The following is a 55,300-nucleotide window of genomic DNA, read 5'->3' as shown; positions in this document are numbered from 1 at the left end:
GATTTTTGAGCTGATATCCTTTATTTCGGATAGTTTAGAGTCAAGGTATGTGATATACTCATCTGCTTTCTTCTTTTCTGAATCGCCGAGTATCGATCCAGAGAGGAGGAATGCCTTTTTCAGGTCGTCAAAGTTATTGAACATCATTATGACAACAGGAATTCCTGCACTTGTAAGTTTGTCCTGAGTTTCGTTGGTAACTGAAGACAAAATAACAATGTCGGGTTTTGTTGAAACCAGTGTTTCCATTGAAATATCCCCGGCTCCTGTTCCAGTTTGAGCAGCAGGAATGTCATTGATTTGTGGATCTACTTTCTTAAAGAAAGGCATTGACTTGATGTTTGAAGTCGTTGCAACGATTTTATCTCCAGCTCCAAGCATCAGCATGACTTCATTATGTGCATGCCAGAGATCTGCCACACGTTCAATACTTGCAGGAATTTCAACTGAATTTCCTGCCATATCAGTAATGGTCTGTGTTGCACCCTGAGACGAAGAACCTGTCTGAGCAGCACATACTGATGGGACGCATACTAATCCTGCCAGTAATACTGTCATCAGGATTAATTTTCCAAGAAACATTGCCATGTTCGATTTCATGAGAAACATCCAGATTTATGTACTTGTGATAGTGATCAGAACCGGTAAAATATTTTTACTTAAGTCGATCAATCACCTTATTATTTTCTGAGTATGTAATTTAAAATCATATACTAAGTTCAATAATAATTAATTAAATTTAAATTAACCTTATCAGTGGTATGATAACTTGAAAAGTGAGGTAACCGTTGCACTGGTATATTCTCCGGGAGAGGCGATCGGGCAAGTTCACTTATAGAAAAACATATTGGGATTCTGTCAATATCCACCGAGCAGAACTTACTCCCCTTTCTTAATCATACCGGCCTCCCTCGTACGCACAAACCCCGGTGCGGGGTGAGTTTGTAATCGGGAGCAGATAGCACTCATCGAGGTCAGGGTTTTCTGAACACTCATTACAGAGTACAGTTTCATTATCCTCTTCATTGTAATGAAAAGTTGCGGGCTTTCCACATTCACTGCATGTCCATGCAGGTGGATCGTTCATCCCAAGAACTATAATCGCTTCACCGGTATTTTTTATCCTGACCTGTTCTCCGGCCTTGAGGCGCAGTTCGGTGGTAGAACCATAATCATATATATACTCAAACGAATTCCCTGGAATGAGGATTGGTTTCAAAGAATTCTTTTTAGATGATGTCCCTTTCTTGCCTGAAATTATTGCATCATCCTCTCAGGTCATCTCAATCTCTTCTCCATCAAGAAAAATGAACTCAAATGTCCACAACATTTCAACCACACTCCCCTGAGCACGTCATCAAGATTTTAAGGGTTGCAGATGGATCTACAGATAACATGAGCCAGTATGGTGACGAATAAGGTGTATCAACCATAATAAGAGAACGCGAAACGCCATCTGGATCATGGCGTTTTTTTATAATAAGGGTTTTAATGGTCCGTTTTGAGACCTCCTCCTTGCAGAGAAGGCAGTGCCCCGGGGTTGGCATCTGCTTTGCCATACTATTGATAGGGAAAAATTCATGTTGATAGTATCGGTTTATACTTGTGATGCAGATTGCACTGATGAGATCCACGATTGGTCGAATGACTGGTGTTATAGCCTAAATCGGATTGTTCCCCTCAACAACCTTTCCAACTGGAAATAACAGGGATAAGACTAAAAATATCGAAATCTCCAACTATACGAATAGATAGTCAGGATCATTTAGTCCTTTCTATTATTGAGGGTAAGCATGTATCTCCTTCTTCTTCACTACAAAACCGATCTCCAGACCGTTGATTCCCATGTCCCGGAACACACAAAGTACCTCCAGAAAAACTATGAGTCTGGGAATTTTCTCCTCTCCGGCAGACGGATTCCCCGGACTGGCGGGATTATCATTGCAAGAGCTGAAAACGAAGAAGCGGTGAGGGCCATCATCAAAGAGGATCCCTTTTACATTCATGGTGTTGCCGAATACGAGATTATTCCGTTCATCGCCTCCATGACCGCCCCACAGATTTCTGTATACCGGGAAGAGATACCCCTGTCCGGGAATCAATAATTGAATCTCCTCACCCCGGAAAGAGCATCAAATGATACAACTCCCTGGGATAAACGAGCATTTTATCTTGTGGGTATCAGGCTTTTTTCTAAAATGAAACTCTTCTCAATAGCAAAGGTCTGAATTTGTTTCCTCTCTCTTGAGAAATATCAACCTATGTAGGAACGTCCGTGGTTACGAAAAAAGATGCAGATGATCTTCCTCAAATCGGACAATATTGTAGGAGGAGAATTTCATCCAATGAGGTATCTTTTACTGGGGGAGTGTAACATCATCTGCATTACCTGTGTATTTCCATCTGGTTCCGGCACTCAGGAAAATCAGGTATATAAACACTATCAGATTACTTCTTTTTAAGTTTTGATCCTGGTTTGCTGACCGGATTACTCTGTTCAGAAGGGTTTCGGTGGATGTTGTGAGTCCCATCTGCCGATACATTCCGATAGATGCTTTTACTCTTGGGAGATCCATCAGTGGATACCGGAGTTGTAACTCCATTCATGCCGGGTTGAGCATTTTTGGGGTTTACTTTTTTGTTTTGAATCATTATTACTTCCTTCCCCAATATCGGCTAAATTTACCAGATTGATAATAAATTTATGTTTCCATTAGAGGTGTCTTCCCATTGTTCCAAAGGTAGTTAATTCTTCCCTATCGTTGCAAATTTCATTGGATAATACTGGATTTTGTGAAATTACGATTCCCGTGGTGATGATACTATTGCAGATATATATCCCCGTTCTCACTACCTTCTTTCTGTAATGGTATCGGTTTGGTTTTTTATGGTTCAAGAATAATACATCATCAGATATGTCATCAGGTTCGCTCTATGCTTTACTCATTGTATTCTGTGCTGTGATGTTCATCTGTTTTCCGGCATCAGTCGCTTCAGATCCTTCTCAAAACCTTACCGGGATATGGGAAACTTTTCAGAATTGCACCTTTGTTGATCTCACTCACACCTTTGAGCCAGGCATTCCTCACTGGAAAGGAGCCCCTGATGAAACAGTGGAAACCCTGTATTCATATAAACCGGGAAATGGAACTCTTGGTTCAGGTTTTTATATGCAGGATTACTCCCACGTGGGGCAATGGGGAACCCATGTGGACCCGCCCGCCCATTTTATTGAAGGTCTCAGGACCCTTGATCAGATAAGTCCGAGAGAGATGATCCTTCCCCTTGTTGTGATTGATATTCACCAGAAGGTGATGGAAAACCCGGATTATGTCGTTTCAATGGATGATATCAGAACATGGGAGAAGGAGTACGGGCCTATCCCGCAAGGCTCATTTGTGGCACTCAGAACTGACTGGTCAAAGAAATGGCCTGATCAGGATGCCATGCAGAACCTTGATGCAGAAGGAATTGCCCATTATCCCGGCTGGAGTCAGGACGTTCTGACATACCTCTATGAAAATTGCAATATTACAGCATCCGGACATGAAACAACTGATACAGATCCGGGTCTTGTGGTAAGCAGTGACAAGTATCCCCTGGAGACATACATCCTCTCCCAGAATAAGTATCAGGTTGAACTGCTCACAAATCTCGACCAGGTTCCAGAGTCCGGGGCATTGGTTGTTGTTACATTTCCAAAACCGCGTGACGGGTCCGGATTTCCTGCACGAGTGTTTGCAATCTGCCCTGAGTGATGGCAGCGGAGTGGAAGTCTGACCCTGCAGGATGATAGTGCTGGTTAGGGCCGGAACACTTCGTCACTCTCATATTCACAAAAAGCAAAAGGGGTAGTATGGAGACACAAGAGGAGCATTCTGATCATACCCGGTTTACGCTTCTCATAATTTCAATCGCTCTTGCCAATTTTATCGCTGCATTTGATGCAACCATCGTGAGTGTCGCAAATCCTACCATATCTGCATTATTCAATATCCTTCCAGGGACGACGAGTTCCACATTAACAGTGTATGTTTTAGTAATGGCCGGTCTGGTCCTGATATTTGGAAGTATATCAGATACCATTGGATACAAAAAAATGTTTTTAACAGGTTTTGGAATCTTTACTCTGGGATCTTTTTCCTGTGGTTTTTTCCCGGTCTTCTTTGATTCATTTCCGGCATTGGTCGCGTCAAGGGCAATCCAGGGAATTGGGGCTTCGATGATAACCGCAATCGGTCCTGCAATGGTCGCTGCGTTTCTTCCCATGGAGATGAGAGGCAAGGCGATGGGCACAATATTTACTTTTGCAGGTCTTGGAATGGCTCTTGGACCAACTGTTGGTGGGATACTGATCCAGTACCTTTCCTGGAGCTGGATTTTTTATATCAATATTCCTATTGGAGTTTGTGCCATCCTTTTAGGATTGATAGTAATTCCTGATTTGGCTGGTGCACAATGGATACCCGGGTTTGATTGGGCTGGGGCGGTTTTATTTTTCCTTGGACTTGCCTTCCTTCTGTTTTCAATTTCAGAAGGTCAGGCATATGGGTGGATGAATCCGGTAATCATCGGGTCCATGCTCCTTGCAATCTGTTCTCTCTGCTTGTTTATGTTCTGTGAACTCAGAAGTAATCAGCCTCTCCTTGAATTGAGACTGTTTAAACAACGGAATTTCTTTATGATAAATGCATTAACAATTCTGATGTTTGTTGCCTTCAATGGTCTTGTATACCTTGTTCCCTTCTATCTGCAACTGGTCCTGAAACTCTCACCCTATATTACAGGTCTTGTGTTTACTTCATTTCCCGTTGCATTAATGGTTGGAGGTATTTGTGCCGGGATGTTGTTCAATAAAATCGGTGGGAGAAATATCAATATCATCGGGTGCATTCCTCTTATTACCGGATACTTTCTGGCATATTATTTTCAGATTTTTGAGAATTACTGGTATATGGTAGTCTGCCTGGTATTGGTTGGTATGGGGTCAGGTCTTATCTGGACGTCAGCATCAAATATGGTGATCCATTCGGTATCAAAGAAATATCAGGGCATGATCTCAAGTTTCATGAGTCTTTCCCGGTTTATTCCCCTGATCGTTGGAATTCCAATTTTTAATATCATCTTTATGCTCGGTATTCCCGATTTTCCCCTTACCGGTGGGATGAATATGCAAAAACTTGTATCCATTGATGTTGTGAACCTTTCTCTCGGGTTTCACCAGGCATTTGCATATGCTTTTTTCGTGAGCATTCTGATCCTTATTGTTGCGTTCTTCGCGTATCAGCAGGTTCATCCCGATTACCGGGCAGATCCACAACCAGATACCGAAATTGGAAAAACATGAGAGTGAGGTACTGTCTTTGAAAACGGGTTGTAGGAATTTAGTGTATCGCACCCAGGGTATATTCAATCATGGATATACTGATAACTTACCTTGGATTCCGACAAAAATATCCACACTGGATCTGCCAGTTGTCAAATATCCATTTTGTCAAAAGGTCATCCCTTTTGAAATAGTTGAAAATTGGGTTTTGGGTTAACTGGTTTATGTAACCGTTATGTATCCGCTCTTTTCTATGGTACATGAGTTGGCAATGTTCTGAGCGGTAAGGCTGACCGAATACGTCCCTTTGGCCGAATACATATGGGTAATGTTCTGCGAAGCAGAGAAGGTTCCATCACCAAAGCTCCATACCCAGGATGTCGGGTTTCCTGTTGACAGATCCATAAACGATACATGCATTGGAGCAGAACCTGTCGTCCGGTCTGCTGAAAATGCTGCGGTTATCTCACCCGGGACCGGTGTCGGTGTTGGAGAGGGAACAATCCCGGCTGTTGCGGTCAGGGCATGGGATAAGGTAGCTACTCCTCCTGTCCAGGCATTGTGAGCCTGAAGTGTGACCGAGTATGTACCCGGAGTTGTGTAGGTATGAACTGGATCTCGCTCTGTTGACGTCTCACCATCACCGAAATCCCACTGGAATGATGTCGGTTCTCCAAGTGACTGGTTTGTGAACTGAACAGTCAATGGAACAGCTCCCCAGGTGGTGTTCAACGTGAAGAATGCATGGACCTGACCAGGGGTCGGCTGACCGGTTGTTGCAAAGGTATGATCGGAAGAGATCTGCGAGAACGTCCAGTTGCTCACCGGGCCAACCTGAGTGCCATCAACCGAGACGTTCACGAGATCCGCACCCGGTTTCGCCTGTGCAAGGTATGCTGCATTGGTTCCTTCTTCATATGACCTGGTTCCGGGGGGATATGCGATTGTCATGGAGTCGGATGTGGCAATTACCTGATACCTTGTATCTATGAGTCCCAGCCATAAGTCCTCTTCACCATGATTTCCTACAATATCTCCATCAAATGAGTATGTAGACCCGTAGACTACATATTGGTTGTCCGTAATCTGGATGATCGAGATGGGATAATCATCTGCTGATCCCCCAATGCATTTCTGCCATTTTAGTTCTCCGGCAGGGTCGAGTTTCACTACCCAGATGTCCGTTCCTCCGTGGTATCCGGTAACGTCTCCATCAGATGAGCATGTATATCCTCCGATCAGGAATTCTCCATCTATGGTCTGAATGGCTGAAGTGGGAGATTCATCCGCTGATCCTCCCAGGCATTTCTGCCATTTTAATTCTCCGGCAGGGCCGAGTTTCACTGCCCAGATATCTGCGTCTCCATGGTTTCCGGTGACGTCTCCATCATTTGAGTATGTGATTCCTCTGATCTGGAGTCCTCCGTCTGAGGCCTGAATGGCTGAAAATGAAAAATCATCCGCTGATCCTCCCAGACATTTCTGCCATTTCATCTCTCCCGATGAATCAAGTTTCACTACCCAGATGTCCATTTCTCCGTGGTTTCCAGTGACATCTCCGTCAGATGATCTTGTATCTCCTGTGATCAGGAATCCTCCATCGATAGTCTGGATAAGTGAATACAGTCTGTCACTTTTTTTTCCCCCCAGGCATTTCTGCCATTTCAGTTCTCCGGCAGGGTCGAGTTTCACTGCCCAGATATCTGCGTCTCCATGGTTTCCGGTGACGTCTCCGTCAGATGAACCTGTGTATCCTCCGATGAGGAATCCTCCATCGGTGGTCTGAATGAGTGAATAAGGTCTATCATACGCTGATCCCCCCAGACATTTCTGCCATTTCATCTCTCCTGATGAATCGAGTTTCACTACCCAGATATCTGTGTATCCATGGTATCCGGTGACGTCTCCGTCAGATGAACCTGTCCATCCTCCAATGAGGAATCCTCCATCAGCAGTCTGAATTGCCTGAGAGGGCACATCATATGATGACCCCCCGAGGCTTTTCTGCCATACTATGTTTCCTGATCCATCCAGTTTTACAACCCAGAAGTCGGTACTTCCGTGGTTTCCGGAGACGTCTCCATCATCAGAGTTGGAAGAACCTACTACAAAACACCCCCCATCGGGTGTGGAGATGATCTCGCATTCCTCATCAAACCATGACCCTCCAAGGCATTTTTTCCATACAATATCTTCTGATGCATCCACTTTTACGATAATAAAATCATACGAGCCGTGATTTTCTGAACAATCTCCATCATATGAATCTGTATACCCTCCGATCAGAAATCCTCCGTCTGATGTCTGTTTTATCGATATGGGTGTTTCATACGATGACCCTCCAAAACATCTCTGCCATGTGAATTTCATAGCCTTGGCATTTAGTTCTGAACTTCCGGTCTCTCTTTCCTGGATGGATGTCAATGAAGAAACGGTGGTGTTGTTATGTCCAGTCTCACCCCCATCTGATCTGAAATGAGGGTGTGCCCTCATATCCGGGTCTTCCGGATAATTGAAACCTGAAATAAGCCCGGCATCAGTAAAAGGGAAATTTGTTGATGTTGTATTGATACCTGTTGAATTATTGGATATATCCACTAAATCTGCAATGGGATAACCGACTCCGAATATGCATATACACCCGGCCAGCAGCAGGAAAAACAGGTTGCTGCATATGGTCTCATATTCTCTCTTCTTCTCAATAAAACAAAGTCTTTTCATAGATCTCACTACGCCTGCCGGGTTCTGCACAAACTCTCACACATTCGGAGACTTAATCACCAGTTGTAGAGACTTCGTATTGGTCGATCATTATATTTGTTGATATATATATCCCTGTCATTTGGCAGGAGATCAAGAGATCAAGTTATTTTATTGTACTGATACCTGTTCTCCGATTTCATGGTAAGCCATGATCAGTATCCGCCTGATATCGATATCTTTTCCGGAGAAGCACCCAGTAAAATTCCTCACAAACCCTGCCTGTGTGTCTGCGATCTGTCCGGAGTAGGACGGATATACGACAGAAGGCTATCAATATCATTTTTCGGTTATCACAATTTATTACATTATCAGGTATCTGGTAGCAGAATGTGGATGTGAAGGAATCGAAAAAAAATCCTGTCAAAAGGATAACCGAAAATGACTTTATAGACCGTCTTTCTGAATGGTTAATACACGTGAGAAGTGAAAATTGATGGAATTCTGATACTAGTTACATCCCTGGATAAATAGCGTATATCATATCACAACTAGAACTCATCGAAGCCATGAGACAACACCTCTGGAAATCAACTGATAATCCGGTATGTATGAAGGACTGAAAGGCTTGATCGGTTCCTGTCTTTTAATGAGCGGGCTATCTTAAGTCACACAGGCACGATCAGAATGGATACGGCCTGTGAAAAAGTACATGAACAGTATCTTCCCTTTAATGCCCATCGTCTTGGATTAGCGGATCGGAATGAGGAAAAGGAGTTTAAAAAAGTGGTTCATAATCTGGAATCAGGCGAGAAGGAAAATAATCGGGGGTGAATCCCTCTTGTTCTGATGACATCAGAACGGCATCGGGACCTTCATCACGGTAAAATACGAGAGAAAGATAAGTAAAACCGGGACAAAGAGGCAGATTATCACTAATGCCTTGATTATTTTATTCTCTGTCTTATGATACGCGACGATCGTTATCAGTAGGCAAACAAGGCTAATCACAAGGGTATTTGTCTGGATCTGAACAGGGCCTGAACCGTGGAGCATCCCGATCAGATATCGGACCAGGGGAGGCAGTCCGATATTGCCAAAAAGAACCGCAATTACTCCCTTGATAATATCCAGGATAAGAAGGATGCGGTTTGTAGCACTCACAGACTCTTCTTCTCCATCTGGATGGATAAAAGTATTGGAGGTTTTTCTACAGACTACCCCATCACGTTTGAAGAGACTGACATAATCTTCGTCTCAATTGCAGGCTGCTGTGTCTCAGCAATGATGAGATCATGATTTGCCTTGGTTGCCGGAAGAGTCATTCGCTCGGTAAATGTCCTCACTGTTCCCTTCTCAATATCTCCGGCATCAGTAGTCCGGCTTACAAACCGGTATTCAGAAAGATCCTTAGGGGTTGACAGGATGGTCATGACCTTGACTTTGTATGCATTGTTGGTCCCAACATTGGCAACTGTCAGTTTTACATCATATGTGATATTTCCCGTACCAGGATCATCAGAGACTTTTGAAAGATTTGATGTTATCTTGAGATCAGGATCTGCGTATTTTGTGCATCCTGAAATGGTTACAGCACCAGCAATCAGCAGAATAGTTAGAAAAAGCAGAATTTTTCTCATGATTACTCCTTTGAAAGTTTACTTATCTTCATCTCTGCCTCACTCAGCCGCTCCTCGCACTGCTTGATGATTACTGTTCCCTGTTCATAGAGTGCAATCATTTCATCAAGGCTCGTCTCACCATCTTCGATCTTTTTCACGATCTCTTTGAGATCTGTTACCAGTTCCTCATACTTCTTCATGCGGTTTCACCTGATCAATAACTGCAGATGCTGATCCATCCCTGAACCTGAGATCCACCATCTCACCTTCTGATAGCACCCTTGCAGAAGACACTGTTTTGCCGTCTTTGAAAACGATACAATATCCATCCCTGGCAGCAGCGTACGGGCTTCGTGCCTCAAGTATCTTGGATAATGATTCGATTTCTGCACGATACCGTGCAAGAAAAGTGTCTGCACCACGGCAGAGTTGTTCATTCAGATCTGCGATCCTGATTCTCCGTTCAGGAATCTCTCTCATCAGGATACCTGATGGATTTCTCGCTTCAAGCCTTGCGTTCAGTTCCCTGACCTGAACTCTGAACCTTCCAAGCGAGAGATCTGAAAGGTTATTCATCCTGTCGGTTATATCCACGAGATACTGTCTGCGGTCCGCAAGAGTCCTGTTCATCCTGACCGGTGACAGCCGGTCCCGGAGATCATTGAGTTCCTCGTCTGCCTGCTCTACTCTGGTCAGAAGCCGTCTGAAAATGCGACCCCTGATCTGCGAAATCATTTCGAGTTCTGACTTGCGGTCCTTAACTGCTAGTTCTGCTGCATGGGACGGTGTTGATGCTCTAACATCTGCAGCAAGATCTGCGAGGGTGACATCTACTTCATGCCCGATGGCAGCAATTACCGGTACCGGACAGGTTGCAATCGCTTCTACAACAGCAGGGTTGTTGAAGGCGAAGAGGTCCTCGTAACTCCCACCTCCTCTCCCGACAATCACGAGATCAACCATCGGGGCAACCCGCCTGATTGCTGCGGCAATCTCATCATGGGCAGTCGGACCCTGTACTGCGGTTGGTGAGAGGATGATCTCCACCGGGAACCTGCAGGAGAGTACGTTCTGGATGTCGTGGATGACAGCTCCTGTCTCTGACGTGACCACCCCTATTTTTGTCGGGTAATCAGGGAGAGGACGTTTTCGTTCAGGAGAGAAGTAGCCTTTGAGCCCAAGTTCTCTTTTCCACCGCTCGATGAGGAGGGCCTTCTCTCCTGCCCCTGACTGCCACATCTGGGTGACGATTAGATTATACTGCCCGCTTCTTTCGTAGTGGTTGATGCTCCCAAACGCCTCTACGATCATCCCGTCTTCTGGTTTCCACGGCAGATACTTTGCAGCAGTCTTCCAGATCGTACACCTGATCACAAACTCCTTCTCGCCCTGACGTTCTGAAAGTGAGAAGTAGAGGTGTCCTGACCCGTGCCTCTTGAAGTTGGTGATCTCGCCGGTAACCCTGATGTTGGTCAGTTCCGGAGTATCAAGAAGGCTGGTTATCACTGCAGTAACCTCAGATACCCGCATAACTGCAGGTTTCGGACTGGTCCCCCAGGAATCCAGAGTCAGCTGATCCATCTTCACTGATCGGTTATTTCCCCCGGTATAGATAATCAATGGTAATGGAGATCTCCTTCTCAACGATGTTCTTCCATGACCATCCGCTTGACCTGATCTTTGATGCAGTCAGGATATCAGGCGCCGATACTCTTGAGTTCTGGCCTGAGACTCCGGATTGGTGGCTTTCAGGACGTTCTGAAGATCACCTTGCCCAGGTGATAAGACAGCATCCGCTCCCTGCCCCTCTGTCAGTGCATGCTCCGGTGCTGGATCTCAATCCCTGCTCAATAAATCCTGACGTGGTCAGGGCGTCGATCTCATGGATACAGTTCTCAATAAAACTTGCAGAGTCTCTTAAAGCCAAGGTCTGCACGATCCATCCGGGAAGGAGAACATCAAAGAGGCCTCCTGCTGATCTCGATTACTGGCGTCTTGACCAGATGCTCGATGAGATCGCCCCGTATGCCGAATCATCACGGGTCTCTGTCTCAATTGAGAACATGGAGCCTCAGGTAAACGCTCTGCTCACAACGCCGGCAGAGATTTCCCGTGTCCTCAATGAACGTGACTGGCTCTCATTCACCCTGGACTCATGCCATGTTGCATCGCGTGGTGAAGAGGTGCTTCGTGAATTTTTATCGGTTGCAGAAGGAAGGATTGCAAATGTTCACTTGTCCGGGGCATCAGGCAGTGTCATGCATCGTCCGGTGAAAGGAAACCCATGGGCAGAGAAAGCGCTTGATATCCTGGGTGATGGAGGTTATGATGGGCTTATCACCCTGGAGATCAACGACCTCTCGGTTGGAGATCCCCTCACTGCAGAAGAAAAAATCAGGATGATCGCTGATGATGTCAGAGTTGTCAGGGATCATCTTTCATGACTTTCATATGTCACAAGGTATGGATCACATTTCCATGATTTTCGGTAGCTGGCAGTGTCAGAAAAAGATTGATATTTGTGTGGCCCGCTCACATTAATCAGAGGAGTGGAGATATCAATCTCCCCGGACGGTGTTTGAGTTCTTTATGAGAATTTCACAGGTATCCCTGGCATCAGGATGCACATATCTGCCAGCGGCTCCTGAATTGCGGGGGTCCGGGTTTTAGTGATCATCGAATATTACCTCTATATCGGCATCTTTATTCTGGCGCTTGTCTGTTCTGCATTTTTCTCCTGCTCTGAAGTTGCACTCTTCTCCATCACCCGTGCCAAAGTCAGGACCCTCATCAATGAAGGAATGCCAGGTGCACAGGCACTTTTGACATTGAAAGAGGAGCCTGACCGGTTTCTGATCACGATCCTGATTGGAAATAATATTGTCAATATTCTTGGTGCCTCGGTTGTGACCGCGTTGGCAATCGGCATATTTGGTCCGGGACCATATGCAATTGCAGGCGCTACAGTTGGCGTGGTTATCTTTTTGCTGCTTTTTGGTGAGATTCTGCCAAAGATGTACACGAGCAGGCACCAGACCAGTATTGCTCTTGGGGTTTCTCCAACGATCTACCTGCTCTCGCGGATATTCAGCCCCCTCATCTGGACCTTTAATGCTCTTGCCGGTAAAATGACCGGTGGTCCGGTCTTTTCACAACATCTCATCACAGAGGAGGAGATCAAGGAGTGGATCGATGTCGGACAGGAAGAGGGGACCATAGAGAAGGATGAGCAGGAGATGCTCCACTCGGTCTTTGAGTTTGCAGACACCCGGGTTAGGGAAGCGATGACGCCGAGGATAGATGTGGTGATGGCTGAAGACACCCTCTCTCCAGAAGATGCCCTTGCAATATTTAAGAAGACCGGGTTTTCACGTCTCCCGGTGTTTCATGAGAACATCGATACCATCAGGGGTATTCTCAATATCAAGGATGTCTTTGTTGCCGTGATGGATGGCAGGAACCATCACCCGCTTGTTGAGCTCTGCTCTGAACCGGTCTATGTTCCTGATACTAAGAAGATAGATGATCTGCTCCGTGAGATGAAGGCCAGGAAAAACCACCTTGCTATTGTCCTAGATGAGTATGGTGCATTTGTTGGTATCATCACGGTAGAAGATATCGTTGAGGAACTGGTGGGAGATATCCTTGATGAGTTCGATACCGAGGAGCCTGAACTGATACGGGTAGCAGAGGGTGTCTATTCTGTTGATGCCAGGATGTGGGTATCAGATCTCAACAAGGAACTTGAGCTTGATTTACCGGAATGCGAAACCTACGAAACCATAGCAGGCCTTATCATCGATCGGCTGGGATATATTCCACGAATTGGTGAGTCCTGTGATCTGGATGGAGGCATCAGACTGATTGTGATTCAGATGAAAGGAAAACGAATAACCAGAATCAAACTGCTGATCTCGCCTTCTCTCAAAAAATCAGAGGCCGGTGCATGAACGTAAAAAAGGGGACATTTGTTGTGCTTGCTTCAGGAAGAGGGTCAAATTTTCAGGCCATCCTTGACCGTGTATCTGACGGGTATATCCCTGCGGTATGTACAGCCCTGATAACAGACAACCCACTTGCCCATGCAATCGAACGTGCGCGAGCTGCAGGGATCCCCGGTGAAGTCGTCTCGTTTAAATCGTTTTCAGATAAACAGGCATATGAGACTGCTCTGATTGCAACAATCCAGAAATATAATCCGGATCTTGTGGTGTTAGCCGGATATATGAGGATTTTAGGAAGTGAGATCGTCAGGAAATATTCAGGCAGGATGGTCAACATTCATCCAAGTCTCCTTCCCTCCTTTACCGGGCTGCATGCACAGGAGCAGGCAGTCAACTACGGTGTGAAAGTTGCCGGATGCACTGTGCATTTTGTCACAGAAGATATGGATGCAGGCCCGGTAATTATACAGCGGACTGTCCCCGTCTTTGAGAATGATGATGGCGATATCCTCTCGGATCGGATTCTTGTTGAAGAGCATAAGGCATTTCCGCAGGCAATCCGGCTCTTCTTTCAAGGACGGCTTACGATAGAAGGTCGGGTTGTGAAAATTGATACCAATCAGGCTCCGTCCCCGGGTCGGGATGATTAATGGGAAAACGTCACCAGCGTTCGGATCGCAGGCATGTTGCAGGGGAACGCATCCAGATTCTCTTTACGCAGGCATCACGGTTCTTCCCTGAAAATCCTGAATGGAGCAACCGGTGCGTTGCACTGGCCCGCCGAATAGCAATGAAGGAGAGAATCCGTATGCCTCATGAGCTCAGACGGCAATTTTGCCGCAGTTGTTACGGATTCTTTGTGCCTGGTGTAACTATGCAGACCAGAATTCACCGTAGCCGTGTGGTTGTCACCTGCATGGCATGCGGCTATCGCCGCCGTTACCCCCTTTATCGGAATAAACCATGAGTCAAGACAGAAATAGTTCAAGAAAAAAGACATCAGCCCCAGCCGGTGGGTACCATGACCTCAAACCGACTATCTGGGTTGGAAAATCGGGTATGAGTCAGACGATCATCGAAGAGATCAAAAGCCAGATCAAGACCAGGAAAGTTATCAAGGTAAAGTGGCTTGAGTCTGTTGAAGTGGAACCGGAAGTTGTCGCACAGGAAAGCGGCACGATACTTCTTCAGGTAAGGGGAAGGACAATGGTACTTGGAGATTCAGGATCTGTCTCCGGCACCCGTTCACGAAATATATAAGAATCCTTCATACGTATAAGTAGAGACTACTATCTGCATTGAGAGTGTGGACTATCGATGACTACTGTATATGATGTTCCTGCTGAGAAGCTGATTTCACGCGTTGCAGCGGAACTGAAGGAAAAATCCGAGATAACTGCTCCTGAATGGGCAGCCTTTGCAAAGACCGGTGCCCACAAGGGGATGCCACCTGAAGATTCTGACTGGTGGTATACCCGTGCAGCAGCCGTACTGAGGCGTGTGTACGTAGACGGCCCGGTCGGTGTTGAGCGGATGCGGTCAGTGTATGGTGGAAGTAAGAACAGAGGCTCCAAACCGAACAAAACGGTGAAGGGGAGTGGATCCGTCCTGCGAAAGGCGGTTCAGCAGCTCGAGAAGGCAGGGTATGTTGCCCAGCAGAAGAGCGGCAGAGTCGTCACACCTGCAGGCGCTTCGTTCCTCGATGGAGTAGCGCACAGTATCGCAACTGAGTCCGCGTAAACGAAGGTGCTCCTGAATGGGAGATGATGAATTAGCAGAGATCCGACGGCGTCGAATGATGGAGATGCAGCAACAGGCTGCTTCCCAGCAGGATGAAGCCGAACGGCAACGTCAGTATGATGCACAGATACATTCTGTACTCATGCAGATTCTTGAGCCTGAAGCACGTGAGCGGCTTAACACTATCCGGCTTACAAAGCCTGATTTTGCAAGGTCCGTTGAACAACAACTGGTCATGCTTGCCCAGAACGGAAGGATCAAGAATAAGATCAATGACGAGCAGCTGAAAGTCATCCTTAAACAGGTAACGCCAGCGAAGCGCGAATTCAATATCAGACGTAAAGGATGAAAGCCGGCGTCCTGTTCTCAGGAGGGAAAGATAGTTCTCTTGCAGCGCTTTTGCTGTCAGAGAATTATGAGGTTGAACTGAACACCTTTGTCTTCTCTTCTGAATCTGCAATTGAGCAGATTGAACGGGCGGCGGCAGCACTTGGATTCCCGCACCATAAACGGGTATTCCCCGAAGGCCTCCTCAAAGAGGCAGCAGATATGGTAGTAGGGTGCGGGCATCCATCACAGGCAATCCAGCGGATCCACCGGGAGGCGGTTCGTATCCTCTGCACCTCGTACGAGGTTGTCGGTGATGGAACCCGGTTTGGTGACCGGGTTCCCCTTCTGACCGATGACGAAGTCCGGAGTATATCAGACGGATGCGGATGTTCCTATGTCCGCCCGCTTATCGGATATCCGAAGCGGGAGGTACAGCGGCTTGCTGCCCGGTACCTCGAAGTACGTTACGGGGAGACCGGACAGATCCGCAGCGGGGACTATGAACATGAGATACGCAGGGAACTTGACAGCCGGGGCATTCCGGTCTCGTCCTTGTTCCCGCCAAATCATGAGCAATCCCTCGTGACCGCAATACGGTCATCTGGAGAAATACAATGAGCAAAGTTTCAAAGTGCCGGAAGATCCGGCTTTCCAAAAAGACCCAGCAGAACAGGCGTGTGCCACAATGGGTTATGATAAAGACCAAGAGAAAAGTCATGACTCACCCCGCCCGTCACAGCTGGCGCCGGAGCACCCTGAAGGTGTAATAATATGGTCGATAATCTGAAAGAGCAGGTATATGTCATTCCGCTGGGATCGGTTCGGCGCGTTCCCCGCTGGAGACGCAGTGCAAAGGCAATGAAGGATATCAGGGAGTTTCTGGGACACCACATGAAGAGCGAGGACGTGAAGCTCGACTCCTCTATCAATGAGAAGGTCTGGTCCCGTGGTTCCCAGAAGCCGCCAGCACGGATCCGTGTTCGGGCAATGAAGCTCGAAGACGGTCAGGTGCAGGCGGAACTGGCTGAGGAGTGAGATGGACCGTACGGTCTCGGTAGCAGGCGACCCCCATATTGGCGTATTTACCCGCGTCTTTGAGGATATCGCGGTCATCCCGATCGATGCACCCGAAGAGCTTGAGCACCAGTACCGAGAGGCCTTTGATCTTGATATTGTGAGGACTACCATTCAGGGTAGTCCGATCATTGGCTCTCTCCTTGCTGGAAACAGCAATGGATTTGTGGTCTCCGGTCTTGCCACGCAGGCAGAAGCTGACCGGCTCAGTGAATACCGCGAACTCTTCTTCCTGGAACATGGGATGAACGCAGCCGGGAATGTTATTCTCGCTTGTGACAAGTTCGCAGCAGTTCATCCTGACATGGACAAGAAGGTTCAGAAAGAGATTGGAGAATTTCTGAAAGTTCCAATTGTCCCACTCACCCTTGGTGATGTGAAAGTTGTCGGGATGGCAGCAGTGGCAACGAATAGCGGCGTTGTGGTAAATCCCCGCAGCAGTTTGCACGAGATCTCGACTCTTGAGAAGGTCTGTGAGCTGCCGGTTGGAAAGGGCTCGATCAATATGGGAAACGCGATGGTCGGGACCGGTCTCGTGGCAAATACCAAAGGGTATCTAGCCGGTGTTGAGACAAGCGGCTATGAACTCGGAAGAATAGAAGATATTTTCGGATTTGAGGAGTAAAACATGGACCAGAAGAAGTATGAAATCAAGGGGAAGTACCAGGAGCTTCACGCATGGAAGCCATTTACCAAGGTTCTTTCCGCCCCAAATGAGAAACAGGCACAGGAACGGATCTACAATCTGATCGGTAGCAAACACCGGCTAAAACGCATGTATATTCAGATCGATACCCTTACTGAATGTGCAGGTGAGTGATCCCTATGGCACCCGTTGATCCCCGTGAAGTTCAGTCCCTTCAGGCATACCTGAACCAGTATAACCAGCAGGCAGAGGTTTACTCCCGTCAGCTTGGTATTATGGAAGAGGGGATCCGGGAAGGGAATGCCGCAATAGAGACCCTGAAGGCTCTTTTAGAGGCAGGAGATTCCACCATCCTTATGCCAATTGGTGGCGGAGTAAATGTCCGGGCCCGGGTAGAACACCCGGATGAAGTGTATGTCAACATTGGCTCTGAGATCATTCTCCAGAAGACCAATGAGGGTGGTGTCAGTTATCTCCAGGACCGGATTGCCGAGATGGAAGCATCAAGCAAGAACCTGAATGAGGTCCTGCAGAAGATTGATGCCCAGGTCAAAGACATCTCGAAACGACTTGAGCAGCTCTACCGCCAGGCACAGCAGGAACAGGGTGCCGGTGGAGCAGGGCCGCGATAACTCCGTTAAGGACGTAAGTGGTCTCTGATGTTCAAAGCGCTAAAAGAGAAACTCTTCTCGGTCAGGCAGCGATTGGAGACCACTATCAGTGAGCAGCCAAAAGAAGCTCCTGATACTCCCTCTCCTTCACTGGACACACACGTCCCGTCTCCTCCATCGCAATCTCCTGAACCTGCTGAGCCTGAAGAGGATAGCAGAGATAAGAAGAAACCCGGTTTTGCACAGAAAGTGGTCTCTCTTGTCAGGGATCGTGAATTTATCATCTCTGAAAAAGACATTGAAGATTCGCTTTCTGATCTTGAGATCGGACTTCTTGAGAGTGATGTCGCCTTTTCTGCAACTGATGCTATTCTGACCAAGGTCAGAGAGGATCTCACCGGATCAAAACGGAAGATCGGAACCTCAGTCGATTCAGTCATTACAAATGCCCTTTCTGATGCACTGTTATCAGTTCTTGGTGAAGGAGTCAATATTCTTGACTTCATTGCATCACGTGAAAAACCGGTGAAGATCCTCTTTACCGGGGTGAACGGGACCGGGAAGACGACATCCGTTGCCAAGGTTGCAAACTTTCTCACAAAGAATGGTCTGACGGTTGCAATCGGTGCAGGAGATACCTTCCGTGCCGGTGCGATAGAACAGATCGATGTTCATGGTGAGAGGCTCGGTATCAAGGTGATACAGCATCAGGAAGGGTCTGACCCGTCTGCTGTTCTCTATGACACTGTTCAGTATGCAAAGGCCCACAACATCGATGTTGTGCTTGGTGACACTGCAGGAAGGTTTCACAACCGTGTCAATCTGATGAATCAGCTGGCCAAAATCCGCAGGGTCATTCAGCCTGATCTGATTGTGTATGTGGATGAGGCAGTTGCAGGCAACGATGCGGTTATCCGTGCTGAGGAGTTTGCAAAGTCTGTTGGTATGGATGCAGTGATGCTGACCAAGGTTGACATGGATCCAAAAGGCGGGGCAGCTATTTCCATCGCTCATGCGGTGGGAAAACCACTCATCTTCATCGGTGTCGGTCAGGGATATGATGACATCGTGCCTTTTGAGCCTAAAGCAATCGTTGCAGATCTTCTTGCAGGTGAGGCCTGATGCTTGGAAACCTCGGTACCAATCTCAAGGATGCGCTGAAGAAACTCGCCGGAAAAACGGTAATTGACCGGGTTGCTGTAGAGGAACTGGTCAAGGATCTTCAGCGTGCCCTGCTGCAGTCAGATGTCAATGTCAAACAGGTGATGCAGCTCTCCCAGACGATCAAGAAACGTTCTCTTGATGAAGAACCTCCAAAAGGGGTCACTGCACGGGAACATGTTCTCAAGATCGTGTATGAGGAACTGGTTCATCTTGTCGGAGGCAAGGTTGATGTTCAGCTCGGCAGACAGACCATCCTGATGGCCGGTCTGCAGGGGTCTGGTAAGACAACAACCACTGCAAAGATTGCCAGGTACTTCAAGAAGAAAGGTCTTCGTGTCGGAGTTATCTGTGCTGATACCTTCAGGCCCGGTGCCTACACCCAGATCAAGACCCTTTGTGACCGAGTGCAGGTGAACTGCTTTGGCAATCCCAAAGAGACTGATGCCAGGAAGATTGTTGCAGAAGGTCTGCAGCATCTCAAGGATGAAGTCATCATCGTTGATACCCAGGGACGTCACGCCCTTGAGGATGAACTGATCCAGGAGATCATCGATCTCAATGAGATGACTCATGCCACTCACCGGTGGCTGGTTCTTGATGCAGCACTTGGTCAGCAGGCACGTGAGCAGGCACGTCGGTTCCACGAAGCGGTTCAGATTGATGGTGTCATCATCACCAAGATGGATGGTACCGCAAAAGGAGGTGGCGCCCTCTCTGCGGTTGCTGAAACCGGGGCAGGGATCGTCTTTGTTGGTGCCGGTGAAACGATTGAGGATCTTGAATGGTTTGATCCTGATAGTTTCATCTCCCGCCTTCTTGGTATGGGAGACCTCAAAGCTCTTGCCGAAAAGGTCCAGGAGAGCATCAATGAAGAAGACATTGATGTCAATGCCATGCTTTCAGGCAAGTTCACGCTTCGGGATATGTACAAACAGCTTGAAGCAGTGAACAAGATGGGACCATTGAAGCAGGTGCTCAGCATGCTTCCCCTCGGAGGCATGGAGGTTCCTGAAGGTGCAATTGAGGTCACGTCTACCAAGATGGAGCGGTACCGGATCATCATGGACTCGATGACCAGTACCGAAATGGATGACCCGACAGTTATGAACGGTTCACGTGTGCAGCGTATTGCCATGGGGGCCGGTGCGACTCTTGAAGAGGTGCGTGAACTCATCAAGTACTACAAGATGATGAAACGCACCTTTAAAAACCTGAAAGGAGGGGAGAAGGGGATGCAACGGCTTATGAAGAAGTTCGGCCGCTTCTCCTGATCCCATGGTCTTTTTTGCGGTGATCGGCCACCAGGCAAAGAATGACGGCACATTCAGCCTGAACGATCTTCCAAGCAGCGGGGGCAGAATGGACCTTCTCTGCCGGTGTGTTCAGGCTTCGCTCTTCCTCTCGCATGGGATACGGGAGGATGCCTCCTGTCTTCTGATCCTGGCAGGCGGCCCCGGAGCAGTCAAGACCGTCAGGTTTGAGGGTGCAAACGTCCGCAGCCTGAGTCCAGATGAGCGGAGCAGTGCATCGTTCATAAAGAAGGCCCTTGAGATCCCGGCAGGCAGTCTCTTTCGGGATGTCACGCCCGGTGTCTCGGTAAGAAAGGCAGGACTTGAAACCCTGCTCGGGGAACACCGGTTTGGGGTACTTGATGAACACGGAACCGATATCAGGAATGTTCAGGTTGACGAGCTCCCTGAAGGCTTTCTCCTCTCTGATCATCAGAACTTCACACCAGATGAAGAACTGCTGATTAAGGATCTGCCCAGGTACTCGCTCGGACCGCAGGTTGTCCATGCTGACCACGCAATTGTTCTGCTTTACAATGAGATCGATCGGAGAAGATCTGGATGGAACTGACTGAATTATACCGCAAAGTACAGGAGTACGGGGAGATCTGTGATCACTGTCTCGGTCGCCTCGTTGCAAAGCGTTCGCATGGTTTATCGAATGATATGCGCGGAAGTGCAATCCGGATTGCATCCGCACTTGAAGCAAATGAACCATACACTCCACCGTCTGAACCCTGCTGGATCTGCAACAACTTCTTTGACAACACTGCAGAGTGGGCAGAGAAGGTCATCTCGTCTCTTGAAGGGATTGAGTGCAAAACCTTCCTTATCGGGTCACGGATCCCGCCGCTCATCACTGAAGCTGAGGAGATGCTCTGGACCGATCTCACATTGCAGGACCCTGAACCTCTTAAGTCAGAGATAAACCGTGAGGTTGGCAAGGCAGTATCAGCCAGGAACGGGCTTCAGGTTGAACTCAAGAACCCAGACGTGGTTGTTGTCCTCAACCTTCATGAAGAAGTAGCCGAGGTTCAGATCCGTCCGGTCTTCCTGTACGGCCGGTATTTCAAGTATGAGAGGGGTATTCCGCAGACTCACTGGTTCTGTAGGGCATGCAAGGGCGCAGGTTGTGAGGTATGCAACGGGACTGGCAAACAGTATGCAGATTCTGTAGAAGAACTGATTGGCCGTCCGCTTTGTGATATCTTCCAGGGCACGGCAGCAACACTTCACGGCGCCGGACGTGAAGATATCGATGCAGTGATGATCGGATCCGGCCGCCCGTTTATCATTGAGATCTCTGAACCCCGCATAAGACATGCTGACCTTGACACCCTTGAAAAGAGGATCAATGAGTCAACAGGCGGTAGAGTCGGGGTAAAAGACCTCAGGTGGACCGAACGGGGTGAGGTGGAAACCCTTAAGACGCACAAAGGGCATAAAAAATACAGGATTCTGGTCGATATAGACGGCTCCATCCCCGAAGAAACCCTCTCTGCAACCGCAGAACAGCTGACGGGTGCCACGATACATCAGCGCACCCCAGCCCGGGTTGCCCACCGGAGGGCAGACAAGGTACGGGAGAGGGTTGTCCTTGAGCTCAAATGGACAGGCCGGGAAGCGAACCTCTTCGCGTTCGAAGTAACAGGAGAGGCCGGTCTGTACATCAAGGAGTTAATATCAGGTGACCAGGGGCGGACTACGCCCAGTCTATCAGAGATCCTGGGAACACCGGCACGAGTCGTACAACTTGATGTTGTCGATGTGCAGGGAATTGAGTAGGTGAACGGAAATGGCACTTCACAATGGACCGAGGAAGAAGACCCGGTATAAGTTTAAGAAAGATCTGAGAAAGCGCGGCGTTCTGCCGATCACCACTGTCATCCAGGAGTTTGATATGGGACAGAAGGTTCACATCGTTTGTGAGCCAAGCATTCAGAAAGGAATGCCTCATGCACGCTTCCACGGAAAGACCGGTTCAGTCGTTGGTCGCAGAGGCCGTGCATGGCTCGTAGAGATCTACGACGGCAATAAGATGAAGACAATTATCTCACGTCCCCAGCACCTCAAGGCGCAACAGTACTAACGGTAGAAAGGTCGGTTGGCATGAAGATCAAAGGAATTATTGAAGAAAATGCGATCACTGTTCCTGAATTGAAAGAAGAACTCCTCAATGTTGAGGCAGTTCGTCTTGAAAAAGGAAAAGAGATGTCGTATGAGCTCCGCAGGAGCATCGAACATGCCAACCAGATCGCCCGGACCTCTGCAGCGAAGTCCCGCAGTCTTGTTGAGGCACTGCTCCAGGTTGAGAAGGTTAAACCTGACGTGGCACTTCGGATCGCAAACACAATGCCCAGGACCAGGGATGAGGTCAGAGCCGTCTTCGGCAGGGATAAGTTTGCTCATACAACCGAGGAACTCGATCAGATCATAGATCTCGTTATTACTCATTTCAACTAGGTGCGCTCATGATGAAGACTGAGCGAGCTGAGAAGAAGGAGGTTAACGCTGTCATCCTGGATGTTCTTCCCAAAGGATATCCTGATGACCCTCGCCCCATATATAAACGCGAGCCGGTTGTTCAGGCAATGGGTGTGGAACAGTTCAAACTTCTTGAACTTATTCCAAAATCCCTCAATGTTGAGATCGGCGAGTTGATCTACATCGGGAGCGGTGAGAGAGAGAAGATCGAACGGGTTAAGCGCCGGATCGGGTACCATGAACTGACCAACGGGGCACTATCCGAGCTTCCCTTTGTCATCGAGAAGATTGTCAAGCAACGGGAGAGCGAGTATGTTGAGTTCTACAACAAATCAATCTCAATCACCCCAAAACTTCACATGCTCCATCTTCTTCCCGGTATCGGGAAGAAACTGATGTGGGAGATCATCGAGGCCAGGGAAAAGAAACCGTTCGAAAGTTTTGCTGATATATCAGCACGGATTAAATCCCTGCCACATCCTGAAAAGATGATCCTTAACAGGATTTTAGAAGAACTTCAGGATCAGACGGTGAAGTATCACCTCTTCACCTCGCGATGAGTGCGTACCGGGATCAGCACTTCCTATCTGACCGTAATGCGGTAGAGCGGATTGCATCAGTTCTTGATATTGCTGACCGTCGGGTTCTTGAGATAGGACCTGGCAGAGGCGTGCTGACCCGGGCTCTCCTTACAAGGGGTGCCAGGGTTATCGCAGTAGAACTAGATGAGAATCTGGTTGCTTTTTTAAAACAGGAATTTTCAGATGCTATAGAATCAGGCTCTCTTACGCTGATTCATGGTGATGCAACCAGGGTCGATATCCCTCAGTTTGATATCATTGTTGCCAATCTTCCCTATTCTGCCTCATCAAAGATTACATTCCGCCTGCTTGATATCGGGTTTGAGGCTGCTGTTCTCATGTACCAGAAAGAGTTTGCAGACCGGATGCTTGCTGACATCGGAACCCGGGACTGTGGCAGGCTCTCGGTGATGGTGCAGACCTTTGCCCGTGTAAGCCGGTGTTTTGATCTCCCTCCTGGTGCGTTTTCACCTCCTCCTGCTGTGTACTCAACGGTTGTCTGGATAGAGCCACGCCCACCATTCTTCCCAATTGATGACAGGGCTGTATATGCAGAAGTTGTGAAGATCCTGTATGCAGGCCGGAGAAAGACTGTCCGGAGTATTCTGAAAAATGCAGGTAACATCTTTGGAACAGAACCGGTTGCCACCCTGCTGTCAGAACTGGATCCTGCCATCCTCTCCTCGCGGCCTGAAGCACTCTATCTGGAAGATTATGCAACGATCTCAAACCTCCTTTCACGCTGATCCCAATCAGGTGTATCAGCCTGCCGAAGATTCGTTTCTCCTTCTTAAGACAGCGAAGAGTGAGGTCAAACCGTCTGACCGGGTGCTTGAGATCGGAGTGGGTTCAGGATATGTCTCATCAGGGCTTCTTTCATCCTGCCAACTGCTTGTTGCAACAGATAAAAACCCTCATGCAGCCACTATCGCATATGCTTCCGGGGTTCCGGTTGTCAGGACTAACCTTGCAGCCGGTCTCCGAGGCCCTTTTGATCTGATCCTCTTCAATCCGCCATATCTCCCCACTGATCCCTCAGAGCGGATCGATGACTGGCTTGAACTCGCTCTTGATGGTGGTCCTTCTGGCAGGGATGTTATAATCAGGTTTCTTCAGGAGATTCCGTCTCTCCTCTCTTCTGAAGGCCGGGTCCTTCTTTTGATCTCTTCACTTACCGGACCTGAAGAGGTTGAAGACCTGGTCAGGAAAAATGGGTTTGTGAGCACCCCTGTTGCAGAAGAGAGAGTTGAAGGGGGAGAGATCCTATTGATACTCAGGCTCACCAGATGCTGAGAACCAACTTAATTTATTCTGATATTTCCTGTATCGATATCTTCCCTGAGCAGGTACACACCTGCAATAAGAACTGCAAGCATGACCGCAGGGCCGATGATCTCGATTGGCTGGGCGACTGAAATGTTAAAGATGATCACATGCCTGATCATAGCTGTAAGCCCGGCAATCAGGATAGCTCGTACCGGAACCCGTTTGGTCTTCAGGTACACAATCACCGTCTCAAACAGTTCGATGATAATGACAGTGAGCAGGATCGAATAAATCACCTGGATGATACCGTCGTCCCAGTTCTGAAGTGTAAACAGAGAGATTATCTCCAACAGGGTAATCCCGAGTGATATCAGTGCCACAATTGTGAGAAATAACGCAAGAACGATGTAAATCAGAACCGGCACGGCAGTCATTACTCTGATTACCGGTGCGGTCTGTTCTGCAAGGCTGTCACTCATACACCGTATAAGATCTGCCAGAATAAAAAAATCTGTGGTTGTTACTGCATATTAGAGTACCGGTGAATGATATCATCGATACTGCAGTTTTTCAGTTCGATAAGCGCAGATACAATTGAATCTGCAAATATCATTGCTGATGTCTCAAAGAGAGTGCCGAGTGGTGTTGATGGTTGCGACATTGACCGGTGTTCTCCTTTGAGCTGACGAAGATCAAAATGGTCTGAACCGGTATGGACACTCTCTTCATCGGTCTGGAGATGTACGACACAGGTGGCTAGATCAGCCATCGGGGAACTCCTGGTCCCGGTGATCAGGCATATTGTTCCTCCAATCTGCTGTGTTGTCTGGCATGCCTCAAGCACAGACTTTGTCTTTCCTGATCCTGAAAATGCAACCAGAGTGTCACCTTTATGAAATGCAGGTGTAACCGTTTCTCCGACAACATATGCGATCATACCCAGGTGCATGAGGCGCATCCCGAATGACTTTGCGACAAACCCCGATCTGCCTGCACCAAGCACAAAAATTCGTTCTGCCCGGTTTATCTCGGTGAGAAAACACTCTACCTGGCGCTGATCAACTGATTTTGCGACCTCCTCAATTCGGGAGATCATGGTGAGCATCAGGTCCTGCAGCGGGATACACGACTCCATGAGTGAATAAAGATGCTTTCGGGCTCCACATATAAATGACGGAGCGCAGCATTTAAAAAAAAATATTAGTTAACCCTTCAATGTCTGAAATATCTGACTCCGGTAAAAACCATTGCGATGTTGAGCCGGTTGGCTTCAGCGATTACCAGGTCATCCCTAATGGATCCACCCGGCTGGATAAGAGCTGTAGCTCCTGCTTCTGCTGCAACCTGCAATGTGTCAGGGAACGGGAGAAACGCATCAGATGCAACTGCTGTGCCTTTGAGCGGAGAGAGCGATCTTGATACCGCGATGCGGGCTGAATCGACCCTGTTCATCTGACCTGCTCCGATACCAATTGCTTTCGTCCCGTCAGCAAAGACAATGGCATTGCTCTTTGTGTGTTTGCAGACCTTCATGGCAAGGTGCATGGCCGCTTCTTCTGCTGCGGTTGGATCCCGGTCTGAAACAACAACCCAGTCTTCTCTGAAACTGGTGTTCCGCTGTACAAGGGCTCCCCCGTCGATCGTCCTGATCTCGGTCTTCTCCACCGGTTCAGGGAGCGTGAGAACCCTCATGTTCTCTTTCTTTGCAAGAATGGGAAGTGCTCCTGGTGAATATGATGGTGCTATAAGGACCTCGATAAATGTTGATGCAATCTCTTTGGCAAGGTCTTCCCCAACCTCCCGGTTGACAGCAACGATACCTCCATATGCTGACACAGGATCTAAATCACGGGCAGCGATGTAGGCAGCACAGACATCTTTCCCGGTTGCAACCCCACAGGGATTGTTATGTTTTACTATAACTGCTGCAGTTTCTGAAAATTCCCTGAGCAGTGAGACAGCTGCGTCCAGGTCAAGGTAGTTGTTGTATGACATCGCCTTTCCCTGAACCGGGACTGCCCCTGCAATACCTGACTCACCATATACGGCAGCCTCCTGGTGCGGGTTTTCACCGTATCTGAGCAGTCTCCCGTTTCTGTACTGTACTGACAGGGTATCAGGGAATGTACCCTCTAGACTCTGGAGGTAGTTGGATATGGCACCGTCATATGCAGCCATCTTTGTGAAAACCTTACATGCGAGGGCAAGACGCTGCTCATATCCAAATTGAGTTCCACTTTTTATTGCTGATATGAGATCAGGATAATCTGATGGATCAGTTACTACCACAACATCCTTGAAGTTCTTGGCAGCAGCCCGGATCATGGCAGGTCCGCCGATATCAATAAACTCAATAAGTTCATCAAGAGGTAGTGCCTGTTTTGCCATCTCTTCAAACGGATAGAGGTTTACAACGAGGAGATCAATCGGCTGGATATTATTCTTCGCCATCTCTGCCTCATCTTTTCCCCGCCTTCCCAGGAGTCCCCCGTGAATCCTGGGATGGAGCGTCTTGACCCTGCCGTCCATCATCTCCGGATGGCCGGTGTAATCAGAGACTTCAATAATTGGAATGCCTTCCTTCTCCAGTGTCTTTGCCGTCCCACCTGAACTCAGGATCTCAATCCCGGCCTCTGCAAGTGCCTTTGCGAGATCGATGATCCCATCCTTGTTCCAGACTGAGAGCAGTGCACGCTTCATGGGAATATACTAGGGCATACGCGGTAATGAGAGTGATGGCTACAAGTGTAGCAAAAAGAAAAGAGAAATATGAGGGCTCTTATTGGCTCCGTCGTGTTCCAATGAGCAGGGCTGCTGCACCAAGTGCTGCGCAGATCACACCGGGAGAGAGCGGACTTGCCTGGGTGGCTGTTGCAGACGGGGATGGCGGGTGAGCATATGTCTGCTTTGGATGAGGGGTATAGACCGGTGTCGGCTCATCAGTCTCTTCCTCTGTTGGTATCGGGGTTACAACTGAAGTTCGGACAGAAGTAGGTTCGGCTGTTGGTTTTGTTGTCTTCTTTTCAGTCAGGTTTTCCAGTTCTTCAGCAGTTAACTTCTTGGTCTTGTTGGACTTTGCTTCAGAAGTTGGCTCGCTCGTCACCTTCTTTGTAGGTGATTTAGTCGGAGTTTCAGTCTCATCTACAGACTTTTTACTCTTTGAACTTTTACTGCTTGACACTTCCTCTTCGGTTGGTTCTGCGGTTATCTTCTTTGTAGGCTGTTCTGATACGTTTTCAGCCTTTTTTGCAGCCTTCTTCTCGGTTGTGACACTTTCTGTCGTCACATCACTGCTTTTATCTTTGCTGTTCTTCACAGTCTTTGGAGCCTCTGTTTCTTTTGCTTTTACTCCCGTCTTTCCGAGTGTGTATGTCTTCTTCTCGGTGACTGTTGCTCCAGAATCAGGGTTGTTGTCGTTGATCTTATTGACATTGGTTATTGCAGAGATTGTGTAGTCTCCGTCAGGGAACTTCTTTGCATCTGCAGTATCCCAAACAGCTCCGGTGTCATAGGGGGATGCATAGACGTATACTTTGTCAAGGTTGAAGTCCCCGGTTTGAGAGGAGGTAATTGTATGGTACACCGTGTCATTAGGACCGGTAAGATTGATAGTAACCGGAGCACCGGAAGATCCAGAACGCTGGCTTATCCCTGCAAGGTTGGTTGATATCTTGAACGAGACAAGGTTTCCCCGTTTGATCAAAGTTGGTTCAGTGTCCATCCCGTTTTCAACCATGTCCACTTCAAGCGTTGGTTCTTCAACTGTGAAGACCGGTTTTTTGGTTATCAGGGCATACCATTGTCCGGTGTGACCTTTGAAAGAGTCTGTATCAACTTTAAAATGCTGGACATCTGTCACCCGCGATCGTGCAGTCGGAGTCCCTTGTGCATTTCCTGAGTCCCACCATGCGATCTCATCTCCGGTGTGAACATCACAACTGGAGAGATCAAGGTCTTCTTCTCCTACGTACACCGTCCCTCCATGGGGCACTTTGTTGTCTGCTGCAAGAGCAGCAGGGATGAGTAAGAGTCCGATAAGAATGATGAAAGGAATGAGAATACGATCTGTCATACAATAATCTTAGCTACGTGTGCCGTTTCGCGGCTTTAGGGTTATCCCCCTTTAAGGCCTGCAGTAAGCGATACTCAAATATCAGGGATGACCATTTTTCTGCACGCATCTAAGTCTTCTTATCCTGGGTCTTGTCTTCCTTCTTATCACAGTCAGACAAATCGGGAGGTTTACCTTCAGGATATGGCAGGTCATGACTGTGGGGGCAGTTCTTGTTCTTCTGACCGGGGAGATCTCTCTTCCAAAAGCCATCTCAGCAATTAACCCTGATGTTATGGTTTTTCTCTTTGGTATGTTTGTGGTCGGGGAGGCTGTTTCGACAAGTGGTCTTCTAGCCGGAGTATCCGATTACATCTGCAAGGTTGCCAGAACCCGGGATCAACTACTGCTCATATTCATTACAGTAATGGCAGTATCATCAGCATTTCTGATCAATGATACTGTTGCGATAATAGGAACACCGCTTGCTCTATCCCTCGCCTATAGGTATCGGATCCCACCTGCAGCAGTGCTATTGGTTCTCTGTTTTTCACTGACCACCGGGAGTGTCCCAAGCCCTATTGGAAACCCACAGAACTTTTTAGTTGCTTCATACTGGAATCCACCGGATCCATTCCTGTCATTTGCCACGGGTCTTTTCGTCCCTACACTTATCAGTCTGGGTCTTATTGTACTGTTGATGAGAACCAGATGGATGAAATATGACAATGGATCTTTCCATCCACCTGATCTTCCGGCTTCTCCTGACAGGAATCTTGTCAGGGTGACCATTCTCTCTCTGCTGATTCTTGCCACCCTGATATTGATCAGGATAGGCTGCTCCATTTTAGGCAAACCATCTGTGTTTCCTCTTGGTGTCATTGCCCTCTCTGCAGCCCTGCCGGTACTACTTCTGGCAAAACAGCGTGTTGTGATTATCAGGCAGATAGACTGGAGAACTCTGGTCTTTTTTGTAGCCATGTTTGTTCTGATGCAGAGTGTGTATGATTCTGGCTGGTTTCAGACATCAATACCGTTTACCAATCTAACCACGATCCCCCTGATCCTCATGGTAAGTATCATTCTCTCCCAGTTGATCTCCAACGTTCCGTTCATTGCCCTTTTTCAGCCGGTTATTGCTGTATCAGGAATGTCTTCAGGATATATGCTTGCCCTGGCTGCAGGATCCACGATTGCAGGAAATCTGACCATTCTCGGGGCTGCAAGCAATGTCATTGTCATACAGCAGGCAGAGAAGGCTGGTGTGTCCATACGGTTTTCTGATTTTATCCGGATTGGTCTTCCACTTACTCTTCTCCAGGCCATTATCTATACACTCTGGCTCTTTTACTTCACGTAACTTGCCTGGTTTGGGATTGCATGGCATATCTTTATGCTGTGAATCTGAAAACCACCATAAGCATATTAAATAAGGATTTTAAGCATGAGCGGGATTCTGATAGTGGATGACAACCCCCTGCAATTGAACCAATTAAAAAGTATCCTGAACGAAGCTGGATATCCTGTTATCGGGGCTGCTTCATCAGGAACTGAAGCAGTGAAACTTCTCAGATCCATACACCCGTCTCTTATTACACTTGATATTGTGATGCCTGATATGAACGGTCTCGATCTTCTTCGATCCATCCGGGCAGCCTATCCCTCTATACCTGTTATGGTCTGCTCATCGTTCGGGCATGAAGTTGTGGCTGATTTAGCACGGAGATCGGGAGCTTTTGCTTTTTTTCCTAAACCGTATCCAACGCTCCGCCTTCTTCAGGAGGTTGAACGGATGATAGGCCCGCCCAAGAATCAGGTGCCTGATCTATCATAATGCTAGATTAACAGGTCTGACATGAGAACAGAATGTATTCTGTTGGCACTATCAGAACTTTTTGAGAATAGACATTGGTCGCGTTTGATATGTTTCGGCGGTAATGCCGGCTGAGGTGGCTCCTGTATAAACAGAAGCCACAGTCTGGGGGGAATATTGTGTCTGGATCGGTGGTGTCCCGCTCAGATCCTCAGCCTTGTAGGGTATGGGGTGTATCTGGCCCCGTCATGTTCAGCCATGTATTGTTGTATTATGCGGGGAGTGCTGGATGGGGGGTGTATCTACATGACTGAACAGGAGGCATTGATTCTGGCATAAATTACCCTTTGATGAAGACGGCATACCGGATGGGTTGGTGTGGGGAATTCAAACAACAAGATTCGGTTATCACCTCCTTTTCTTCTGTGCAGGTCTTTGCCTGCGCATGTATAGTAGTATTTACATTGTGTTATATCTACTTTCCTATCAGGAACGTATGCTTGCCATTTTGTCAGATAGCGGATTAAAAGTTCAGCAGGGCTTGGGGTTGGTGAGTGGTCATGGCTCTACTCCTGATCCAAGGTCTTGTCCCTGAACCTCTTCATAAGTAAAAATTTCTTCGATATGAACACCGAAACGTGATGAGATCCTAAAAGCAAGCTCAAGTGACGGATCATATTTCCCTTTCTCAATTGCAAGAATAGTCTGCCTGGTTACCCCTACATCCCTGGCGAGATCTTCCTGCGTTAGATCATTCATAGCACGAAAGACCTTTATTTTATTCTTCATCCTCCCCCCCGGCTCCGTATTTTCGATCATACCAGGAGAGAAATATTACGTACACGATGATCATGAGAAAGACGATAAACATGAGGAGGAATGAGAATCTGGCAACCTGATACGAGAATGGGCCAAAAACTTCACCTCTGAGACTTATCACAACACCGCCGAGGGCATATGAGAAGAGGATAACTCCGAGGACCTGAAGTGTTCGAAGTGATGCCTTCTCGGTTATCAGGTGTGTCCGTTCATCGGCAACCACTTCATCAACGAGTTGTCGAATGATCCATGCTGCAATCACGCCGATGAAAACTGCTCCTGTCATCACTAATGGTTCGAGGTGTTCAACGGACCAGAGAAATATGCCCACTTCGATCAAAGCGATGAATCCAAGCAGAAGAAAATATGTGTGTTGCTTCATAATGCTTCTGTGTAACGTATCATTGTACTAATTCGGATAAGATAAGTATGATCGTAGAACCGCGAATAAAAAAAACCTGCGCCAGGTCATTGAGGCCATATCCCCGTTGATTAAGGGCTTATAATCATGGAGTTTGATTCTGCCGTCCGGGTTCTTTTTGTTGATGACGAACCGGCATTGCTCCATGCAATTCGCGATTATCTGACGATCATTCACTCTCTTGAGGTTGATATAACCAACGATCCTGCTGATGCCATTCAGAGCGGGCAGCTCTTCTCGTATGACTGCCTGGTTGTCGATTATGACATGCCTGATATGGATGGCATTACACTCCTGAAGGCGATCAGGCAGGTGGATCCTGATATTCCTGTCATCGTGTTCACTGGAAAAAGCCGTGAAGAAGTCGTTATTGAGGCAATCAATAACGGTGCAGACTTTTACCTGCAGAAGGGAGGCAATGCAGAGGAACTCTTTGCAGAACTCGCGCATGACATCGGGAAAGCGGCACGACGGTTCAGGGCAGAGCGTGCCCTCACAGAAAGTGAGCAACTCTACCGGGCAGTAGTGGAGGATCAGACTGAATTCATCTGCCAGATGGATCCTGAAGGAGCAATCAGGTTTGTAAACAGTTCTTTTGCAAAATATATCTCCAGAGAACCGGAGAACCTTATTGGTTCAGACTTCTTTGCACTCTTCGGAGAGGAGGGAGAAGACCTGAAAGAGGCACCGGATATCTGTGACCCTGACAACCCAGTGGTTCATGCTGAAATAAGGAACATTCGTTCTGATGGTTCAAAGTCAGATCTCCACTGGACGCTCAGGCTCCTCTTTGACTCCTCGTTTGAACCCAGGGAAATCCTGGCAGTTGGTCGTGATATCAGCGCTCAGAAAGAGGTGGCACGACAGATCTCAATTCAACGTGATCTCGCCCTTGAACTGGCAATGGTCTCATCAGTGGACATGGTGCTTGAGTTATCACTCAAGGCTGTTGTCAAGCTCACCGGAATGGATACAGGTTCTGTATACCTTCGGGACCGTGTCACGGGAACGGTTGTAAAGGCGTTTGAGTGCGGTCCTCATCGTCGTTCACTCAGTCAGTTCATGGATATCTGGCAGAACGATAATGTAGATCTCCTTGCAGTTCTTGCCGGAACATCACGTTACTATAGCCAAACTGATCTGAGCAGATTTGAGGCACCGTTCCTCTCTTTGGTCATTGTCCCGGTTCAGCGCTATGATGAGGTAACCGGCTGGTTTGTCGTGGGTTCCGACACCATGAACGAAGTTCCTATCACATACCGGAGTTCCCTTGAGACGGTAGTCTCACAGATTGGAAATGTTATTGCAAGAATACAGGCTGAAGATGCACTACGTGATGCGCTTATTGAGAGTGAGGAGCGGTATATGCAGCTCTCTGAGTCATCACCTGATGCCATTGCAATTCTTTCCGCACATAACCGTCCCGTCTATCTGAACCCCGCTGCCCTCTTCCTCTTTGGTGTGCATTCGTTTGATGAGTTCATGACCCAGCCGCTGAATGAGTACTTCGATAGTGCGTCATATCCAGCAGTTTCAGATATGCTCTCTCTCAGTTTCTCACTCAGGAGACCAAACTCATGTGAAGCTGTGATGTGGAGTAGATCTGGCAGGGAGATCTATGCTGAACTGATTGCGGTGCCGATAACACAGTCAGGCGATACCGCAGTTCTGCTCATTATTCGCAACAGAACCGAACAAAAACTTTCCGAACGTGCTCTTGCAGAGAGTGAACGACACTTTCGGGAACTTGCCGATCTTCTGCCAGAACCGGTTTTTGAGACTGATGCCTGGGGCTATGTGACATTCTGTAACCGGGGAGCCCATGCTCTTCTTGCACCAGGTAATGATACAACACTTATCGGGGTTTCATTTTTCCAGTTCTTCAGTGATCAAGATCAGGGTAAATTGGGGTCTGTTCTGGATGAGGTAAAGGCTGATCCCACTGTCAGAAATGGTGACTTTACTGTAAGGGCAAAAGATGGCGGGGAGCGCTCTGTTCTCCTCTCCCTTTCACCGGTTTTCCGTGATACTGTATATGATGGTGTCCGCGGTGTCATCGTGGACATCACAGAGATGAAACGGTACCAGGAAACGCTCCAGCGGACTATCGAGGAGAAGGATGTCCTCTTCCGTGAACTCCATCACCGGGTTAAGAATAATATGCAGGTGATATCCAGCCTGCTCCAGCTTCAGGAAGAGTACATCGAGGATGAGCGTCTTATCTCAGCGATTCATGACTGTGAGCAGCGTATCGCATCGATGGCACTGGTGCATGAGACATTATATCGAAGTGATTCGCTCTCTGGGATTTCATTTGCCACCTATCTTGAGAATCTTGCTGAAGAGGTTATCAGCAGTATCGCAACCGTGCGGGATATCAGGGCGGAGATCGATGTTGGTGATGTCAGGTTCAATCTTGATACCGTGGTCACCCTTGGTCTTATTATCAATGAACTGATGGTAAATTCGATGAAGTATGCTTTCACCGGAAAAGGAAAGGGAACAATCAGCGTCTGTATGAAGCACGGGGAGGGGTCTTACGTGATTACTTACGCAGATGATGGAATTGGCCTCCCTCCAGATTTCTCGATTGACTCATCGAGCAGCCTTGGAATGCGATTGGTTCGTGTTCTGACCCGTCAGTTACTAGGGTCTGTTACTGTGGGAGATTCTGAAGATGGCCCTGGAGCACGGTTTACCATACAGTTTCCGGTTCATAAATAAAAGGGGGGATAATTGCGACACAGATACTGGTAGTAGAGGATGAGGCGATTGTTGCAGAGTCTATCGCGTCTAAGTTGCGTAAATTCGGGTATGATGTTGCCGGGCCGGTTCCTACCGGTGAAGAAGCTGTAAAACTCGCTGGTGAGGTAAGGCCTGATGTGGTACTGATGGATATCCATCTCGCAGGCACAATAGACGGGATAGATGCCGCAGGAAACATCTCTGGATCGTATCGTATCCCGGTGATCTTTCTAACCGCGTATGCAGACGATCAGACTCTTGAACGGGCAAAGGAAGCAAAGCCGTTTGGATATCTTATAAAACCATTCAGAGAACGGGATCTGCATGCAACCATCAGGATGGCACAGGAACGCTCACGTCTGGAAGCAGAACTTGAGGCAGCCAACCATGAACTTGACTCATTTAGTTACTCTGTCTCCCATGATCTGAGGGCGCCTCTTATTGCCATAGATGGGTTTTCCAGGATTCTTGAAGAGTCATACATGTCCTATCTTCCTGCTGATGGACAGGATTGTCTTCAACGGATACGTCAGGCTGCCACTAATATGGATAAACTGGTCAATGATTTCCTGAGGCTTTCACGGGTTACCCGGGCTTCACTGGTAATGGAAACGGTTGATATCAGTACCATGGCAACAGAGGCCCTGGAAAATCTGTCTCATGAGTATCCTGACCGCAATGTCAGGTGGACGGTTGAACCCGGACTTCAGGCAGCCGGAGATAAGGGTCTCCTGCTGATAGCAGTGCAGAATTTGCTCTCTAATGCATGGAAATATACGGGCAAAAGGAGTGAAGGCAGTATAGAAGTAGGGGGAACAATGCGTGGCAGGGGCCTGACATTCTATGTAAAGGATAATGGCGCCGGGTTTCCACCTGAAAAGGCTAACCTTCTCTTTGTTCCGCTCCAGCGTCTTCATTCCCAGGAAGAATTCCCTGGAAATGGGATCGGTCTTGCGACCGTGCAACGTATTGTCTTCAGGCATGGAGGAAAGATCTGGGCTGAAGGGGTTCCTGATTCCGGTGCTACCTTCTGGATAACCCTGCCTGAACTCGGTTGATGATGTTCAGGCTGGTTTTGCATCAGACAAACGAAAGAAAAGTAATTTATGGGTACACCACGGAGATCGAAGACAGGTACAGGTGAATATTACATTGTAGATTGCCAGATGAATGAAAAAAAATTGATGGGGCTTTGAATAGTTGAGCATAATCGGAAAAATGAGGGATGGGGATGCCTCGGATTCTAATAGTGGATGATACTGATTTTGACCGGAATCTTCTCAGAAATATTCTGGTCTCTGCCGGTTATGAGATAGCAGGTCTGGCAAGTGGGGGTGAGGAAGGGGTACGACTCTTCCGTGAACTGGTCCCTGATCTGGCCATGCTTGATCTGATCATGCCGGATCTAAATGGAATAGACACCCTGCGCAGGATTCGTGAGGAGTATCCTGAAGCACGGGTCATGCTCTGTACTTCGGTTGGTGAAGAAGGGATGGTTGATCTTGCCAGGAGAATCGGCGCAAAAGGATATGTTGTCAAGCCATATCAGGCTGTAAACCTTCTTAAAGCAGTGGAACGGATAGTTGGTCCTCCAGGAAAGACAACTGGGATAAAATGGCAGTGATTGCCTTCCTAAATTTTTTAAAAAAAATTAAGTCTTTCTTTAGCTTTTCTTTGTTTATTGTAATGGTTATTCTTTTATCTGGCCGGTTTCGTTTTTAACAGGAGAGTCGGATGGTTCCTCTCCTGTCATGTTTTTTGTCGCATTCATCTTCGGGTTTGACAAAGTTTTGTTGGGTTCCTGAACTGACTGATTTACGGGTGTATCAGGCACAGAGGCAACCCCACCTTTCCTGAATGCCTCGGCTGCTTCTTTGGTCTTGTTCATTTTTTCGTATATGGCTCCGAGTTGTAACCAGAGAGTTGTGTCTGTCGGTCTGCTTTCAGTTGCAGCCTCATATGACTGTGCAGCCTCCTTTAAATGACCTAGTGCAGTCCAGGTTTTTCCTAGGTTTTTCCAGGTTGACCCGTCGTTTGGATCCAGGGTGAGTGATTTTTCAAGGGCGGGCACTGCTTCATAAAATCTGCCCTGTCCTGAAAGGATAGCACCGAGTTGGCCCCATCCTCCAGCCTGATCAGTTGAGATCTGCAGAGAGGTTCTCACTGTTGTCAAAGCCTCCTCATACCGTGAGAGTCCTGCATAGGCTGCAGCTAACTGGTTCCACCCTTCGGTGTTGTTCGGATATGCTGTGGTTGCATTAAGCAGGGTAGCAAGCGCTGCTTCATAATTTCCTACTGCATTCTGTTCCCTACCGAGCGGGATTAGAATGGTAGTATTGTTTGGTGAGATGTTCTGAAGCCTGGTGTAGATATCAAGTGCTTCAGAATCACGTCCAAGTTTTGAGAGGACTGCCCCGTATCCGGCCAGTGCTTTTTCTGAACCTTTGTCAAGCCTGAGTGCGGCTGCGTATGCATCAGCTGCGGCCTTGTTGTTACCGGTAGCAGAAGCATTCTCTGCCTTTTCATACCATCCTGAAAAAGCCTTCTGAATATCCGCAGCGCTTGGGCTTGTCTGGTTTCCTTCAGTGCCAGTCTTGTTTGCTGATACATTCCTCTCTGCCGTGGCATTAGTTAGAGGAGGCGATCTGTTCACCTCCGCCTGATCTGGATGCTCCTGTTTTTTGGTATCATTTGCAGAAATATCGGATATAACTTCATTTTTTGAATCTGTCTGGTTGTCTGCCTGAGTCTCTTCTCCGGATATATTCTGTTGCAAGTCTGATCTGTCAGAGATGGAAACATTCTTCTCAGCACCAACCTGTAGAGAGAATGCCAGCACAAGGAGGAGGAGTGATATCGAAAGTGTCTTGATAATATCCATAGGATATGTTCTGTCAGATCTCCTTTTATAGGTTCACTGCGATCTGCACCAGGAATGCTCATAAATGGGATCAATTATGAAACAGATCAAGGTTAGAGCGATAAATGAGGCAGACTATTCCTGTGTGTGTCTTCTTGAACAGGGTTCATCAGGAGCTCACTATCAGGCAGCAGTATTTGTCCGCCAGGCAATGACTCTCTGGCCCCGGTTATTTCTTGTTAGTGAAGTGGATGATCAGATTGCCGGATATCTCGTTGGTTCAATTCCATGTGATTATCCGTCTTCAGGCTGGATACTGAGAGTGCGGGTCGATGCGGCTTTTCAGCGAATGGGAGTTGCAACCATGTTGATGTGCAAAATTGAAGATTTGATGAAGGATTACAGAATAAACCAGATCCTCCTCTCCTGCTCCCCGGTGAATCACGGAGCACTTGCTTTGTACTACCGTCAGGGATATTCTGATCTAAATCGTGAAACAGCGTATTTTGGTCCTGGTGAAGATCGTCTCATTCTCAGGAAAACTATATGAAGGCAGGTCAGACCACCTAACCGGGTTATAAAATTATTATTGGACTGTGATCCTTCGGACAGTCGATCCTGAACCTGTTTTTCCTGATACAGTTAGACCGACATCATAGGTTCCGGGTGACTTCCAGGTGTGAACTGGATTCTGTTCCCATGAAGAAAAGCCATCATTGAAATCCCATGCCCAGACAGTCGGCTCACCAGTTGACTTGTCGGTAAATTTAATGGTGTTTGGTTTTTCATCGAAAGGTTCTGCCGTGAATGCAATCTCATAAACAGTGATCATCTTCGTAGCAATTACATTCCCACAACTTGTTCTGATGTTTCTGCTGCTCTCGTATGTTCCCGGGAGTTCATACCGGTGAAATACCGAGACACCTGAAGCGGTTGTCTTATCCCCAAAGTTCCATGTTCCGGTCAGAGGATCTTCGGTAGTACCGCCGGTAGACTGATCCACAAATCTGACCTCAAGCGGTGTATACCCTGAGAGTGGTTCGGCAGTGAACGCTGCCTGAACTGGAGGAACCTGCCCTGCTCCAACTGTGGTATTCATGAGATGCCAGGCGATACTTGTCCCGTTTTCAGGGAGTAGTACGGTAAAGACATCCTGGTGAATCCCCGGCTGGAATGATGTTGGCTGGCCACGATCCTGAACTCCGGGAGAGAAGTAATTCCGGTCGCCGATGGGCATTGTGACAGGAGTATTATGGCGGTTTACATACCCAAATGAGGCCCTGACTGTCCCATTACCCAGGTTGCATGGCCTACTGGAGGTTGGGAAAAGCATTCCCGGGGCAGGGGTGATATCGGGCGTTGGTTGGATGGAAGGTGTCTGTGTAACTCCTTGTGTGGGCATAGCCGGTGGGGGGGCAATCAGGGTATAATTGTTGAGAATGCTGGTTATCGTCTCCTGATCGATGAGGTATTTTGTCCCTGTCATCTTCTCGATGGATCCGTCCCATTCAAGAAACCGTATCATTGCTGCTTTATTCTGTCGTGTCCCGTTTTCTGGTCTCGGGAGATCGGCATCTGTCCATATATCTGGGCCAATTCCCTTTAGGTTATTATAATCATGGAACGTGTAGGTCTTTCCTCCATCATCATACCAGAGTATCCGCAATCTGCTGGTTACCACGGATGACTGGTTAGCTTTTGTCTGGTTGAGTAATGGCGGAGTTGCCTGATAGACTATTTTGGACTGTTTGATTGGCTCAACATGACTTTGGGGAGTACTCGTGATAATGGTGATGAATCCTGCGGTAACAAGACAGAGAATGATGGCGACTACAGCAACACGGTATGATGATGATTCTCCCATGGTGACCTGAATACTATAATAAATATGATTTGTGAGTGTAATCAAAAGAAATCAGCGAGTGATCGCTGTGTTCTAATCTCTGTGAGTAATGTGCTGTGTGTAATCCACCGGTTCATTCCAAGTGCTGCTGATGCTGCATCAACAGCTGAAGAAATGTTTTCGTAATGAGAGGGAGGTGATGCCATTGCCTGCCTGGTCACCTCTCTTATGACCCAGGTGCCCAACGGTGCCCAGTATTCGGAGGTGATCCATCTGATTACGATAACACGTGCATTCCGGTTTATCGCAGTAAGGTACTCAAGAACTGCCAGTCGTGCCGAGTAGTATGCCCCTGTGATTGGAGAATATCCTGTCTTATTGCGCCCTTCTCTGTCAACAACGATGGTCTCATTCCCTCCTGCCCAGAGTGACTGACTGCCCCAGATTTCTATCATCTCAAATTGCCAGTCACCAGGAATGAGGATAACAGCAATCGTATTGCCGAATCTTTTAGAGAAGAAGAGACTGATTTTGTCATAGTCCTGGGATTTGAACACCTGTGGTTTCAGGTTTTTTCCTAGCGTATCATCTACGGCAGTTATTGCCCACCTGGTGGGAACCATGTGTCTGCTCTTCTCTGTCCCAAGCAGACCTGCAGACATAAGGCTGATGATCCGGTAGGTATCAGTCCCTCCTTCTGTGAGTTCCTGGCAGGCACCTGATGCGGGAAGATCGGTATCACTTGTGATCCGGTCGACTACCCTCTCAACCTTTGCGTTGTCAAGGAGATCAAAGGATTTGATATTCCCTGACATTCCGATAGGGGCAACCATCCCGTCAAACCTGAGATCAAACGAGACAGGTCTGTCAAACGCCGTTTCAACTCCAAGAGGGACACTGGATATGGCTATCTCATGGAGATGCTCTTCATAGCGGTGCGGTGAGGATGTGGCCCTGATTGTCTGTGCACGTATGTTTACTATATCAGCAATAGAGAGGTCCCGGTTCATCCAATCCGGCGGATGATCCTGATCACTGGTAAGGAGTGGTCCGGCATTGACATCCGGATATCCTGAACTCCCTACAAAGATAGAAGGAGTAGTCCCCACGTATTCGGATCTGGGTTTGGTCTGCATCTGGGCATGGAAACGAGAAATGACCGGGCACCGCTCCCGCCCACAAAGACCCTTACCTTTACAGGAGATACAGAGAGTCATCTCGTAGTACCGGTCAGCTCCTGATCAGTGACAGGTCAATTCTTCTAAGTTGATATGGATTGTTCCGCTCAACAAAGGCACGTTTCTCCCATGTGGGATTCCCCCCCAACCTCCAGCCACCATCATATGCAGGTGTGATTGAGTCTATCTGATATCGGTCGTCAGTCTTGTTATAAGCGGTGACGACCAGGATTGCATCCACTCCTGCAGGATCCGGACTGATAATGTCCCCTGCAACATATTTAACTGGTGTCCGTGGAGGAGCTGAGTCAGCTCCAATGCCCACATCACTAATTGCTATCCTTCCTGCCCTGTGGTTGTATCTCTCTTCGAGTACAGGCCTCATAAACCACATGGCTGTTGCATTTGTCCTGTATCCCCACTCTCCGGTATAATATTGGTAAATATCATCTGCCTGGTACTGATCTGAAGCAGGATCATATCCGAGGATTACAAGCATTCCTGTGTCTCCGGTTGCTGAAGGATTTACCAGATCACCTGCAGGATAGATTGGCTCGGGATGGGAAGCCGGAATCCCGGTGACTGGAGGTGGGACATCATCATGAAGTCCCGCAGGTGTGCCCCCCAGCCCTTGAGTTCCGATATATGTTCCGCTCTCCTCAAAACTTCTCAAGCTCACATTGGTGATTATTGATCCATGGTTCGTGAATGATCCGTTTGGCAGTCTGGCAGCAGCGGTAACTGAGTACGATCCATTGAGTGGTGGAGAATTGATAAGCCACCAAGTGTTGCTGCCTGAATCCTGGATGATGTCACCGCTCTTAAACCGGGGTACGTCAGGAGGAAATGTGGGAGTTGGTACCGGAGTTTCTGCCAGTGGGGTGATCAAATCGGGAGAAGGGGGAGGAAGTGTTGTGCTCAGCACAATACTTTGACTTCCATCCTTGTATGTGGCGATGACCATGACCCGCATCCCTGCGCTTATGTTTGTTCCAGTAAGTTCTGATATGGGAACTGTGGCTCTCGAACCCCGGTCTACACCAATGGTGGTAGGATCTCCGGGTTGACCGGTGCCTATGGGAAGATTATTTACTTTCCAGGAGAAGGATTCAATCGAACTGATCTGAGGGCCGCCATCATTGGTTATGTTAATAAATGACCCGTTCTGGCTGGCAGAGATCAATATACCTGGCCCTGGAGGGGCAGCAGGGGTTGTGAAGAAAGAGATGGCAGAGATCAGGACGAACCCTACAACGATGATGAGAGCAATAATTATTCCTGCAAGCAGAAATGGCTTATCTAGAGGAATTTTGTCCAGGGGAATATGATCAAGAATTCCCCTCTTTGGTGAGAATTCGTGAGGAGACAAGGGATTTATCAGGTTCTTGGTGTTCGTTTTCTTATTCTTCAGATAGATTGGATTATCCGGTGATATGATCAGGGCATTTTCAAAGCAGAGATCTGCATCCTCATATCTTCCGATCTTGGCACATGCAGTCCCTAGTGCATTCCATGCACGATCATTCTTTTCGTCATATTCAACTGCATCAGAGAGTAATTCCACTGCAGTTTGAAAATCACCTGACCTGAATGCCCGGAGACCCCGGCTGAACTGTCCTGATTTCTCCTCGGTTCCCATGATTACCTGAATAACCCTTTCAGAAGATACTTCGTAGTTGCTATTAAAAAAGGTGATCAGGCCTGAAACCGGATGGTATTTCCCAGCCTGATATATATCCTTTGTTTATATCTATTCAATGACCGGGAATGTATCAGCATGTGGGGTAACTGGTGAATGTCATTGGCTGTGGTTCCTGGTAATCTGCTTCATACACACTTCCGACACTCTCTTTATACACGGGTTTTACTGTAGCAGTTGGTGTTGCCTGGACACTCGCCTGATTGGTGGTGTTCTGGTTTGCAGTCATGATATTAGTCAGATTGGAGATTCCAGAAGTGGTTGAATTGGATGTATTATTTGTCTCATCAGCAGTGGCTACAGTAAAGAGCATAACTGTACAAAGGAGAATTGCTACTGTTCGAATCATCAGTACTTATTTGAACATATATGTGAATAAAGAATCTGACCGCTCTAATCACTCCTGGTCTTTCTGGATAAATGCCGAACATTAGGCAACACTTATTATCTTGTATTCTAACTACTCCCTATTGTCAGGTGTGATTCAATGGGTATATTCAACAGGTTTAAAGTTTCTCATCAAGCACGGGATTGTGGCCATATATCTGATCAATCTGAAATAGAATCTCCTCCTGGTGCTAAAATCCCTGAATGCCAACCGAAGAAGATCAGGATACCTCTGAACAAAGTTACAACTGATGTAAAAAATAGAAATGGTCTTTTGGTTTTCCCTTGTCCAGTTTGTGACATTATTAATACAGTCCCGGTTCGTGAGGTGCATCCAATTATGGGTTCCCAACCTATGTGCCAGGATTGCGGTGATATCTTTCATATTCCTGGCGGATACAGGACCGGCACCGAGATTAACTCGCTGAAGATATATGCGGGCCTGCCTGTTGCAATCAAGAAATTTTTCATTTTTTATCGTAATCATCCAGTAATTCATGCCCTAAATGAACAAGGGCTTTCCCGGATTATTATTCAGTATGGCATCTGGGGATTCTGCCAGAAGTGTCATCATGAGTTCAGCCCTGGAGTTCTAATGAATCTCCCACAAAATACATCGGAAGTGGTGGATTATCGTTCACTATCTTCTGCTGATGAGATGAACGAGATGCGATCGCTTCGACAGGGGAAATGTCCGTATTGTGACCACCGGATTCTGCTCGTGATTATATCTGAAATTCCTCACTATGTGGTCTCTGCTAGTGAGAATCTCTCTCATCGGTGGGAAGAGGACTGAAAATAATTTACTTTCCTGAACTATAAGATCACCAATAAATTATATGATGCTATATTCAAATTGCACTTCCTCGTCAAATAACAGCAATTGGACTTCAGTGTAGAGGATTGTAAGGATATTCTGTCGGTCATCATGGTGTACACACTTGGTTCTCATCTAGGTAATTCACGCAAAATGTTATGATTTCTGAAGACCCATCCTCACTTAACGAAGGGTTGATGTGTAGTGAACAGATATTTCGTCCTAATTGTTCTGCTGGTTATGCCAGCCTTCTTCTCCTCCGGCATCGTTACAGGTGCTGAAAATGGGGGAATTGATCTCGCCACTGTCGGGTATATTCAGATTCAGGTTCCGGTCGATGGGGCGCGGGTATACCTGGATCAGGTTTTCATGGGTTTTATTCAGAATGGAGCCATCACGATTCCCATAGATGTGATGGCGACTCCACGGTATTCAAATCTCATCATCGAGTATACGGGGTACCAAACATATATCGGGCCGGTCCCAGCCCTAGTCCCTGAGAAAACAGTAACCGTTCTGGTTAATCTAAATAAAACCGGATACGAACGGATGGGAATCATCTCGTTTGAGAGCAGACTTGCAGGTGCTGAACTGTTTCTTAATGGAGTAAAGAAAGGGGTAACACCTGACTCTGGTAATCTTCTGATTCAGACTGTCCCTGCCGGACTGTATGAGTTCTCAGTAAAACGGCCGGGCAATCTTTCAATCACCCAGCAACAGTATGTCTCTTCAAATGCGGTCACTGTATACCGGGTGAATCTTGAACCTGCGACTACAGGGGATGTTCATATTAATTCCACGCCAGAAGGTGCAGAGGTATATCTGAATAACCTCAATGCCGGTTTCACACCTCTTACTATCCCTCATGTTCCTGTTGGAAATATGACTCTGAAGATCACAAAGGAAGGATATCAGGACTGGGGAAGTGAGATATTAGTTGTAGGTGCTGAACAAAACCAGGTTGATGCTGTATTAGTTTCACTTCCTCCAACTCCGACACCAACCTGCCCTGATGTCACGCCATCACCTGAAGTTGTAGAACCCCAGGAAAATGGTTCTATATTATATGGGGTTTTCATATTGGTTGTTGTACTTGTTCTCTGCTGTGTTTTGATCGGAGTTTGGGCTTTCAGAAAACAGAAACCCTGAAGCCTCTCCTTATTATTTCTTTCTTTGGTTGGGTGGGTTATCAATAGCAAAGAGTTTTACCCTATTGTTCCCTCAGATCTTCTTACTGGCGGCACATGATATCCATCACCCTGCTGGTCAGAATATCTGAATAATGGTGGACTTATGAGTTTTTATTATGGTAAAATTCTTATAATAATAATCGTACTGATCTCATGCGGCATCTGTGTTGCAGACACTCCGGGGGCAATATCTCCTCAAAATGGAGTAAATAATCAGGTTCCCCCTGGCCCTATTGGAAGCGGTTTTTTTGAGTTCAGATCTAATGTCGAAGGTGCCACGGTATTTCTTGATAACCAGACTGTTGGAACAATCAGGGAAGGCTCATTGAAGATCCCCGTTGATGTCTATGAGAAACCAGTGACCCGCGAACTTCGTATAGAGGCTGGGGGCTATTCTACATATCATGAAACGCTGGTGAAAGGTCCTAAAGCAGGGGAGACCATGGTTTTACGAGGAACTCTTCAGGTAGTTCCGTTAAACCTCACTGGCTCTCTTTCTCTTGCAGTGAGCCCCCCTGGATCAACTGTGAGCATTGATAACGTATCGGCAGGGGTCGTTGATCAGTCAGGAATCATGTCCATCAGGACCATTAACTCAGGCAGCAGGACGATTAGGGTGACCATGCCAGGTTACAAAGATTTAGTTCAGCAGGTATATGTCACCCCGAACCTTGAAAACAAAGTACGGATCACTCTTGATACAATAACAACCGGAACACTTGATATCTCATCAAATCCTGCAGGGGCGGCAGTTTCTATTAATGGAATGTCATATGGGATCACCCCGGTTACAGCAGCCGACCTTGAGCAGGGCTCGTACCTCATCGGATTTAATCTCCCCGGGTATCAGAATGCACAAAGCCAGGTTATCTTGTCTGCTGGACAGCGAGTACCTGTTTCCATATATCTGCAGCCAATACCCACTGCAACTCCGACACCGGTACTAACAACTCCTGAACCCACTCCAACCCCTACACCTACACCAGAAGCAGGATTTACCCCGGCATTGGTGATTCTCGGATTGTTGTGTGCTTTTGTTATTCAGATAAAAAGAAAATGATCTTTTGGTTAAGAGGGACCTGCCTCTTACCCTCTTGGCCCGAATGTCTTCTCATAGATCTTGTATGTTTCACCGTTTTTGAATGAGACGATCACCTGGACATGATCGGTCCCGTCTGATCCCTGGATCTCTCCAATTGCACCGATGTTGTTTGCAATCTGCCTGGTTACCAGTTCTCCATTGCCCAGTTTGGCCCTCATGTCAATAGAACTGATCAGGGATTGCCCGTGGCCTCCTCTGAATGTACCGGTTATTACCCGGTATATCGGTTCCTTGTTTACATCAACAGTGACAGACAGACTGTTGGGTGGCTGAGTGACAGGACCTTCGTACAGTCCCTGTTCGCTGCTGGTTGTTACTGTGGCAACTTTCGTTGGTGTTGCAGTAGCAAGGCCCGCCCGTCCAAGTTCTATCTTCTTATCAAGAATAAGATATGAATCACCGTTCATGTATTTGACGACAACCTGGACCCGGTCAGCACCTTTCGTTCCGGCCGTTGTGATCTCATCACCTTTCTGTTTCCCGAGATCCTGTTCGATGACTCTGCCGTCACTCAAAGTGATTCTGGCCTGAATTGACTGTACGAGTGTCTGACCTCTTCCCCCGTCAAAGGTTGTGGTAATGTTGGAATACACCGGGTCTTTCTGAACCGATACAGACACCCCCAGGTCTGCTGGTGGCTCCATAACCTGGCTGTCGAAGAGGGTAGGAGCTGGTGTCTGGGTAACTGGAGCCTGAGTGGCCGGTAGTGGTGTTGCGATTGATGTGGGCGCAGATGTCGGTGGCAGGGTCTGCCCTGATTTGGGAGTTGCCTGTTCTGTGCATCCTGCAACGAGTAGTAACCCTGCAAGTACTCCTACTATGAGAATAATCTGATATCGATTCATCGTATACAAGAGCTTAATTTACTCTATTTGAAGTTATTGTGCTGAGATCTTTCAGTTTCCATACCTTCAGATATCTGGTTCACAGATACTTCACTATCTGCCGGTGAGCACCGGGGATGGAGTCACAGATGGGAAAACCAACTGAAGGATACGAACAGATCATTAAAAGTGTTCTCGAGTCAGGGGCAGCGGAGACTGCCCAGTCCTGGATGGATGCCATTCTTGCAGAAAATGGGAGGGTCCCTTTAATATTTGAACGTATGGCTGAACGGCCAGAAGTTCTGGTCTCTCATCTTCTCTACAAAACATCAGTTCTCAAGACAAGCACTCTTGAGCCGAAGTACGTAGAACTTATTAGTATAGCCGTCTCTTCCGCACTCCGGTGCAACCATTGTACCGATTATCACGTACAGGCAGCTATCAGGAAGGGGGCAACAAAAGATGAGATTCTCGAAGCCATCCTTATCGCTGGTCTCACATCACAGTCAACTGTTCTCGCTGATGCATACCGAACCTATGCAGAAAGTATTGAGGAGTGTACTGCATGTGCGATGAAGATTCCGGGAGAAGATCAATGATCGTTATGGCGGAGGCTGTGGGCCGTCATTTTCCCGATACTCTTTCCTTTCGGTCTTATGACATCGAGTTTTTCTGATGTATGCTCTTTTGGATTGCTGTTTCTTCTGATGAGACAGTCGGGTCCGTTTCCTATAAGGTCTTCACGTCTCTCCTGCCTGAGTCCTGTTTTGACAAGGTCATATCCGGCAGGATCACGCCAGGATAAAAACGCCCGCTGGATCCTCTTTTCCTCCCCCTTTGGCACATGCACTTTTTTTCCTGTCCTTGGATCGATGCCTGTTGCATACATACATGTCGAGGTTGTCATGGGTGTGGGAGTGAAGTCCTGTACTTGTTCTGTATAAAGATGATGGTCACGGAGATATTCTACAAGTTTGATCATATCCGTGACAGTGCATCCCGGGTGACCTGCCATCAGATATGGGATAATATACTGCCGTGAATCTCTCCCTTTTTGTGCCTCTTCAAACTTTTTTCTGAATGAATCAAACACGTTAAGGTCTGGCTTGTTCATCAGAATGGTTACATCGTGGCTGATATGTTCAGGGGCAATCTTCAGTTGTCCTGAAACATGGGAGCATATCTGTTGCATGATGTCCGGTTCGTCAGGGATCAGGTCGTATCTTAGGCCGGAACCGATGAAGACATGTTTAACCCCGGGAACCTCCCGGGCTTCCCGAAGAAGAGAAAGGTACTGGGAGATCCCAGATCTCCGGGCCTGGCAAGTAGTACATTCACGATCAGAACAAGCCCCCTGTGAACTCCACCGTTCACACCAGTCACCGTACATGTTTGCACTTGGTCCGCCGATATCAGAGATCGTTCCTCTGAATTCTTTCATATCTGCAATCCGGCATACTTCTCTGAGTACTGACTCCCTACTCCTGCTCTGGATAATTCTCCCCTGGTGCATGGCGAGAGCACAGAATGAACAGTTCCCATAACAACCCCTGTGAGAAGTTATTGAAAACCTGATCGATTCGAGTGCAGGAATCGGATCCTGGTATGATGGATGTGCCCTCCGTTTGTATGGGAGATCATAGATCTGATCAAGCCGCTCCGAAGAGAGAGGGAGTGCAGGCCTGTTCTGGATAATGAAGGTTTTAGGGTGACGCTGTAGTATTATCTTTCCCTGGTATGGGTTTTGTTCATTCAATATCTGAATATGGCTTTGTGCATACAGGAGGGGGTTTGAACTGACATCAGTGAATGAGGGAATCTCAAGAATTTCCTGGTTTATCTCTTCCTTCTTCTCTTCCCACTTCTTTGGGGCGATCTTCCAGCAGGTACCGGGAAGGTCATGAATTGTCTTTATATCTTTGCCGCTTTCGAGATCATCGGAAAGGGTTATGAGTTGTTGTTCACCCATCCCGAAGACCAGGAGGTCGGCTGGTGCATCTGCAAAGAGGGACTGGCGAATCTTGTCTGACCAGTAATCATAATGAGCAAATCTTCGCAGGGATGCCTCAACTCCTCCAAGAACAAGAGGTGAGCTTGGATAGATCCTGTGTATCAGATCAGCATACACGAGGGTTGCACGGTCAGGTCTTAACAGGCGGCCTCCAGGAGAAAAAGCATCCTCACGCCGGCGTTTCCGTGCCGGTGTGTAATGGGCCACCATCGAATCCATCGATCCGCTTGATACTGAAAAAAAGAGGCGTGGTGGACCCAATGTAGTGAATGACTCTTGATTTCTGATATCTGGCTGAGAGATAACTCCCACTGTGTATCCGGCATCCCAGAGTGATCTTCCCAGAAGGGCGGTCGCAGATGCAGGGTGATCAAGGTATGCATCTCCTGAAACGAGGATGATATCAGGATGATCAATCCCGATACTCTCAAGTTCATCCCGGGAAACAGGAAGAAAATCAGGCTGTGGGAGATGGGTTCTCTCCTGTTGTCCTCTCATGACCGGTATCATGGGCTCGTATTAAGCAAGCTCGAGGGTTCCCACAATTCTGAGTTTTTCTCCTTCCAGATAATGAAGGATAATAACTGATCCTGATTTAAAGATGAGTTCTTTCTCAAATGAGAGGGTTATCTCTGCTGACCTCCAGTCTCCTCCGGCAGCAACCTTCTGAACCCGGCAGGGCAGAAACTGCATCCAGTGGCCTGCGTAGAGAACCATCTGCTCCTTGAGCGGTTCAGGCCAGTACTGAATGATCTTCGCTGTCCCGGTAATTTCGCATTTACTCTGAATACCTGATGATGCAGTAAGCACATATCCCCGGTCAAGATCATCAGATTCAATCCCCTTGAGAGCAAGCCCGACCCGGTCTCCTGCATGGGCCTCATTCACATCGTCATCGTGTTTTTGTATAGAGCGAATCTGGATAGATTTACCGAGCGGATGAATCGTCACCTGATCGTGTTTGTGCACCGTGCCATCCTGTACACAGCCAAGTATTACGGTCCCGATCCCTTTCACGTTGAAATGGTGGTCGATAGGGATTATTCCAGGAGAATCCGTCTTAATTGCTGGAAGTGCAGCAGCATCATCCAGAAGTGTTTCACGAAGGACATTTAGATCATCAGGAAGTACCTTGTATTGTTCAAGGACAGTTCCTTTGATAAGAGGAGATATCTGTGCCGCATCGAGGTAATTCCTGAGAATCAGATATCCACGTGATAGATGGGCACAGTTCAGTTCAAGAATACATTCACCGAGCTGGGCAGTTACTTTATCGATGACAACAACTGCTACATCAGCAAGCGAGACTGCGTAAAAGAGTGATGACAACTTTTCTGGATACCGGGACGGCTCTATAAGTGTGAGGGTTGCTTCACCTTTCTTAAGGTTATAGAACGTGATATCTGTTGATGTTCCTTTCTTTCCAATCTCCTTTCCGAAATCTTCAGGTCCTATTATTACGATATTTAAATTTGACATTAATAATTAAGGGTTTTGTAGGAATTTGATAGGTTCGTTCTAATTACCTGTCTTATATCAATACTGTTAATAATTCTGCTGAAAAAATGGTTACTAACATGAAGGTACTCATCGCAATCCCTCCTGAGAAGTTCAGGGACGAAGAACTCCTCCAGCCTGTGCAGGTGTTTCAGGAAGCAGGGGTAAAATTTGAACTTGTTTCAACCCATGTCGGAGTAGTAATGGGTGTTCTTGGCAAGAAAGCAAAAGTAAACCGGACTTTTGAAGATGTTCTTCTGAAAGGTGTGGATGAGTACTATGCCTTGATGATCATCGGGGGGCCGGGGACGATGGTTCATCTATGGAACAATACCCACCTCCATGAACTTGCGCGGATATTTAATACCAAAGGGAAAGTCGTAGCCGGAATAGACAATGCACCTATTGTAATTGCCAAGGCAGGGCTCCTGAAAAAGAAAGAAGCAACGGTAGTTCCCGGTCAGACAGTCAGGGAGATGATGATCGATGATGCGATCATCGTGAATAAACCATTAGTATATAAGGACAGAATCGTCACTGCCAACGGCCTTGAAGTATCGGTAGAGTTTGCAAAACTGATTGTGCAGTATCATGACGGCAATCCTGAGTTTGTAGCAACGCAAAGTAAGGCTGGATTTTCATTTTAATTATACGTGGTATCTTCATCCTTTTTTATTGTCGTTAGTCTTTACATCAGGTTGTTTTGGGATTACACTGTTGAACCAGATACCTTCATCTTTTCTGATATCCAACCCCGGTATGTATGTCACGGGTTCGATCAATTCACGTTCAAAATCCTCTCCGCCTCAGGACAATTATCTGTCTCATCCTCATTGTGAGTGTGATTACAGTAACTGCCGTGGTTACTGCAGATAAAACTCAGACAAACCTCACAATCGGCCTATCACCGGCAGAACCGTCAGTGAATGAGTCATTCCATGTCTCGGGGATACTGTCGTCTTCAGATGGGAAACCTCTTGGGAATAAACACATCACTCTTGAATCATCAGAGAAAAGTGCATCCGATTCAGAGAGTTTTAAAGTATTAGGAACCAAAGATACCGATGCAGAGGGGAAATACGATTTTTTCCGCCCTGTTGATACTCCTCCAGAGTTTTTGCAAGCAAAATTTTTAGGAAATGATAATTTTGCCCCAATCGTGAGCAAAGTCATTAGTGCAAGGGGAGCTGGAACTGATCATCCACAGGTAGTAACCGGAAAGGTTGGCACTGTTATGATCTACTCGACCCCGGCGGGAGCAGATGTCTATATTGATGATATTCTGCGTGGTGTCTCTCCATATCATGCAGGCGGTCTTTCAGAAGGCACTCATAATGTAACGTTGTCAAAGACAGGGTACCGAAATGAAACTCAGGATGTATACATAAGTCCAAAATTTGATGCATCCCTAACTATTACTCTTAAACAATAAAATCCCTGAAATCCACTCTTTTTCTCTTTTTATTTCTTAACTGTTAAGATGGAACCTTCGAAAAGATATCTTCATGCCTGTATAAACCAAAATATCTAATATTCATGTCGCTCTTCGGTTCAAAACCCCTTTACACCTTAATCAGATATTCTCTGCTAATCTGTCTGGTTCTTCTCACATCTTCGGTTGGCGCAATAGCAGGGCTCGCTTCGGAGAAGATACCTACTTCTCTGACTATAAATGCGCTTCCTGTTGATCCAACAATAAACCAGTCATTTCGAATTTCTGGGACCCTGACTTCTGTAGGAGGAGAAATCCTCGGAAACAAACGTATTCTCCTTGACTCCTCGGAAAAAAACAGAGATGATAATGACAGTTATTCTGCTATAGATATGGTCGTGACCGATAGAAATGGAAGATATGAATTTTTACGATCAATAGGTTCACCTCCTGAATATCTTCGTGTCCAGTTTATTGGTACAGATGATTATGCTCCATGTATGAGTCAGGTTATTGGTGCCCGGGGAATTGGTACTGACCATCCCCAGATCCGGAAAGGTGGTACTGGTAATATCATGATATCTACAAACCCAGAAGGTGCTGATATTTATATTAATAATACCCTCCGTGGTGTAACTCCTAATAAAGTGGCTGGACTTAAGGAAGGTCCTTATATCGTAAACTTAAGTAAGGAAGGGTATCAAAACGAAACGATGGAGGCATATGTTACTGCTGATCGGGATGTCTCCTTTGATATTACCCTTAGTGATGGATCCAATGTAAAAAGCGGTGGTTCAGCTCTCTTTGATCTGATTCCTGGAGTTTATGAATCATCTCATCTGGCATATACAAAGACCGGTACCAATACTTCTACAGGTCCTGATGTTGCGATTGATGTTGGAAGCGGTGTTATAAAAACTTCAGGTAATGATGTATCTGGCTCGTCATATATTCACCTAAACAACTCAAGTGAAACTTCTCCAAAAACGAACAATTATAAAAATTTAAAAGTTTCAACGATTGTCACGAACAATACCCTGGGCGATGGGTATGACGTCATGGTCATCATGACTGATCATTGATCTAATGACTGTCTCTTCTTTTTTATCAATTCAGACATACCTTTTAAGATAAGGCTTTTCAACCAGTCATCCAACTTTTAAGGTGATCTGACAGACGTATGATAAGGTCTGTATCTTTATGATGGAGGGTAACTCGTGCAGGTATCGATGAAACTTGAGCTCCATGATTCTCCAGGGCAACTTGTTGCTGCCCTTATGCCGATCTCAGATATGGGTGGTAATATTAAAACTGTCATCCATGAGCATGAACATACTTCAGGCAAGGATGTTTTGAGTGTAGAGGTGGTAATCGAGATACCTCCTGAACTCCTTGATGGATTGATTGTGAGGCTGCGAGAAAGAGGAATCAATGTCCTCCGGCTTGGAGAAGAGAGGATGAGTTACCGTCAGAGTGTCATTCTGATTGGTCATCTTGTTCATACAGATCTGGGTGATACTATAGATCGTATCGATAAGACAGGATTTGCCGAGGTAACCTACATGAGTCTGGCGATGCCTGCGATTAATGAGCGAACGTCTGCTCAATTTGTTATCAAATCTCTGACCCGTGAGCATATGCAACAGGCTCTTCATATACTCAGGCAGGTGGCAAAACAGAAAGAATTCCTTCTGATTGAACCACTGGAGATCTGAAATGGTTGTTCGCCTAGCGTTACTTGGTGTTGGTGCAGTGGGACGCGGTATCATCCATGCGGTTGCCGAAAAAAACCTTGGCCTGATTATAACAGCAGTAGCCGATTCACGGTCCGGTTGTATCGATCCTAATGGCCTGAACCTTAAGGAACTCCTCGACAGGAAAGAAAAAATCGGTATTTGCGGCGATACAAGCATCAATGCAGAAGCAATTGTTCAGACTGCACCATATGACATTCTCGTAGAAATCACCCCAACCGATGCAAGGAAAGGAGAACCTGCGACATCATATATCAAGGAAGCATTGAAGAGGGGCTGTCATGTGGTCACTTCCAATAAGGGTCCGGTTGCCCTTCATTATCATGAACTCTTCACACTTGCACTAAAGAACAATGTCCAGTTCAGGTTTGAAGCAACAGTAGCGGGAGCAATTCCCATTCTTCAAACACTCATGCATAATCTCGGGGGAAATGAGATTCAATCCCTGTATGGTGTTCTGAATGGTACATGCAATTACATCCTCACCAGGATGGCTGAAGAGAAACTCACGTACAAGCAGGCTCTCGATGAAGCTCGTACACTTGGATATGCCGAGGCTGATCCAACGTATGATGTGAAAGGTATTGATGCAGCGATCAAACTTGTAATCCTTGCAAATACCATTTGGAAGAAGAATGTCAGTCTGGATGATGTTGATGTGACAGGGATTGATCTTCTGACTGAAGAAGCACTACGGCTTGCCGAGCAGCAGGATGCCACGATCAGACTTATCGGAGAGATAATACCTGAAGATAATGTATACCGGCTCTGTCCCCGGATAATTCCTAAAGAACATCCCCTTGTTGTTCAGGGTTCGCTTAATGCAATAATTGTCAGGACAGATCTCGCGGGTGATCTTCTGTTTGTAGGGAAAGGGGCAGGATCACTTGAAACTGCTAGTGCTGTGATAGGTGATATTCTCTCAATCAGGGATATGGATGCAGGGGGTAATTGAGCGACGTCGGACGTATCTCCAGCTCATGCGTAGGCTGACCCTTGAAAAAGGGTTTTTTACTGTTCAGGAGATTCAGCAGGAGACTGGGGTTCCACGCAGTACCGTGCAGGACTGGGTTCTTCGTCTGAGTGAAGAAGGGTGTGTTGTCGTCCTCCAACCTCCAAGAGGTCGGACTCCCGCCCAGTATGCAGCAACGAGCGCCCTTCCAAAAAGTGCATGCAAACGAATTTTTACCTCAGTTGATGGAGATCTCGTTGAGATCGTACATGAATGTATGAGCAGTGCATGTGCAGGTTTCTGTGGTTATCATCATGAACTTGGTAGCAAAAACCGGATCTCTATAGTCAGAGACGGTACTCTTCTTCGTGAGTTTATCCATCTTGGAGAGAATGAAGCCACAGTTGGACTCTATCCTCACTCAGCAGTGGCAGTGACTGGTGTGTATCTGGAAAATGATCAGGTCATCCAACGAATAAAATCAGTAGGTGGTCCTGCATTCTCTCTATCAGGTATGATGGGTCTTGCCCGGGGTGTTCTCGGCGTGGAAACAAGTAAGGATGGTTCATGTACTAAAGGAATTATTCGCACAAAGGCACTATCACATCTGACTATTGGAATTGATGACACAGATTCCCAGGGTGGTGGTGCAACATTTGCACTGGCAATTGCCCTCCTGCAACATCTTGGCGGGTTCTCCGGAGTGTTTCCAATAACTCACCATGTAATGATGCTATTTCCTGATGTTCGCAGAAAAACAGCAGGCAATTCATGCAGTGCCATTGAACTGGCTGTTGATTCAGGCATGGTCGAACAGATTCTCTCTGAAACTATCAGGTTTGTAAGCGATGAGAGTGTCTCCCCTTCCTGGGGTGTAGCGATCCGGTCCGGGCTTAAGATCAATGATAAATTAAGGTTATTCGGTCTTACCGCCCGGCGTGAGGTAGTGTCCTATTCAACTGCCAAAAGTATAGCTGAATCTTTTTCGGTTATGTTATCTGGTGGCGAGGGTATAATCGGCGCTCTTGCAGCAGTCGCACTGGTGGGGCTTCCTGCTGAACTGCTTCTTGATCCCGGCAGAGATCCCACTAGTTTGCCCGGTTCATTCGATAATTATTCAGATGGCTG

65 protein-coding genes (2 of these 65 running past the window's edge) are annotated in these 55,300 nt (G+C 47.2%); 42 read left to right on the top strand and 23 right to left on the bottom strand.

Annotated elements, in window-relative coordinates:
• The 3 genes from DK846_RS16420 to DK846_RS16410 form a co-directional block, all read right to left on the bottom strand.
• On the bottom strand, positions 1-600 hold the 5' portion of the coding sequence (locus DK846_RS16420) for an ABC transporter substrate-binding protein (protein ID WP_109970107.1). It extends 480 nt beyond the left edge of the window; the window shows 600 of its 1,080 coding nt (coding positions 1-600); it begins with the start codon at positions 598-600; its stop codon lies beyond the left edge, outside the window.
• 292 nt (positions 601-892) lie between these two features.
• The gene (locus DK846_RS16415; RefSeq protein ID WP_109970076.1) at positions 893-1,219 is read right to left on the bottom strand and encodes a hypothetical protein; all 327 of its coding nucleotides are present in this window, start codon (positions 1,217-1,219) and stop codon (positions 893-895) included.
• 112 nt (positions 1,220-1,331) lie between these two features.
• The gene (locus DK846_RS16410; protein ID WP_109970075.1) at positions 1,332-1,634 is read right to left on the bottom strand and encodes a hypothetical protein; all 303 of its coding nucleotides are present in this window, start codon (positions 1,632-1,634) and stop codon (positions 1,332-1,334) included.
• Positions 1,635-1,793: 159 nt separating this feature from the next.
• Here DK846_RS16410 and DK846_RS16405 point away from each other — a divergent pair, with 159 nt between their 5' ends.
• Complete coding sequence (locus DK846_RS16405) at positions 1,794-2,105, top strand: YciI family protein (protein WP_109970074.1); 312 nt, start codon at positions 1,794-1,796, stop codon at positions 2,103-2,105.
• Positions 2,106-2,357: 252 nt separating this feature from the next.
• Here the strand turns inward: DK846_RS16405 and DK846_RS16400 are convergent, their stop codons facing one another.
• Positions 2,358-2,576: a hypothetical protein gene (locus DK846_RS16400; protein ID WP_109970073.1), complete on the bottom strand. Its 219-nt coding sequence runs from the start codon at positions 2,574-2,576 to the stop codon at positions 2,358-2,360.
• A 339-nt stretch (positions 2,577-2,915) separates the two neighbouring features.
• Between DK846_RS16400 and DK846_RS16395 the strand changes: the two genes are divergently transcribed.
• Positions 2,916-3,758, top strand: a complete 843-nt coding sequence (locus DK846_RS16395; protein WP_219970740.1) for a cyclase family protein — start codon at positions 2,916-2,918, stop codon at positions 3,756-3,758.
• A 98-nt stretch (positions 3,759-3,856) separates the two neighbouring features.
• On the top strand, positions 3,857-5,347 hold the full coding sequence (locus tag DK846_RS16390) for an MFS transporter (protein ID WP_109970072.1): 1,491 nt from the start codon (positions 3,857-3,859) through the stop codon (positions 5,345-5,347).
• A gap of 201 nt (positions 5,348-5,548) precedes the next feature.
• Here DK846_RS16390 and DK846_RS16385 read toward each other — a convergent pair whose 3' ends face one another.
• From DK846_RS16385 to xseA, 5 genes are all read right to left on the bottom strand, one after another.
• Positions 5,549-8,047, bottom strand: coding sequence for a PKD domain-containing protein (locus DK846_RS16385; protein WP_109970071.1), 2,499 nt, complete (start codon positions 8,045-8,047; stop codon positions 5,549-5,551).
• An 834-nt stretch (positions 8,048-8,881) separates the two neighbouring features.
• Complete coding sequence (locus tag DK846_RS16380; RefSeq protein WP_109970070.1) at positions 8,882-9,190, bottom strand: hypothetical protein; 309 nt, start codon at positions 9,188-9,190, stop codon at positions 8,882-8,884.
• 53 nt (positions 9,191-9,243) lie between these two features.
• Complete coding sequence (locus DK846_RS16375) at positions 9,244-9,666, bottom strand: hypothetical protein (protein WP_109970069.1); 423 nt, start codon at positions 9,664-9,666, stop codon at positions 9,244-9,246.
• 2 nt (positions 9,667-9,668) lie between these two features.
• Positions 9,669-9,848, bottom strand: coding sequence for an exodeoxyribonuclease VII small subunit (xseB, locus tag DK846_RS16370; protein ID WP_109970068.1), 180 nt, complete (start codon positions 9,846-9,848; stop codon positions 9,669-9,671).
• Positions 9,835-11,229: an exodeoxyribonuclease VII large subunit gene (gene xseA, locus DK846_RS16365; protein ID WP_146201257.1), complete on the bottom strand. Its 1,395-nt coding sequence runs from the start codon at positions 11,227-11,229 to the stop codon at positions 9,835-9,837. The genes xseB and xseA overlap by 14 nt, the downstream gene beginning before the upstream one ends.
• A 65-nt stretch (positions 11,230-11,294) precedes the next feature.
• Here xseA and DK846_RS16360 point away from each other — a divergent pair, with 65 nt between their 5' ends.
• The 22 genes from DK846_RS16360 (at position 11,295) to DK846_RS16255 (ending at position 24,804) form a co-directional block, all read left to right on the top strand.
• On the top strand, positions 11,295-12,092 hold the full coding sequence (locus DK846_RS16360; protein WP_181391836.1) for a sugar phosphate isomerase/epimerase family protein: 798 nt from the start codon (positions 11,295-11,297) through the stop codon (positions 12,090-12,092).
• Between the two features lie 225 nt (positions 12,093-12,317).
• Positions 12,318-13,598, top strand: a complete 1,281-nt coding sequence (locus DK846_RS16355; protein WP_342769677.1) for a hemolysin family protein — start codon at positions 12,318-12,320, stop codon at positions 13,596-13,598.
• Positions 13,595-14,242, top strand: a complete 648-nt coding sequence (gene purN, locus DK846_RS16350) for a phosphoribosylglycinamide formyltransferase (protein ID WP_109970065.1) — start codon at positions 13,595-13,597, stop codon at positions 14,240-14,242. The genes DK846_RS16355 and purN overlap by 4 nt, the downstream gene beginning before the upstream one ends.
• A complete protein-coding gene (locus DK846_RS16345) occupies positions 14,242-14,559 on the top strand; it encodes a ribonuclease P protein component 4 (RefSeq protein ID WP_109970064.1) in 318 nt (105 codons plus the stop codon). Before purN ends, DK846_RS16345 begins: the two co-directional genes overlap by 1 nt.
• Entirely contained in the window at positions 14,556-14,852 is a 297-nt protein-coding gene (locus tag DK846_RS16340) for a YhbY family RNA-binding protein (RefSeq protein ID WP_109970063.1), read from the top strand. Before DK846_RS16345 ends, DK846_RS16340 begins: the two co-directional genes overlap by 4 nt.
• Positions 14,853-14,909: 57 nt before the next feature.
• Positions 14,910-15,332, top strand: a complete 423-nt coding sequence (locus DK846_RS16335) for a 30S ribosomal protein S19e (protein WP_109970062.1) — start codon at positions 14,910-14,912, stop codon at positions 15,330-15,332.
• Positions 15,333-15,348: 16 nt separating this feature from the next.
• Entirely contained in the window at positions 15,349-15,681 is a 333-nt protein-coding gene (locus DK846_RS16330; protein WP_109970061.1) for a DNA-binding protein, read from the top strand.
• Positions 15,678-16,280, top strand: coding sequence for a DUF7411 family protein (locus DK846_RS16325; protein ID WP_109970060.1), 603 nt, complete (start codon positions 15,678-15,680; stop codon positions 16,278-16,280). The genes DK846_RS16330 and DK846_RS16325 overlap by 4 nt, the downstream gene beginning before the upstream one ends.
• Entirely contained in the window at positions 16,277-16,429 is a 153-nt protein-coding gene (locus DK846_RS16320) for a 50S ribosomal protein L39e (protein WP_109970059.1), read from the top strand. Before DK846_RS16325 ends, DK846_RS16320 begins: the two co-directional genes overlap by 4 nt.
• 4 nt (positions 16,430-16,433) lie before the next feature.
• On the top strand, positions 16,434-16,697 hold the full coding sequence (locus DK846_RS16315) for a 50S ribosomal protein L31e (protein ID WP_109970058.1): 264 nt from the start codon (positions 16,434-16,436) through the stop codon (positions 16,695-16,697).
• A gap of 1 nt (position 16,698) precedes the next feature.
• Positions 16,699-17,361 (top strand): translation initiation factor IF-6, encoded by a 663-nt coding sequence (locus DK846_RS16310; protein ID WP_109970057.1) that lies wholly within the window; start codon positions 16,699-16,701, stop codon positions 17,359-17,361.
• A gap of 3 nt (positions 17,362-17,364) precedes the next feature.
• On the top strand, positions 17,365-17,556 hold the full coding sequence (gene rpl18a / locus DK846_RS16305; protein WP_109970056.1) for a 50S ribosomal protein L18Ae: 192 nt from the start codon (positions 17,365-17,367) through the stop codon (positions 17,554-17,556).
• A gap of 5 nt (positions 17,557-17,561) precedes the next feature.
• Complete coding sequence (gene pfdA, locus DK846_RS16300) at positions 17,562-18,014, top strand: prefoldin subunit alpha (protein WP_109970055.1); 453 nt, start codon at positions 17,562-17,564, stop codon at positions 18,012-18,014.
• A gap of 27 nt (positions 18,015-18,041) precedes the next feature.
• Positions 18,042-19,115 carry a signal recognition particle-docking protein FtsY gene (gene ftsY, locus DK846_RS16295; RefSeq protein ID WP_109970054.1) on the top strand — a complete coding sequence of 358 codons (1,074 nt, stop codon included), beginning with the start codon at positions 18,042-18,044 and terminating at the stop codon, positions 19,113-19,115.
• On the top strand, positions 19,115-20,428 hold the full coding sequence (locus DK846_RS16290) for a signal recognition particle protein Srp54 (RefSeq protein WP_109970053.1): 1,314 nt from the start codon (positions 19,115-19,117) through the stop codon (positions 20,426-20,428). The genes ftsY and DK846_RS16290 overlap by 1 nt, the downstream gene beginning before the upstream one ends.
• A 4-nt stretch (positions 20,429-20,432) precedes the next feature.
• Positions 20,433-21,017 (top strand): tRNA (pseudouridine(54)-N(1))-methyltransferase TrmY, encoded by a 585-nt coding sequence (gene trmY, locus DK846_RS16285; RefSeq protein WP_109970052.1) that lies wholly within the window; start codon positions 20,433-20,435, stop codon positions 21,015-21,017.
• Positions 21,008-22,231, top strand: a complete 1,224-nt coding sequence (locus tag DK846_RS16280) for a tRNA pseudouridine(54/55) synthase Pus10 (protein ID WP_109970051.1) — start codon at positions 21,008-21,010, stop codon at positions 22,229-22,231. Before trmY ends, DK846_RS16280 begins: the two co-directional genes overlap by 10 nt.
• 10 nt (positions 22,232-22,241) lie before the next feature.
• Positions 22,242-22,535 (top strand): 50S ribosomal protein L21e, encoded by a 294-nt coding sequence (locus tag DK846_RS16275; protein WP_109970050.1) that lies wholly within the window; start codon positions 22,242-22,244, stop codon positions 22,533-22,535.
• Positions 22,536-22,555: 20 nt separating this feature from the next.
• Complete coding sequence (locus tag DK846_RS16270) at positions 22,556-22,909, top strand: RNA polymerase Rpb4 family protein (protein WP_109970049.1); 354 nt, start codon at positions 22,556-22,558, stop codon at positions 22,907-22,909.
• A gap of 11 nt (positions 22,910-22,920) precedes the next feature.
• A complete protein-coding gene (locus DK846_RS16265; RefSeq protein ID WP_109970104.1) occupies positions 22,921-23,490 on the top strand; it encodes a DUF655 domain-containing protein in 570 nt (189 codons plus the stop codon).
• Positions 23,487-24,257 carry a 16S rRNA (adenine(1518)-N(6)/adenine(1519)-N(6))-dimethyltransferase RsmA gene (gene rsmA / locus DK846_RS16260; protein ID WP_109970048.1) on the top strand — a complete coding sequence of 257 codons (771 nt, stop codon included), beginning with the start codon at positions 23,487-23,489 and terminating at the stop codon, positions 24,255-24,257. The genes DK846_RS16265 and rsmA overlap by 4 nt, the downstream gene beginning before the upstream one ends.
• Positions 24,226-24,804, top strand: a complete 579-nt coding sequence (locus tag DK846_RS16255) for a HemK2/MTQ2 family protein methyltransferase (protein ID WP_109970047.1) — start codon at positions 24,226-24,228, stop codon at positions 24,802-24,804. Before rsmA ends, DK846_RS16255 begins: the two co-directional genes overlap by 32 nt.
• An 8-nt stretch (positions 24,805-24,812) precedes the next feature.
• Here DK846_RS16255 and DK846_RS16250 read toward each other — a convergent pair whose 3' ends face one another.
• The 4 genes from DK846_RS16250 to DK846_RS16235 form a co-directional block, all read right to left on the bottom strand.
• Positions 24,813-25,256 (bottom strand): phosphate-starvation-inducible PsiE family protein, encoded by a 444-nt coding sequence (locus DK846_RS16250; protein ID WP_109970046.1) that lies wholly within the window; start codon positions 25,254-25,256, stop codon positions 24,813-24,815.
• A 41-nt stretch (positions 25,257-25,297) separates the two neighbouring features.
• Positions 25,298-25,882 (bottom strand): 6-phospho-3-hexuloisomerase, encoded by a 585-nt coding sequence (gene hxlB, locus DK846_RS16245; protein ID WP_109970045.1) that lies wholly within the window; start codon positions 25,880-25,882, stop codon positions 25,298-25,300.
• 107 nt (positions 25,883-25,989) lie between these two features.
• Positions 25,990-27,477 (bottom strand): bifunctional phosphoribosylaminoimidazolecarboxamide formyltransferase/IMP cyclohydrolase, encoded by a 1,488-nt coding sequence (purH, locus tag DK846_RS16240; RefSeq protein ID WP_109970044.1) that lies wholly within the window; start codon positions 27,475-27,477, stop codon positions 25,990-25,992.
• Positions 27,478-27,556: 79 nt separating this feature from the next.
• Complete coding sequence (locus DK846_RS16235; protein WP_109970043.1) at positions 27,557-28,849, bottom strand: DUF3821 domain-containing protein; 1,293 nt, start codon at positions 28,847-28,849, stop codon at positions 27,557-27,559.
• 121 nt (positions 28,850-28,970) lie between these two features.
• On the opposite strand from DK846_RS16235, the gene DK846_RS16230 reads away from it, so the two are divergent.
• The 3 genes from DK846_RS16230 (at position 28,971) to DK846_RS17795 (ending at position 30,980) form a co-directional block, all read left to right on the top strand.
• The gene (locus DK846_RS16230) at positions 28,971-30,188 is read left to right on the top strand and encodes an ArsB/NhaD family transporter (RefSeq protein WP_342769679.1); all 1,218 of its coding nucleotides are present in this window, start codon (positions 28,971-28,973) and stop codon (positions 30,186-30,188) included.
• 84 nt (positions 30,189-30,272) lie between these two features.
• Entirely contained in the window at positions 30,273-30,662 is a 390-nt protein-coding gene (locus tag DK846_RS16225; protein WP_109970041.1) for a response regulator, read from the top strand.
• 156 nt (positions 30,663-30,818) lie between these two features.
• Positions 30,819-30,980: a hypothetical protein gene (locus DK846_RS17795; RefSeq protein ID WP_181391835.1), complete on the top strand. Its 162-nt coding sequence runs from the start codon at positions 30,819-30,821 to the stop codon at positions 30,978-30,980.
• A 219-nt stretch (positions 30,981-31,199) separates the two neighbouring features.
• On the opposite strand, the gene DK846_RS16220 is transcribed toward DK846_RS17795, so the two are convergent.
• Both DK846_RS16220 and DK846_RS16215 read right to left on the bottom strand, forming a co-directional pair.
• On the bottom strand, positions 31,200-31,430 hold the full coding sequence (locus tag DK846_RS16220; protein ID WP_109970040.1) for a helix-turn-helix transcriptional regulator: 231 nt from the start codon (positions 31,428-31,430) through the stop codon (positions 31,200-31,202).
• A complete protein-coding gene (locus tag DK846_RS16215) occupies positions 31,420-31,842 on the bottom strand; it encodes a DUF2178 domain-containing protein (protein WP_109970039.1) in 423 nt (140 codons plus the stop codon). The genes DK846_RS16220 and DK846_RS16215 overlap by 11 nt, the downstream gene beginning before the upstream one ends.
• A gap of 126 nt (positions 31,843-31,968) precedes the next feature.
• On the opposite strand from DK846_RS16215, the gene DK846_RS16210 reads away from it, so the two are divergent.
• From DK846_RS16210 to DK846_RS16200, 3 genes are all read left to right on the top strand, one after another.
• Positions 31,969-34,605, top strand: a complete 2,637-nt coding sequence (locus DK846_RS16210; protein ID WP_109970038.1) for a PAS domain S-box protein — start codon at positions 31,969-31,971, stop codon at positions 34,603-34,605.
• On the top strand, positions 34,602-35,684 hold the full coding sequence (locus tag DK846_RS16205; protein WP_342769678.1) for a sensor histidine kinase: 1,083 nt from the start codon (positions 34,602-34,604) through the stop codon (positions 35,682-35,684). Before DK846_RS16210 ends, DK846_RS16205 begins: the two co-directional genes overlap by 4 nt.
• 173 nt (positions 35,685-35,857) lie before the next feature.
• Positions 35,858-36,250 carry a response regulator gene (locus tag DK846_RS16200; protein WP_181391834.1) on the top strand — a complete coding sequence of 131 codons (393 nt, stop codon included), beginning with the start codon at positions 35,858-35,860 and terminating at the stop codon, positions 36,248-36,250.
• Between the two features lie 66 nt (positions 36,251-36,316).
• Here the strand turns inward: DK846_RS16200 and DK846_RS16195 are convergent, their stop codons facing one another.
• Positions 36,317-37,507, bottom strand: coding sequence for a tetratricopeptide repeat protein (locus DK846_RS16195; protein WP_109970035.1), 1,191 nt, complete (start codon positions 37,505-37,507; stop codon positions 36,317-36,319).
• Positions 37,508-37,583: 76 nt separating this feature from the next.
• On the opposite strand from DK846_RS16195, the gene DK846_RS16190 reads away from it, so the two are divergent.
• Positions 37,584-38,036: a GNAT family N-acetyltransferase gene (locus DK846_RS16190; RefSeq protein WP_181391833.1), complete on the top strand. Its 453-nt coding sequence runs from the start codon at positions 37,584-37,586 to the stop codon at positions 38,034-38,036.
• 36 nt (positions 38,037-38,072) lie between these two features.
• On the opposite strand, the gene DK846_RS16185 is transcribed toward DK846_RS16190, so the two are convergent.
• From DK846_RS16185 to DK846_RS16170, 4 genes are all read right to left on the bottom strand, one after another.
• On the bottom strand, positions 38,073-39,350 hold the full coding sequence (locus DK846_RS16185; RefSeq protein WP_109970033.1) for a PKD domain-containing protein: 1,278 nt from the start codon (positions 39,348-39,350) through the stop codon (positions 38,073-38,075).
• A 41-nt stretch (positions 39,351-39,391) separates the two neighbouring features.
• Positions 39,392-40,546 carry an Nre family DNA repair protein gene (locus tag DK846_RS16180; RefSeq protein ID WP_109970032.1) on the bottom strand — a complete coding sequence of 385 codons (1,155 nt, stop codon included), beginning with the start codon at positions 40,544-40,546 and terminating at the stop codon, positions 39,392-39,394.
• Positions 40,547-40,559: 13 nt separating this feature from the next.
• A complete protein-coding gene (locus DK846_RS16175) occupies positions 40,560-42,146 on the bottom strand; it encodes a tetratricopeptide repeat protein (protein WP_109970031.1) in 1,587 nt (528 codons plus the stop codon).
• A gap of 133 nt (positions 42,147-42,279) precedes the next feature.
• The gene (locus tag DK846_RS16170) at positions 42,280-42,555 is read right to left on the bottom strand and encodes a hypothetical protein (protein WP_109970030.1); all 276 of its coding nucleotides are present in this window, start codon (positions 42,553-42,555) and stop codon (positions 42,280-42,282) included.
• Between the two features lie 138 nt (positions 42,556-42,693).
• Between DK846_RS16170 and DK846_RS16165 the strand changes: the two genes are divergently transcribed.
• The 3 genes from DK846_RS16165 to DK846_RS16155 all read left to right on the top strand — a co-directional run bounded on the left by DK846_RS16165 (position 42,694) and on the right by DK846_RS16155 (position 45,660).
• Complete coding sequence (locus DK846_RS16165; protein ID WP_109970029.1) at positions 42,694-43,389, top strand: hypothetical protein; 696 nt, start codon at positions 42,694-42,696, stop codon at positions 43,387-43,389.
• Between the two features lie 225 nt (positions 43,390-43,614).
• The gene (locus DK846_RS16160) at positions 43,615-44,559 is read left to right on the top strand and encodes a PEGA domain-containing protein (RefSeq protein ID WP_146201256.1); all 945 of its coding nucleotides are present in this window, start codon (positions 43,615-43,617) and stop codon (positions 44,557-44,559) included.
• Between the two features lie 144 nt (positions 44,560-44,703).
• Complete coding sequence (locus DK846_RS16155; RefSeq protein WP_109970027.1) at positions 44,704-45,660, top strand: PEGA domain-containing protein; 957 nt, start codon at positions 44,704-44,706, stop codon at positions 45,658-45,660.
• A gap of 26 nt (positions 45,661-45,686) precedes the next feature.
• Here the strand turns inward: DK846_RS16155 and DK846_RS16150 are convergent, their stop codons facing one another.
• Positions 45,687-46,547, bottom strand: a complete 861-nt coding sequence (locus DK846_RS16150) for a hypothetical protein (protein WP_109970026.1) — start codon at positions 46,545-46,547, stop codon at positions 45,687-45,689.
• Between the two features lie 116 nt (positions 46,548-46,663).
• On the opposite strand from DK846_RS16150, the gene DK846_RS16145 reads away from it, so the two are divergent.
• Positions 46,664-47,125, top strand: a complete 462-nt coding sequence (locus DK846_RS16145) for a carboxymuconolactone decarboxylase family protein (RefSeq protein WP_245926591.1) — start codon at positions 46,664-46,666, stop codon at positions 47,123-47,125.
• Here the strand turns inward: DK846_RS16145 and DK846_RS16140 are convergent.
• A complete protein-coding gene (locus DK846_RS16140; protein WP_245926590.1) occupies positions 47,119-49,035 on the bottom strand; it encodes a YgiQ family radical SAM protein in 1,917 nt (638 codons plus the stop codon). The two genes, DK846_RS16145 and DK846_RS16140, sit on opposite strands and share 7 nt — an antisense overlap.
• Before the next feature lie 21 nt (positions 49,036-49,056).
• Entirely contained in the window at positions 49,057-50,016 is a 960-nt protein-coding gene (locus DK846_RS16135; protein WP_109970024.1) for an EF-Tu/IF-2/RF-3 family GTPase, read from the bottom strand.
• A gap of 86 nt (positions 50,017-50,102) precedes the next feature.
• Here DK846_RS16135 and DK846_RS16130 point away from each other — a divergent pair, with 86 nt between their 5' ends.
• From DK846_RS16130 to DK846_RS16105, 6 genes are all read left to right on the top strand, one after another.
• Entirely contained in the window at positions 50,103-50,681 is a 579-nt protein-coding gene (locus DK846_RS16130) for a DJ-1/PfpI family protein (RefSeq protein WP_109970023.1), read from the top strand.
• Positions 50,682-50,797: 116 nt separating this feature from the next.
• Entirely contained in the window at positions 50,798-51,466 is a 669-nt protein-coding gene (locus DK846_RS16125) for a PEGA domain-containing protein (protein WP_109970022.1), read from the top strand.
• A gap of 104 nt (positions 51,467-51,570) precedes the next feature.
• A complete protein-coding gene (locus tag DK846_RS16120) occupies positions 51,571-52,548 on the top strand; it encodes a PEGA domain-containing protein (RefSeq protein ID WP_109970021.1) in 978 nt (325 codons plus the stop codon).
• A gap of 147 nt (positions 52,549-52,695) precedes the next feature.
• Positions 52,696-53,181, top strand: coding sequence for an amino acid-binding protein (locus tag DK846_RS16115; RefSeq protein WP_109970020.1), 486 nt, complete (start codon positions 52,696-52,698; stop codon positions 53,179-53,181).
• 1 nt (position 53,182) lies between these two features.
• Positions 53,183-54,175 carry a homoserine dehydrogenase gene (locus DK846_RS16110; RefSeq protein ID WP_109970019.1) on the top strand — a complete coding sequence of 331 codons (993 nt, stop codon included), beginning with the start codon at positions 53,183-53,185 and terminating at the stop codon, positions 54,173-54,175.
• Positions 54,159-55,300, top strand: the 5' portion of a protein-coding gene (locus DK846_RS16105; protein ID WP_109970018.1) for a sugar-specific transcriptional regulator TrmB. It continues 1 nt past the right edge of the window; only the first 1,142 of its 1,143 coding nucleotides appear in the window; it begins with the start codon at positions 54,159-54,161; the stop codon is cut by the window's right edge — 2 of its three bases fall inside, at positions 55,299-55,300. Before DK846_RS16110 ends, DK846_RS16105 begins: the two co-directional genes overlap by 17 nt.

The sequence above is a fragment of the Methanospirillum lacunae genome, assembly GCF_003173355.1.
GTDB classification, from domain to species: domain Archaea; phylum Halobacteriota; class Methanomicrobia; order Methanomicrobiales; family Methanospirillaceae; genus Methanospirillum; species Methanospirillum lacunae.
Note: the sequence above shows the minus strand (reverse complement) of the source record. Positions and strands in the feature narration are given on the sequence as shown.

What these genes read in the sequence shown, in the direction of transcription:
- DK846_RS16165 (WP_109970029.1), top strand. Translation starts at nt 42,694, where the DNA reads ATGGGTATATTCAACAGGTTTAAAGTTTCTCATCAAGCACGGGATTGT.
- DK846_RS16110 (WP_109970019.1), top strand. Translation starts at nt 53,183, where the DNA reads ATGGTTGTTCGCCTAGCGTTACTTGGTGTTGGTGCAGTGGGACGCGGT.
- DK846_RS16375 (WP_109970069.1), bottom strand. Translation starts at nt 9,666, where the DNA reads ATGAGAAAAATTCTGCTTTTTCTAACTATTCTGCTGATTGCTGGTGCT.
- DK846_RS16145 (WP_245926591.1), top strand. Translation starts at nt 46,664, where the DNA reads ATGGAGTCACAGATGGGAAAACCAACTGAAGGATACGAACAGATCATT.
- DK846_RS16290 (WP_109970053.1), top strand. Translation starts at nt 19,115, where the DNA reads ATGCTTGGAAACCTCGGTACCAATCTCAAGGATGCGCTGAAGAAACTC.
- DK846_RS16320 (WP_109970059.1), top strand. Translation starts at nt 16,277, where the DNA reads ATGAGCAAAGTTTCAAAGTGCCGGAAGATCCGGCTTTCCAAAAAGACC.
- pfdA (WP_109970055.1), top strand. Translation starts at nt 17,562, where the DNA reads ATGGCACCCGTTGATCCCCGTGAAGTTCAGTCCCTTCAGGCATACCTG.
- DK846_RS16340 (WP_109970063.1), top strand. Translation starts at nt 14,556, where the DNA reads ATGAGTCAAGACAGAAATAGTTCAAGAAAAAAGACATCAGCCCCAGCC.
- DK846_RS16120 (WP_109970021.1), top strand. Translation starts at nt 51,571, where the DNA reads ATGTCGCTCTTCGGTTCAAAACCCCTTTACACCTTAATCAGATATTCT.
- DK846_RS16140 (WP_245926590.1), bottom strand. Translation starts at nt 49,035, where the DNA reads ATGAGAGGACAACAGGAGAGAACCCATCTCCCACAGCCTGATTTTCTT.
- purN (WP_109970065.1), top strand. Translation starts at nt 13,595, where the DNA reads ATGAACGTAAAAAAGGGGACATTTGTTGTGCTTGCTTCAGGAAGAGGG.
- DK846_RS16345 (WP_109970064.1), top strand. Translation starts at nt 14,242, where the DNA reads ATGGGAAAACGTCACCAGCGTTCGGATCGCAGGCATGTTGCAGGGGAA.
- DK846_RS16190 (WP_181391833.1), top strand. Translation starts at nt 37,584, where the DNA reads ATGAAACAGATCAAGGTTAGAGCGATAAATGAGGCAGACTATTCCTGT.
- DK846_RS16400 (WP_109970073.1), bottom strand. Translation starts at nt 2,576, where the DNA reads ATGGATCTCCCAAGAGTAAAAGCATCTATCGGAATGTATCGGCAGATG.
- ftsY (WP_109970054.1), top strand. Translation starts at nt 18,042, where the DNA reads ATGTTCAAAGCGCTAAAAGAGAAACTCTTCTCGGTCAGGCAGCGATTG.
- DK846_RS16385 (WP_109970071.1), bottom strand. Translation starts at nt 8,047, where the DNA reads ATGAAAAGACTTTGTTTTATTGAGAAGAAGAGAGAATATGAGACCATA.
- DK846_RS16395 (WP_219970740.1), top strand. Translation starts at nt 2,916, where the DNA reads ATGTCATCAGGTTCGCTCTATGCTTTACTCATTGTATTCTGTGCTGTG.
- DK846_RS16325 (WP_109970060.1), top strand. Translation starts at nt 15,678, where the DNA reads ATGAAAGCCGGCGTCCTGTTCTCAGGAGGGAAAGATAGTTCTCTTGCA.
- DK846_RS16335 (WP_109970062.1), top strand. Translation starts at nt 14,910, where the DNA reads ATGACTACTGTATATGATGTTCCTGCTGAGAAGCTGATTTCACGCGTT.
- purH (WP_109970044.1), bottom strand. Translation starts at nt 27,477, where the DNA reads ATGAAGCGTGCACTGCTCTCAGTCTGGAACAAGGATGGGATCATCGAT.
- DK846_RS16115 (WP_109970020.1), top strand. Translation starts at nt 52,696, where the DNA reads ATGAAACTTGAGCTCCATGATTCTCCAGGGCAACTTGTTGCTGCCCTT.
- DK846_RS16170 (WP_109970030.1), bottom strand. Translation starts at nt 42,555, where the DNA reads ATGATTCGAACAGTAGCAATTCTCCTTTGTACAGTTATGCTCTTTACT.
- DK846_RS16270 (WP_109970049.1), top strand. Translation starts at nt 22,556, where the DNA reads ATGAAGATCAAAGGAATTATTGAAGAAAATGCGATCACTGTTCCTGAA.
- DK846_RS16255 (WP_109970047.1), top strand. Translation starts at nt 24,226, where the DNA reads ATGCAACGATCTCAAACCTCCTTTCACGCTGATCCCAATCAGGTGTAT.
- trmY (WP_109970052.1), top strand. Translation starts at nt 20,433, where the DNA reads ATGGTCTTTTTTGCGGTGATCGGCCACCAGGCAAAGAATGACGGCACA.
- hxlB (WP_109970045.1), bottom strand. Translation starts at nt 25,882, where the DNA reads ATGCTCACCATGATCTCCCGAATTGAGGAGGTCGCAAAATCAGTTGAT.
- DK846_RS16130 (WP_109970023.1), top strand. Translation starts at nt 50,103, where the DNA reads ATGGTTACTAACATGAAGGTACTCATCGCAATCCCTCCTGAGAAGTTC.
- DK846_RS16280 (WP_109970051.1), top strand. Translation starts at nt 21,008, where the DNA reads ATGGAACTGACTGAATTATACCGCAAAGTACAGGAGTACGGGGAGATC.
- DK846_RS16200 (WP_181391834.1), top strand. Translation starts at nt 35,858, where the DNA reads ATGCCTCGGATTCTAATAGTGGATGATACTGATTTTGACCGGAATCTT.
- DK846_RS16405 (WP_109970074.1), top strand. Translation starts at nt 1,794, where the DNA reads ATGTATCTCCTTCTTCTTCACTACAAAACCGATCTCCAGACCGTTGAT.
- DK846_RS16215 (WP_109970039.1), bottom strand. Translation starts at nt 31,842, where the DNA reads ATGAAGCAACACACATATTTTCTTCTGCTTGGATTCATCGCTTTGATC.
- DK846_RS16210 (WP_109970038.1), top strand. Translation starts at nt 31,969, where the DNA reads ATGGAGTTTGATTCTGCCGTCCGGGTTCTTTTTGTTGATGACGAACCG.
- DK846_RS16220 (WP_109970040.1), bottom strand. Translation starts at nt 31,430, where the DNA reads ATGAAGAATAAAATAAAGGTCTTTCGTGCTATGAATGATCTAACGCAG.
- DK846_RS16185 (WP_109970033.1), bottom strand. Translation starts at nt 39,350, where the DNA reads ATGGGAGAATCATCATCATACCGTGTTGCTGTAGTCGCCATCATTCTC.
- DK846_RS16125 (WP_109970022.1), top strand. Translation starts at nt 50,798, where the DNA reads ATGTCACGGGTTCGATCAATTCACGTTCAAAATCCTCTCCGCCTCAGG.
- DK846_RS16265 (WP_109970104.1), top strand. Translation starts at nt 22,921, where the DNA reads ATGAAGACTGAGCGAGCTGAGAAGAAGGAGGTTAACGCTGTCATCCTG.
- DK846_RS16225 (WP_109970041.1), top strand. Translation starts at nt 30,273, where the DNA reads ATGAGCGGGATTCTGATAGTGGATGACAACCCCCTGCAATTGAACCAA.
- rpl18a (WP_109970056.1), top strand. Translation starts at nt 17,365, where the DNA reads ATGGACCAGAAGAAGTATGAAATCAAGGGGAAGTACCAGGAGCTTCAC.
- DK846_RS16330 (WP_109970061.1), top strand. Translation starts at nt 15,349, where the DNA reads ATGGGAGATGATGAATTAGCAGAGATCCGACGGCGTCGAATGATGGAG.
- DK846_RS16315 (WP_109970058.1), top strand. Translation starts at nt 16,434, where the DNA reads ATGGTCGATAATCTGAAAGAGCAGGTATATGTCATTCCGCTGGGATCG.
- xseA (WP_146201257.1), bottom strand. Translation starts at nt 11,229, where the DNA reads ATGGATCAGCTGACTCTGGATTCCTGGGGGACCAGTCCGAAACCTGCA.
- DK846_RS16195 (WP_109970035.1), bottom strand. Translation starts at nt 37,507, where the DNA reads ATGGATATTATCAAGACACTTTCGATATCACTCCTCCTCCTTGTGCTG.
- DK846_RS16390 (WP_109970072.1), top strand. Translation starts at nt 3,857, where the DNA reads ATGGAGACACAAGAGGAGCATTCTGATCATACCCGGTTTACGCTTCTC.
- DK846_RS16135 (WP_109970024.1), bottom strand. Translation starts at nt 50,016, where the DNA reads ATGTCAAATTTAAATATCGTAATAATAGGACCTGAAGATTTCGGAAAG.
- DK846_RS16250 (WP_109970046.1), bottom strand. Translation starts at nt 25,256, where the DNA reads ATGAGTGACAGCCTTGCAGAACAGACCGCACCGGTAATCAGAGTAATG.
- DK846_RS16155 (WP_109970027.1), top strand. Translation starts at nt 44,704, where the DNA reads ATGAGTTTTTATTATGGTAAAATTCTTATAATAATAATCGTACTGATC.
- DK846_RS16175 (WP_109970031.1), bottom strand. Translation starts at nt 42,146, where the DNA reads ATGGGAACCGAGGAGAAATCAGGACAGTTCAGCCGGGGTCTCCGGGCA.
- DK846_RS16150 (WP_109970026.1), bottom strand. Translation starts at nt 46,547, where the DNA reads ATGAATCGATATCAGATTATTCTCATAGTAGGAGTACTTGCAGGGTTA.
- DK846_RS16310 (WP_109970057.1), top strand. Translation starts at nt 16,699, where the DNA reads ATGGACCGTACGGTCTCGGTAGCAGGCGACCCCCATATTGGCGTATTT.
- xseB (WP_109970068.1), bottom strand. Translation starts at nt 9,848, where the DNA reads ATGAAGAAGTATGAGGAACTGGTAACAGATCTCAAAGAGATCGTGAAA.
- DK846_RS16275 (WP_109970050.1), top strand. Translation starts at nt 22,242, where the DNA reads ATGGCACTTCACAATGGACCGAGGAAGAAGACCCGGTATAAGTTTAAG.
- rsmA (WP_109970048.1), top strand. Translation starts at nt 23,487, where the DNA reads ATGAGTGCGTACCGGGATCAGCACTTCCTATCTGACCGTAATGCGGTA.
- DK846_RS16180 (WP_109970032.1), bottom strand. Translation starts at nt 40,546, where the DNA reads ATGACTCTCTGTATCTCCTGTAAAGGTAAGGGTCTTTGTGGGCGGGAG.
- DK846_RS16360 (WP_181391836.1), top strand. Translation starts at nt 11,295, where the DNA reads ATGTTCTTCCATGACCATCCGCTTGACCTGATCTTTGATGCAGTCAGG.
- DK846_RS16235 (WP_109970043.1), bottom strand. Translation starts at nt 28,849, where the DNA reads ATGACAGATCGTATTCTCATTCCTTTCATCATTCTTATCGGACTCTTA.